58 protein-coding genes and 1 pseudogene (1 of these 59 running past the window's edge) are annotated in these 57,671 nt (G+C 35.8%); 26 read left to right on the top strand and 33 right to left on the bottom strand.

From position 1 onward, the window contains the following. The 7 genes from tssH to tssB all read right to left on the bottom strand — a co-directional run. On the bottom strand, positions 1-2,602 hold the 5' portion of the coding sequence (gene tssH, locus A9G24_RS03455; protein ID WP_065637777.1) for a type VI secretion system ATPase TssH. The gene continues 191 nt to the left of window position 1, outside the view; 2,602 of the gene's 2,793 nt are visible here — the first part of the coding sequence; it begins with the start codon at positions 2,600-2,602; the stop codon falls past the left edge of the window. 78 nt (positions 2,603-2,680) lie between these two features. Continuing rightward, on the bottom strand, positions 2,681-3,169 hold the full coding sequence (locus tag A9G24_RS03450; protein ID WP_065590676.1) for an Hcp family type VI secretion system effector: 489 nt from the start codon (positions 3,167-3,169) through the stop codon (positions 2,681-2,683). A 37-nt stretch (positions 3,170-3,206) separates the two neighbouring features. Further along, positions 3,207-4,967, bottom strand: coding sequence for an OmpA family protein (locus A9G24_RS03445; RefSeq protein WP_065637776.1), 1,761 nt, complete (start codon positions 4,965-4,967; stop codon positions 3,207-3,209). A gap of 10 nt (positions 4,968-4,977) precedes the next feature. Next, complete coding sequence (gene tssL / locus A9G24_RS03440) at positions 4,978-5,643, bottom strand: type VI secretion system protein TssL, short form (protein WP_065637775.1); 666 nt, start codon at positions 5,641-5,643, stop codon at positions 4,978-4,980. Positions 5,644-5,653: 10 nt separating this feature from the next. Then, a complete protein-coding gene (gene tssK / locus A9G24_RS03435) occupies positions 5,654-7,006 on the bottom strand; it encodes a type VI secretion system baseplate subunit TssK (protein WP_065637774.1) in 1,353 nt (450 codons plus the stop codon). 27 nt (positions 7,007-7,033) lie between these two features. After that, entirely contained in the window at positions 7,034-8,566 is a 1,533-nt protein-coding gene (gene tssC / locus A9G24_RS03430; RefSeq protein ID WP_065637773.1) for a type VI secretion system contractile sheath large subunit, read from the bottom strand. Positions 8,567-8,642: 76 nt separating this feature from the next. After that, entirely contained in the window at positions 8,643-9,143 is a 501-nt protein-coding gene (tssB, locus tag A9G24_RS03425) for a type VI secretion system contractile sheath small subunit (protein WP_065637772.1), read from the bottom strand. A gap of 609 nt (positions 9,144-9,752) precedes the next feature. Here tssB and ubiU point away from each other — a divergent pair. From ubiU to csdE, 4 genes are all read left to right on the top strand, one after another. Further along, the gene (ubiU, locus tag A9G24_RS03415; RefSeq protein ID WP_065637770.1) at positions 9,753-10,748 is read left to right on the top strand and encodes a ubiquinone anaerobic biosynthesis protein UbiU; all 996 of its coding nucleotides are present in this window, start codon (positions 9,753-9,755) and stop codon (positions 10,746-10,748) included. 158 nt (positions 10,749-10,906) lie between these two features. After that, positions 10,907-11,785, top strand: coding sequence for a U32 family peptidase (locus A9G24_RS03410; RefSeq protein ID WP_065637769.1), 879 nt, complete (start codon positions 10,907-10,909; stop codon positions 11,783-11,785). Continuing rightward, on the top strand, positions 11,742-12,968 hold the full coding sequence (csdA, locus tag A9G24_RS03405; RefSeq protein WP_255307223.1) for a cysteine desulfurase CsdA: 1,227 nt from the start codon (positions 11,742-11,744) through the stop codon (positions 12,966-12,968). The genes A9G24_RS03410 and csdA overlap by 44 nt, the downstream gene beginning before the upstream one ends. 68 nt (positions 12,969-13,036) lie before the next feature. Beyond that, positions 13,037-13,432: a cysteine desulfurase sulfur acceptor subunit CsdE gene (gene csdE / locus A9G24_RS03400; protein ID WP_065637767.1), complete on the top strand. Its 396-nt coding sequence runs from the start codon at positions 13,037-13,039 to the stop codon at positions 13,430-13,432. A gap of 41 nt (positions 13,433-13,473) precedes the next feature. Here csdE and dolP read toward each other — a convergent pair whose 3' ends face one another. Continuing rightward, positions 13,474-14,052, bottom strand: a complete 579-nt coding sequence (gene dolP, locus A9G24_RS03395; RefSeq protein ID WP_065637766.1) for a division/outer membrane stress-associated lipid-binding lipoprotein — start codon at positions 14,050-14,052, stop codon at positions 13,474-13,476. A gap of 239 nt (positions 14,053-14,291) precedes the next feature. Between dolP and A9G24_RS03390 the strand changes: the two genes are divergently transcribed. Together A9G24_RS03390 and A9G24_RS03385 are read left to right on the top strand one after the other, a co-directional pair. After that, positions 14,292-14,990: a DUF1266 domain-containing protein gene (locus tag A9G24_RS03390; protein WP_065637765.1), complete on the top strand. Its 699-nt coding sequence runs from the start codon at positions 14,292-14,294 to the stop codon at positions 14,988-14,990. Further along, positions 14,987-17,689, top strand: a complete 2,703-nt coding sequence (locus A9G24_RS03385) for a J domain-containing protein (RefSeq protein ID WP_065637764.1) — start codon at positions 14,987-14,989, stop codon at positions 17,687-17,689. The genes A9G24_RS03390 and A9G24_RS03385 overlap by 4 nt, the downstream gene beginning before the upstream one ends. 66 nt (positions 17,690-17,755) lie before the next feature. Here A9G24_RS03385 and A9G24_RS03380 read toward each other — a convergent pair whose 3' ends face one another. The 3 genes from A9G24_RS03380 to xthA form a co-directional block, all read right to left on the bottom strand. Beyond that, positions 17,756-19,426, bottom strand: a complete 1,671-nt coding sequence (locus A9G24_RS03380) for a molecular chaperone HscC (RefSeq protein WP_065637763.1) — start codon at positions 19,424-19,426, stop codon at positions 17,756-17,758. 125 nt (positions 19,427-19,551) lie between these two features. Next, positions 19,552-20,886: an exodeoxyribonuclease VII large subunit gene (gene xseA, locus A9G24_RS03375; RefSeq protein WP_065637762.1), complete on the bottom strand. Its 1,335-nt coding sequence runs from the start codon at positions 20,884-20,886 to the stop codon at positions 19,552-19,554. A 39-nt stretch (positions 20,887-20,925) separates the two neighbouring features. Then, positions 20,926-21,732 carry an exodeoxyribonuclease III gene (xthA, locus tag A9G24_RS03370; RefSeq protein WP_065637761.1) on the bottom strand — a complete coding sequence of 269 codons (807 nt, stop codon included), beginning with the start codon at positions 21,730-21,732 and terminating at the stop codon, positions 20,926-20,928. Positions 21,733-21,848: 116 nt separating this feature from the next. On the opposite strand from xthA, the gene tyrA reads away from it, so the two are divergent. The 10 genes from tyrA to A9G24_RS03320 all read left to right on the top strand — a co-directional run bounded on the left by tyrA (position 21,849) and on the right by A9G24_RS03320 (position 31,069). Then, positions 21,849-22,970, top strand: a complete 1,122-nt coding sequence (tyrA, locus tag A9G24_RS03365) for a bifunctional chorismate mutase/prephenate dehydrogenase (RefSeq protein ID WP_065637760.1) — start codon at positions 21,849-21,851, stop codon at positions 22,968-22,970. A gap of 86 nt (positions 22,971-23,056) precedes the next feature. After that, a complete protein-coding gene (gene glmM / locus A9G24_RS03360) occupies positions 23,057-24,388 on the top strand; it encodes a phosphoglucosamine mutase (protein WP_065637759.1) in 1,332 nt (443 codons plus the stop codon). A 257-nt stretch (positions 24,389-24,645) separates the two neighbouring features. Then, on the top strand, positions 24,646-25,428 hold the full coding sequence (gene atpB / locus A9G24_RS03355) for a F0F1 ATP synthase subunit A (RefSeq protein WP_065637758.1): 783 nt from the start codon (positions 24,646-24,648) through the stop codon (positions 25,426-25,428). A gap of 36 nt (positions 25,429-25,464) precedes the next feature. After that, entirely contained in the window at positions 25,465-25,695 is a 231-nt protein-coding gene (atpE, locus tag A9G24_RS03350) for a F0F1 ATP synthase subunit C (RefSeq protein ID WP_034901511.1), read from the top strand. Positions 25,696-25,719: 24 nt separating this feature from the next. Beyond that, positions 25,720-26,190, top strand: a complete 471-nt coding sequence (gene atpF / locus A9G24_RS03345) for a F0F1 ATP synthase subunit B (protein ID WP_065587114.1) — start codon at positions 25,720-25,722, stop codon at positions 26,188-26,190. Positions 26,191-26,203: 13 nt separating this feature from the next. After that, entirely contained in the window at positions 26,204-26,737 is a 534-nt protein-coding gene (gene atpH / locus A9G24_RS03340; protein WP_065637757.1) for a F0F1 ATP synthase subunit delta, read from the top strand. Positions 26,738-26,748: 11 nt separating this feature from the next. Continuing rightward, positions 26,749-28,290 carry a F0F1 ATP synthase subunit alpha gene (gene atpA / locus A9G24_RS03335; protein WP_065637756.1) on the top strand — a complete coding sequence of 514 codons (1,542 nt, stop codon included), beginning with the start codon at positions 26,749-26,751 and terminating at the stop codon, positions 28,288-28,290. 14 nt (positions 28,291-28,304) lie between these two features. Further along, complete coding sequence (gene atpG / locus A9G24_RS03330) at positions 28,305-29,174, top strand: F0F1 ATP synthase subunit gamma (RefSeq protein ID WP_065587117.1); 870 nt, start codon at positions 28,305-28,307, stop codon at positions 29,172-29,174. Between the two features lie 47 nt (positions 29,175-29,221). Continuing rightward, complete coding sequence (atpD, locus tag A9G24_RS03325; protein ID WP_065587118.1) at positions 29,222-30,604, top strand: F0F1 ATP synthase subunit beta; 1,383 nt, start codon at positions 29,222-29,224, stop codon at positions 30,602-30,604. Positions 30,605-30,643: 39 nt separating this feature from the next. Then, positions 30,644-31,069, top strand: a complete 426-nt coding sequence (locus tag A9G24_RS03320; protein ID WP_065637755.1) for a F0F1 ATP synthase subunit epsilon — start codon at positions 30,644-30,646, stop codon at positions 31,067-31,069. Positions 31,070-31,184: 115 nt separating this feature from the next. On the opposite strand, the pseudogene A9G24_RS13140 reads toward A9G24_RS03320, so the two are convergent. From A9G24_RS13140 to fliF, 14 genes and pseudogenes are all read right to left on the bottom strand, one after another. Beyond that, positions 31,185-32,002, bottom strand: a pseudogene (locus tag A9G24_RS13140) (integrase core domain-containing protein); the annotation flags it as partial. Between the two features lie 283 nt (positions 32,003-32,285). Continuing rightward, on the bottom strand, positions 32,286-33,080 hold the full coding sequence (gene fliR, locus A9G24_RS03305; protein WP_065637752.1) for a flagellar biosynthetic protein FliR: 795 nt from the start codon (positions 33,078-33,080) through the stop codon (positions 32,286-32,288). Positions 33,081-33,085: 5 nt separating this feature from the next. Next, a complete protein-coding gene (gene fliQ, locus A9G24_RS03300; protein ID WP_065586384.1) occupies positions 33,086-33,355 on the bottom strand; it encodes a flagellar biosynthesis protein FliQ in 270 nt (89 codons plus the stop codon). Between the two features lie 8 nt (positions 33,356-33,363). Then, positions 33,364-34,101, bottom strand: coding sequence for a flagellar type III secretion system pore protein FliP (fliP, locus tag A9G24_RS03295; RefSeq protein WP_065637751.1), 738 nt, complete (start codon positions 34,099-34,101; stop codon positions 33,364-33,366). 6 nt (positions 34,102-34,107) lie between these two features. Continuing rightward, positions 34,108-34,545 (bottom strand): flagellar biosynthetic protein FliO, encoded by a 438-nt coding sequence (gene fliO, locus A9G24_RS03290; protein ID WP_065637750.1) that lies wholly within the window; start codon positions 34,543-34,545, stop codon positions 34,108-34,110. Continuing rightward, positions 34,545-34,925: a flagellar motor switch protein FliN gene (fliN, locus tag A9G24_RS03285; protein ID WP_065586387.1), complete on the bottom strand. Its 381-nt coding sequence runs from the start codon at positions 34,923-34,925 to the stop codon at positions 34,545-34,547. The genes fliO and fliN overlap by 1 nt, the downstream gene beginning before the upstream one ends. Further along, the gene (gene fliM / locus A9G24_RS03280) at positions 34,918-35,967 is read right to left on the bottom strand and encodes a flagellar motor switch protein FliM (protein WP_065637749.1); all 1,050 of its coding nucleotides are present in this window, start codon (positions 35,965-35,967) and stop codon (positions 34,918-34,920) included. Before fliM ends, fliN begins: the two co-directional genes overlap by 8 nt. A gap of 5 nt (positions 35,968-35,972) precedes the next feature. After that, complete coding sequence (locus A9G24_RS03275; RefSeq protein WP_065637748.1) at positions 35,973-36,440, bottom strand: flagellar basal body-associated FliL family protein; 468 nt, start codon at positions 36,438-36,440, stop codon at positions 35,973-35,975. A gap of 172 nt (positions 36,441-36,612) precedes the next feature. Next, positions 36,613-37,782 carry a flagellar hook-length control protein FliK gene (locus A9G24_RS03270; RefSeq protein WP_065637747.1) on the bottom strand — a complete coding sequence of 390 codons (1,170 nt, stop codon included), beginning with the start codon at positions 37,780-37,782 and terminating at the stop codon, positions 36,613-36,615. Continuing rightward, positions 37,772-38,236: a flagellar export protein FliJ gene (gene fliJ / locus A9G24_RS03265; RefSeq protein ID WP_065637746.1), complete on the bottom strand. Its 465-nt coding sequence runs from the start codon at positions 38,234-38,236 to the stop codon at positions 37,772-37,774. The genes A9G24_RS03270 and fliJ overlap by 11 nt, the downstream gene beginning before the upstream one ends. Before the next feature lie 9 nt (positions 38,237-38,245). Next, on the bottom strand, positions 38,246-39,619 hold the full coding sequence (gene fliI, locus A9G24_RS03260; protein ID WP_304364005.1) for a flagellar protein export ATPase FliI: 1,374 nt from the start codon (positions 39,617-39,619) through the stop codon (positions 38,246-38,248). Between the two features lies 1 nt (position 39,620). Next, positions 39,621-40,379 (bottom strand): flagellar assembly protein FliH, encoded by a 759-nt coding sequence (locus tag A9G24_RS03255; protein ID WP_176701158.1) that lies wholly within the window; start codon positions 40,377-40,379, stop codon positions 39,621-39,623. Continuing rightward, the gene (gene fliG / locus A9G24_RS03250) at positions 40,372-41,370 is read right to left on the bottom strand and encodes a flagellar motor switch protein FliG (protein ID WP_065637743.1); all 999 of its coding nucleotides are present in this window, start codon (positions 41,368-41,370) and stop codon (positions 40,372-40,374) included. The genes A9G24_RS03255 and fliG overlap by 8 nt, the downstream gene beginning before the upstream one ends. After that, positions 41,367-43,076, bottom strand: coding sequence for a flagellar basal-body MS-ring/collar protein FliF (gene fliF / locus A9G24_RS03245; protein WP_065637742.1), 1,710 nt, complete (start codon positions 43,074-43,076; stop codon positions 41,367-41,369). The genes fliG and fliF overlap by 4 nt, the downstream gene beginning before the upstream one ends. Positions 43,077-43,250: 174 nt before the next feature. On the opposite strand from fliF, the gene fliE reads away from it, so the two are divergent. Next, a complete protein-coding gene (gene fliE, locus A9G24_RS03240) occupies positions 43,251-43,559 on the top strand; it encodes a flagellar hook-basal body complex protein FliE (protein WP_065637741.1) in 309 nt (102 codons plus the stop codon). On the opposite strand, the gene A9G24_RS03235 is transcribed toward fliE, so the two are convergent. Continuing rightward, a complete protein-coding gene (locus A9G24_RS03235) occupies positions 43,560-43,760 on the bottom strand; it encodes a hypothetical protein (RefSeq protein WP_065637740.1) in 201 nt (66 codons plus the stop codon). An 80-nt stretch (positions 43,761-43,840) separates the two neighbouring features. Between A9G24_RS03235 and A9G24_RS03230 the strand changes: the two genes are divergently transcribed. Continuing rightward, on the top strand, positions 43,841-44,962 hold the full coding sequence (locus A9G24_RS03230; protein WP_065637739.1) for a hypothetical protein: 1,122 nt from the start codon (positions 43,841-43,843) through the stop codon (positions 44,960-44,962). Positions 44,963-45,029: 67 nt separating this feature from the next. Here A9G24_RS03230 and A9G24_RS03225 read toward each other — a convergent pair whose 3' ends face one another. From A9G24_RS03225 to fliD, 3 genes are read right to left on the bottom strand one after another with little or no spacing between them, the layout of a single operon-like run. Further along, positions 45,030-45,377 (bottom strand): hypothetical protein, encoded by a 348-nt coding sequence (locus tag A9G24_RS03225; protein WP_065637738.1) that lies wholly within the window; start codon positions 45,375-45,377, stop codon positions 45,030-45,032. Between the two features lie 12 nt (positions 45,378-45,389). Beyond that, positions 45,390-45,770 (bottom strand): flagellar export chaperone FliS, encoded by a 381-nt coding sequence (gene fliS, locus A9G24_RS03220; RefSeq protein WP_065637737.1) that lies wholly within the window; start codon positions 45,768-45,770, stop codon positions 45,390-45,392. 9 nt (positions 45,771-45,779) lie between these two features. Next, the gene (gene fliD / locus A9G24_RS03215) at positions 45,780-47,213 is read right to left on the bottom strand and encodes a flagellar filament capping protein FliD (RefSeq protein WP_081303061.1); all 1,434 of its coding nucleotides are present in this window, start codon (positions 47,211-47,213) and stop codon (positions 45,780-45,782) included. Between the two features lie 338 nt (positions 47,214-47,551). Between fliD and A9G24_RS03210 the strand changes: the two genes are divergently transcribed. The 8 genes from A9G24_RS03210 (at position 47,552) to flgL (ending at position 54,952) form a co-directional block, all read left to right on the top strand. Further along, positions 47,552-48,364 (top strand): flagellin N-terminal helical domain-containing protein, encoded by an 813-nt coding sequence (locus A9G24_RS03210; protein WP_034947215.1) that lies wholly within the window; start codon positions 47,552-47,554, stop codon positions 48,362-48,364. 178 nt (positions 48,365-48,542) lie between these two features. Continuing rightward, positions 48,543-49,259, top strand: coding sequence for an RNA polymerase sigma factor FliA (locus tag A9G24_RS03205; protein ID WP_065637735.1), 717 nt, complete (start codon positions 48,543-48,545; stop codon positions 49,257-49,259). Between the two features lie 175 nt (positions 49,260-49,434). After that, a complete protein-coding gene (gene flhD / locus A9G24_RS03200; RefSeq protein ID WP_065637734.1) occupies positions 49,435-49,764 on the top strand; it encodes a flagellar transcriptional regulator FlhD in 330 nt (109 codons plus the stop codon). A gap of 14 nt (positions 49,765-49,778) precedes the next feature. Beyond that, complete coding sequence (flhC, locus tag A9G24_RS03195) at positions 49,779-50,384, top strand: flagellar transcriptional regulator FlhC (RefSeq protein ID WP_065637733.1); 606 nt, start codon at positions 49,779-49,781, stop codon at positions 50,382-50,384. A gap of 61 nt (positions 50,385-50,445) precedes the next feature. Further along, positions 50,446-51,327 carry a flagellar motor stator protein MotA gene (gene motA / locus A9G24_RS03190; protein WP_065637732.1) on the top strand — a complete coding sequence of 294 codons (882 nt, stop codon included), beginning with the start codon at positions 50,446-50,448 and terminating at the stop codon, positions 51,325-51,327. Continuing rightward, positions 51,327-52,220 carry a flagellar motor protein MotB gene (motB, locus tag A9G24_RS03185; RefSeq protein WP_065637731.1) on the top strand — a complete coding sequence of 298 codons (894 nt, stop codon included), beginning with the start codon at positions 51,327-51,329 and terminating at the stop codon, positions 52,218-52,220. The genes motA and motB overlap by 1 nt, the downstream gene beginning before the upstream one ends. 117 nt (positions 52,221-52,337) lie before the next feature. Continuing rightward, on the top strand, positions 52,338-53,981 hold the full coding sequence (gene flgK / locus A9G24_RS03180; RefSeq protein ID WP_065637730.1) for a flagellar hook-associated protein FlgK: 1,644 nt from the start codon (positions 52,338-52,340) through the stop codon (positions 53,979-53,981). 14 nt (positions 53,982-53,995) lie between these two features. Then, positions 53,996-54,952 (top strand): flagellar hook-associated protein FlgL, encoded by a 957-nt coding sequence (gene flgL / locus A9G24_RS03175; protein ID WP_065637729.1) that lies wholly within the window; start codon positions 53,996-53,998, stop codon positions 54,950-54,952. 250 nt (positions 54,953-55,202) lie between these two features. On the opposite strand, the gene A9G24_RS03170 is transcribed toward flgL, so the two are convergent. From A9G24_RS03170 to A9G24_RS12800, 4 genes are all read right to left on the bottom strand, one after another. Continuing rightward, positions 55,203-55,610 carry a hypothetical protein gene (locus A9G24_RS03170; RefSeq protein WP_065637728.1) on the bottom strand — a complete coding sequence of 136 codons (408 nt, stop codon included), beginning with the start codon at positions 55,608-55,610 and terminating at the stop codon, positions 55,203-55,205. A 118-nt stretch (positions 55,611-55,728) separates the two neighbouring features. After that, positions 55,729-56,145: a hypothetical protein gene (locus A9G24_RS03165; RefSeq protein WP_065637727.1), complete on the bottom strand. Its 417-nt coding sequence runs from the start codon at positions 56,143-56,145 to the stop codon at positions 55,729-55,731. Between the two features lie 149 nt (positions 56,146-56,294). Next, complete coding sequence (locus tag A9G24_RS03160; RefSeq protein WP_065637726.1) at positions 56,295-57,314, bottom strand: hypothetical protein; 1,020 nt, start codon at positions 57,312-57,314, stop codon at positions 56,295-56,297. A 14-nt stretch (positions 57,315-57,328) separates the two neighbouring features. Next, positions 57,329-57,671: hypothetical protein (locus tag A9G24_RS12800; protein ID WP_176701157.1), on the bottom strand; the 343-nt coding region annotated here is incomplete at its 5' end.

Here is a 57,671-nt window from a genome sequence, read left to right as displayed (position 1 = left end):
GCTGTAGTAACAAGTTAGAAACTACTGGTAAGATTTGTTGATTTAAAATACTATCGATATTACGAGCACCTGTATCTGGCAATAAGCAAGCTGAAACTAAGGTATCGTAAAGTTTTTGACCAACATTAAACTCTATTTTGTAATGTTTTTGTAATCGAGAGGCAACTTTATTTAATTTCATTTCAACAATTTTGCGCAGTGCAACATCATCTAATGGCTTATAAATGACAGTTTGAAAACGCGCTAATAATGCTGGTTGAAAGTGTTCGCGTATAATAGGGCGCAATAATTCTTGCTGTGTTGCAATATCGGCATTTGGCATTTCATCAAATAATGCCATTAATTCATCGCTGCCTAGGTTAGAAGTCATTAATATTAAGGTATTACGAAAATCAATTTCACGCCCTTCACCATCTCGCATAAAACCACGATCGAATACTTGATAAAATAGATTCAATACATCACGATGTGCTTTTTCGACCTCATCCAATAATACAACGCTATATGGGCGTTTACGGACGGCCTCAGTCAATATTCCACCCTGACCATAACCCACATATCCAGGTGGTGATCCTTTGAGTTGTGATACGGTATGGGCTTCTTGATACTCTGACATATTAATGGTGATCAAAGATTGTTCGCCACCGAAGAGCGTATCTGCTAAAGCTAAAGCTGTTTCGGTTTTACCTACACCAGATGGACCTACTAATAAGAATACTCCCATCGGCGCATCTTCTGAGGTTAGCCCAGTTTTTGCAGCACGAATCCGTTTGGCAATGTCAAAAAGCGCGTTATCTTGACCAACAACACGTAAACGCAAATCATCTTCTAACATAAGCAAATGGCTTTGTTCATCTTTTAATAGACTTTCTAATGGCACTCCGGTCCAATCGGCAATAATTGAAGAGACAATTCGGCTATCAACATCAAGTGACAATAAAGGGAAACTTTTTTGTAGTTCACTTAATTTTTGCTGTGTTGCAATCAGTTGCTTTTGAATTTTTTTATCTTGTTTTAGTGTTAATTTTTGTCGTAACTCAATTAGTGTTTCAACAAGTTTTTTCTCTTTTTCAAATTGTATTTGTTGATTGGTTAATGTTTCTTGTAGTTCGCCTAGTTGTAAATCGATTTCCCTCATACGATCTGTTGATAGCTGTTCGCCTAATACTAAATCGGCTTCTATTGCTTCTTGTTCTATTGTCAATGAGGCAATTTTGGCTTCAAGCAACGTGATTGATTCAGGAATTGTATCAAGCCCCATGCGAACCCGAGCTGAAGCAGTATCAAGCAGATCAACGGCTTTATCTGGCAGCTGACGACCACTGATATAACGTCGAGAAAGCGAAACCGCTGTTTTAACAGCTTCGTCCAGTATATGTACACCATGGTGTTTTGCGTATCGTGATTTTAAACCACGTAGCATAAGACAGGCTTTCTCGTCATCAGGCTCATCAACTTTAACAATTTGAAAACGACGCTCCAACGCGGCATCTTTTTCAAAATATTGTTTGTATTCAGACCATGTTGTAGCAGCAATTGTACGTAACTCACCCCTAGCTAGCGCCGGTTTTAATAAATTTGCTGCATCAGCCCCACCGGCTGAATTACCTGCACCAATAATGGTGTGTGCCTCATCAATAAAAAGTAATATTGGGTTTGGTGATTGTTGAACAGCCTCAATCACATTTTTTAATCTTTGTTCAAATTCACCTTTTACGCCAGCACCAGCTTGTAGTAAGCCAAGATCAAGCATTAATATGCTAACTTTTTCAAGGTTCTTAGGCACGTTGCCTTCTGCAATACGTAGTGCCAGTCCTTCAACTAATGCCGTTTTACCTACGCCTGGTTCCCCCACTAAGATTGGGTTATTTTTGCGACGACGAGATAAAATATCGATCATTTGCCTTATTTCACTATCGCGACCAAATACAGGATCAATTTTACCTGTTTTCGCTTTTTCGGTAATATCTTCAGTAAATCGACTAAGCGCTGCTTGATAATGTTTTTGTTGCACAGCTTGTTGTTGGTTATTTTTAGTATCAGCTGTTTGTGAATCCTGATTAGTATCAATTTTTGATTGGGCGGTACTATCAATATCATTATTTGAATGATAGCTGTATTGATTTACGGGGCTTTCATCTGATGTTTCATTTAATTGAGTGCGCATTTTTTTTAATGACACAACGGATAAGCTAAGCAATTGCCATGCATCTTGTGCTTTTAAGCAATGAGGCATCTCTTGTAGCACTTGTAAAATATGTACTGAACGAATAACATCTTCTTGATCTTCAAGTGAAGCCTTTAACCATGCTGATTGTAATACCGCAATCAACGATGACGATAAACTAGGTTTTGTATTAATTGTGTGTGGTAAAATATCTAAATAATTCAATAATCCTTGCCAGACTTTGTCCATATCTAGTTGGTAATGTCTTGCAATAAATGAAATATCACCTGCGCCTTGTTCTAATAATTTTAATAACCAATGTTCAAGTGTGATTTCTGGATGTGCTCTCGTTTGACATAATTCTGCCGCAGCTTCAAGTGCTCTTGCACAATACGGATTGAGTCGCCTTAATAAAACAGAAGGATCGGCAATCATTACTATTCCTTTCGTTATGTTATTGTTTATAAAAAAAATGTTGATTCTACCATTACGGCAGAATCAACAAAAACCACATTAGGCTCTACTTTCAACCCAGCTATCTGAGTGAATGATGTTGCCATCTTTATAAGTCCAAGTGATTTTTTCGTAACGTAGCTCAATACGCTCTAAATGATTGTATTGTTCTTTTGTTGGATCTTTAATATTGTGCATTTCAGGTTTAATAGAAACAATTTTTACGTTATCCATTAATGTATTGAAATATTCAATTTCCTGACCTGCATCATTAATTTTGTACCATTTGATTTCAACAGACTTTAAGTTTTGGCCTGTAGTTACAGCTTTGTAAAGATAAGGTGATGAAGCATCAACTTCTTTAACAAATTCAAGTGCTTTATGAACGCGAGTTCCGGTTAATTTACCTGTATTACCATCGGTTGGAATATAGACTTTGTGATCAAATTCAACCACTTCAACACTACCTTCACGTCCCACTACAGTTACAGAACCTTTAATTTCTGCACCACCATCGTCTTTTAAAAACATATACGCTGGAACTGCCATTGTTTTTACTCCTTTTTTTGATTTTTACTAAACACTCTTAGTTTTCATTTGCCAAAATACAATTTGACATTTGAGGAACTAAGCTAATTTCTACTCGCCGGTTTTGTGCACGACCTTCCAGAGTGTCGTTACTAACTAGCGGTTTTTTTGCTCCATACCCTTGTATTGCAAAACAGGTTTCAGGGATATCACTGGCTTTTATAATCCAGTTTCGTACTGCTGTTGCACGCTCAAGTGATAATTGAATATTTTTATTTTCATCACCAGTGGAGTCGGTATGCCCTGCAACTAAAATAAGCCACCCTGTTCCGTGGTTAGCATTGATTTGTTTTTTCATTTCAACTAACGCATTAACTAATATTTTGGTTGAATCTGATTTTAAGCTTGATTGGCCACTTTCAAATAATGCTAAACTATCTAGACGAATCACGGGCGGTACTTCTTTCATGATAACTTTTTCTTGTTTAATAATAATTTTTTCTGGCTCTGGTGGTTTAGCAACATAATCACTCATAGAGACATTTAAAGGCTCAAGTAATTGTTGTCCATGATAAAGCCCCATACCTAAACGAATAGGTTCCCCCTGAGCTAAATATTGATTTAACATTGTTCTATCGTCTTTAAGTAACTCAAGTGCTTGTCGCTTTTCTTCATAACTGTCCATAGAAATTAAATGGTAATGTCGAATATCATTTTGTATTTGATCGGAAAGTTTAATATTGTTCCAAAAAGATGCGCCTAAGCATCCCATAATAAATATGGATGTGATCGTAATTAATCCACAGACCATCGTGGCAATAGGCGAAAATGGGTAAGCTATTGGCATAAATTTAATTAAGGAATCGGGCGGACTTACATTATCTTCAATTTTATGGTTATTTGGCAGTAGTAAAGTTGTGATACTTTCCCATTGTTTTTGCATAATATTGTTATTTACAATAGATTGATTTATAGGATAAATCGCTATCCCTGTTGGCTTACATTTTGCAATAGGCTGTTTTGGATCAATTAATGTTGATAATACGACTTGTTCAATCCAAGATTGTGTTTCGTTTAGCAGTGGTCTTAATCGTAATCGTCTTTCCCGTTCGCTTGAAGGCGTTTTAATATCATTAACCCAATTATTTAGAGGCGATAAATAACGATCAAGCAGAAATAATTTGTGATCGACTAATTGGAACCAAGAAACAGGTAATGGATTTTGTTCATCATAAATTAAATTATTTAGACCAATATGTGTCGATAAATAAACAGGCAGTTGATATTTTGCAATGCGACATGTATCTGCCCATGATTGACGAAATGCCTGCAATTTAGCAATGAATAATCCTTGTTTATCCTCAAGTTCAGGCGTTAAAGCAAGAAATATGCCTACTCGCCCTATCATATCTGGCCATTTTGCGATTAATGAATCATAAACGATAGGTAAATGAGAATATTCTTCAACATAAATCCATACCGCTTCGGATGAAATAACAATATTCGATTCTGCTATGGATAGATCTTTAGGAAAAAAGTTTTTTGCTGCGCTACCAGTTACCAATAAGATAGGTAATCGATAGCGTTGCCTTGCCGGTAATAAGTCAAGCTTTTGGGTTAAAAAATCAATATTTGTTGTTGATAAAGCAAGCATTCGCTGATAGCGTTGCATTCGCCATAGCAACCCACCTGCAATAACTAAAACTAAAACCGTACCAATAATTTTCCAACCGACTGTTATTGGTAAAAATACAAATAGTAACAATAAGCTTAATATAGCAGCATAAATGATTTGAATTCGTTTAGGGTAATCGCTCATAAATTCCCCTTTAACCTACAATTTTTTTAATCAACGTATCAAGTCGATAATCTAATAAAAAGTAAAGAACAATAACCAACAAAACGGATAACGCAGTACAAGATAACAGCATCGTTTTGCGTCCTAAATAACGATAAGTTTTGGTTTGTTCAATAATAGGATGAGATTGTTCTGGCTCGTACTCCCGTACAGCTTCACGCAGGGCTAAAACCAAGTGTTCCCTTTCCATTTGAGGTTTATCAAGATAGCACCCTTGAAAGCCAAGCCCAAGCACTCTGTCAAAGCAATTTAATACTAATGGATCTTTTTTATCTGCTTTTAAGCGTCCGCGAATTTTTTCAAATAAATCATAACCAGCATTATGTGTATTAAAAAAGATGACTTGTAATGGTGCGCCTAACCACTCATCATAATCTTGTTTTTCGGGGTTATCACGATGGCGAAGTAATACTGTTTCATCTAATAATGCACATAAAGCATAACTTATATCATCAATCACATCTTGACTATATTGTGCCTTATATAACGTCTCACGAACGGTCGTCACTTGCTGTTTACAAAGTTCATATAATTTATGCCCTGATGGAATATCCGCTTTCGCTTTTAATTGGACAACAACTAATATTGAATCTCGTAATAATTCATCAATGACTATTGTTTGTGGTTCTATACTCATAATCTTGACCCTATGATCGCAAAACTGCGAAAAGTTCTAGTGAAATATCTGGCATTGCCCTTGGTACATAAAACTCACAACATCGAGTTTGCAACATATTTTTTGCTGCACTATGCGAGAGATCCAGTGCAAAATATTGATTTTCTAAACGCATAGGTATCGCCGCCGGAACATGGCTAAGCGCTTTTATTGGTATACCCGATAATGCTGAATGTATAATTTGCCTTACATCATCTGGTGCACCAGCTTTACATAATATTGGAAACTGTGATTGTAATTGGTGTCCAGGCATACTTGAACGTACAGAGAGATAAAAATCAGCATCTTCAACAAGGCGAGAATCGTTTAAGCGGCCTGTCCATAATGTATCTTTATTATGTACTAAATCAATTTTAATCACTCGAGATGGTAAGCTTTCTTCTAACAAATTACGCACTAATCCAAATAATGGTGGAAACACTTCATTAAGATTGGTGTGTTGATAAGCTGGAATTTTATCAACATCATTTGCTAATGAAAACGTTAACAATGCACCTGTTAATGCCGTTAATGTTTGGTAAAGGTTTTCTGGGTGAATAGTTGGATTATCACGTAAAAATTTAAGTTGAGGCTCAAATGTGTTTAGTGCATTTAGAAGCCAAAACAGGGATACATCAGCTATTGCAAATTCAGCCATTTGTTCGTTACGTTCATGTCTCATGCCCATTAAACGTTGACGTTTAGCCTGTATTTGGATACATAATAGTTCTAACTCTTTTATTAATGTTCCACTTTGAGTGAATAAATTAATTAGTGGAGGAAGATATTCAAAATCAAGTACAAAACGACCATTTAGATCACGCTTAAGGCATGCAATTGGACATGTTAAATAATCACTATGATCTTCAAAATCAAATAAAAAAGTTAACGCGTAACGCTCAACAGCGATTGTTTCAGCATTTTGTCCAAATAGATCTACCACTTCCACCCATTCTTGTCGATAGCGAAGTGGTCTTTCAAGTTGTTGATTGTCTTGTAGACAGTTACCCCCATTAGCTTGTAGTAATGGTATCCCAATAAATACAATGACTTCTTCACGCTCAGGTGGAACATCCGTATTTAGTGTTCTAGCTTCGGGTAATTTATCAGCCGTATCAGTATTAATTAGCACGCCATCATGAAAGCGAATACTAATAGATTCTGCCTGCAAGCGATCGATTGTCAGCGCTTGCGTATCTATGACTAATTTTTCAACACCCCATGGGTTAGCTACTGCCATAGCAGCTAACTTTTGAGAGGAAAACTGTTGCCATAACGCCTGTTGCTGAAATTGTTGAGGTGTCAAAAAGACACCTTCATTCCATAAAGGACGAAAAATTTTCATGAATCCTACCACCCAGATTTTTTGATATTAAGCTTTAGCTTTTGGCATTTGTGATACCATCGATAAATTAATATCCATTCCTTCAACCTGGAAATGTGGGATTAAAAATGTTTTAACACGGAAGAATCCAGGGTTATCCTCAATATCTTCAACAATAACTTTTGCTTCTCGTAATGGATGAGATGCTTGAACTTCGTCACTAGGATCAGTCATTTCAGTCACAAGATTGCTAATCCATTTATTTAACTCAAGTTCAAGAACGCGACGATCTTTTGTTGTTCCAATATTTTCTCGCTGAATTACTTTTAAATAATGAGCAATACGTGATAATAAGAAAATATATGGTAAGCGTGCATTAATACGGCTATTTGCTGTTGCTTCTTTTGTATCATATAGCGCTGGTTTTTGTGCCGAATTCGCAGAGAAGAAACAAGCATAATCTCTATTTTTATAGAAAGAGAGCGGTATAAAACCTAAATTAGCAAATTCAAATTCACGTGTTTCTGGGATAAGAACTTCAGTTGGAATCTTAACTTGGTTGCCTGTACCTAAATCGTAAAGATGGATAGGTAAATCTTCGACAAGTCCTCCAGCTTGTGGACCTCGAATTTGTACACACCAACCATTACGAATAAAACTTTGTACCATGTTAGCTGCAAAAGCATACGAAGCGTTAGCCCATAAATAACGACTATGTTCAATGCCTTTAACATCTTCAATATAGTTAAAACTACGGACAGGTACTGTATCAGGACCATAAGGTAAACGAGCTAATACTCTTGGTAAAGTTAAGCCAACATAACGTGAATCATCCGTTTCGCGGAAACTGTTCCATTTTGTATATTCAGCTCGATCAAAATAATTTGCAATATCTTTAATTGCAGCAACTTCTTCCATGGTTTCTTTGCCAAAGAATTTTGGACCGACAGAACCAACAAATGGCATATGAGCCGCAGCTGCAACTTTTGAAATATTACGTAATAAAGCAATATCTTGTGGACCACGATCAAACTCATAATTCGAGATAGTTACACCTATTGGTTCTCCACCCGGTGTATCATATTCTTGAATATAGGTATGACGATAAAAACCCGTTTGGATGATTTCTGGTGCATCTTCAAAATCTTGGCGAAGATCTTCTTTTGAAGCATCTAATAATTCAATTTTTACGTTACGTCGAAAATCAGTACGATCCACTAAAAATTTTAAACCACGCCACGTCGCCTCAATTTCTTGGAAAGTTTCATTATGCATAATCGCATCTAATTGTCGGCTTAGTTTTTGGTCGATTTGGCTAATATGGTAATCCAATAAATGTTTGTCTAATTTTTCAACTTTTTGAGATGAGCTTTGAATCAATTTAAGTAAAATGTCAACAGCCATCGTGACACGCTCATCTTGTGAGGACTCAAATAATACATCATTATCTTCGTATTTATCGATCTCACCAGCTTTTTGGATTGGATTTAAATTTATTTTATTAAATAAAGATTGGTAGACACTACCATTATCTTCTAAAACGGTTTGGCTAACACTTTTTTGTTCTGTTTTTTCGTTCATTGCTTTTTTCCTTATTGTTCATCAATAACGATATAATTTATTTCGAAAGTAACTGAGATAATTTATTAAAAAACACTTATTTTGTGCTTTTAGATACAATTGATTCTAATTCTGCACGAAGCTCATCAGATAATTGTTCATCTTTAACAATTTTCTCTAGTTCGTAACGAAATGTAGCGTTGTCTAGTAAGTTAGATTTCAAATCTCTTAATAAATTACGCATAGCAAGCAAAGAACGAAGCTGAGGAATGTTTCTTGCAACTTGTTCAGGTTTAAAATCATTCATTGATTCAAAAGCGAGTTCTACACTAATATCGCTACCATCATCAGCAAGAGTATTTGGTACACTAATTTTGGCAGAAGGTCTAAATTCTTTTAATACTGCATCAAAATTATTTTTATTAATGGATACTTTCTCTTTTTCTGAAAGTGGGCGTTTGTCTTTACCACGACCATAATCACCAATAGATAAAATTTTTAAAGGTAACTCAATTTTCTTTTGGGCCCCACCAGTATGAAGATCTAGTTGAATATTAACACGAGCAGGAGGTACTTCGTTTTGATAGCTATTTGACATATTTGATTCCTTATGAAACACGAATAAATTGATAATTTCTTAAATAATATAAATAGATAATCTTTATGATATAATAAATCACGCTATTTTTCTACAAATATTAATAAAATTCCAAATATTATTAATATTTTATAAGTAAAAAGCTAAATATCTCAATCATAAAAAAAATTGTAAAAATTTGATAAATAATGAATTATTTTTATACAACACCTATATTTGTAAGGATATTACCGAGTATAAAAACAAAGCAAATGCGAAATATTTTTAAATCTTTAATTTTATATTTTTTATTCACATTATAAATATTACCATATATCTTATTTTTGTTCTTAACCAGATTTCTATTTATACTGATGATAAAACATACAATTAGATATGGTATAAAATATTTCCCAATAATGCCGTTCCAAGCGTAACACATGTAATGGCTTATACTGCTATTTTTACCAGTCATTGTTATTCATATAATTTGTAGGAATTACTGTTTATACAATAAACCAAGCATCTGATGTTTTTTTAGCTAACACTATCGCTTTCTATTCGCATTACACTCGGAATTATTGCATAATACACAGCGTATAAATTACCGAAATTAAGTTAGGAATAATTATGGAACTTCTTTGTCCAGCAGGATCTTTACCGTCACTAAAAGTGGCCATTGATAACGGTGCTGATGCTGTTTATATTGGTTTGAAAGATGACACCAATGCCCGTCATTTTGCTGGTTTAAATTTTAATGAAAAGCGATTGTTAGAAGCTTCAGATTATGTACATAAACGCGGTAAAAAGTTACATATTGCCATTAATACTTTTGCTCATCCTGAAAATTTCCAACGTTGGCAACATGCTGTCGATACAGCTGCAAATATTGGTGCTGATGCGTTAATTATTGCTGATCTTGCCATGCTTGATTATGCGGCTGGAAAGTACCCTGATCTTGAGCGTCATGTTTCTGTGCAAGCGTCTTCAACCAATGAAGAATCGATTAAGTTTTACTATAACAACTTTCAGGTACATCGTATTGTGTTACCGCGTGTACTTTCGATGCATCAAGTTAAGCAACTATCACAAGTTTCTCCTGTTCCGCTAGAAGTATTTGCTTTCGGCAGCCTGTGCATTATGGCGGAAGGACGTTGTTATTTATCATCCTATTTAACTGGTGAATCACCCAATACAGTTGGGGCTTGTTCGCCAGCTAAATTTGTTCGCTGGGAAGAGACCGAAAAAGGGCTTGAGTCACGACTCAATAATGTGTTAATTGATTGCCATAAAAAAGGTGAAAATGCGGGTTACCCAACGCTATGCAAAGGGCGTTATTTTGTTGGCGATAAGCTTTATCATCCAATCGAGGAGCCAACCAGCTTAAATACCATTGAGCTATTACCTGAACTATTTGCTGCTAATATTGCCTCGGTTAAAATTGAGGGGCGTCAGCGTAGTCCTGCTTATGTTGAACAAGTAACCAAAGTATGGCGACAAGCCATCGATCGCTATAAAGCCAATCCGCAATCATTCCAAACAGAAAAAAGCTGGATGGATACACTTGGCTCTGTTTCAGAGGGAACACAGACAACATTAGGCGCTTATCACCGTAAATGGCAATAACTTAATTTTTCTATTAAAACAAATAATTAAAAAATATACTTTTTAAATGTAATATTTCGCTTTTTATATCTTCTGTTTTTTGTAAATAAATACAGGTGATAAAGTATTATTTTTAATAATTTAATTCATTTAATATAAACAATATTGTGAGCAAAACTATGAAATACGCATTAGGACCAGTGCTTTATTATTGGCCTAAAACCACAACAGAAGCGTTTTATCATGCTGCCAAAGAAAGTGCAGCAGATGTTATTTATATGGGCGAAACGGTATGTATCAAACGCCGTGAAATGAAAGTTGCCAATTGGATTGAACTGGCAAAAGAAATTGCTAAATCGGGTAAACAAGTAGTACTTTCAACCCTAGCGTTACTTGAAGCGCCATCAGAATTAAACGATTTACGACAATTAGTCAATAACGGCGATTTTTTAGTCGAAGCAAATGATTTAGCTGCCATTAATATTGCGCAAGAGCATAAATTACCATTTGTTGCAGGCCCAGCTATTAACTGTTATAACGCATTAACTTTAAAATTATTACAAAAACAAGGGATGGTGCGTTGGTGTATGCCGGTTGAGCTTTCTCGTGATTGGTTAACCAATGTACTTAATCAATTTGAAAATTTAAATATTAAGCGAAATTTTGAAGTTGAAATATTCAGTTATGGTTATTTACCTTTAGCTTATTCAGCGCGTTGTTTTACCGCTAGATCAGAAGACAAGCCTAAAGATAAATGTGAAACATGTTGCATTAATTATCCCGTTGGGCGTGAAGTGTTCTCGCAAGAACAGCAAAAAGTATTTGTGTTAAACGGTATTCAGACTCAAAGTGGTTATTGTTATAACTTAGGCAATAATCTTAAAGAGATGAAAGGATTAGTGGATATTGTTAGAATTTCACCACTTGGTCTTGAAACGCTCGATATTGTCAAACGTTTCAAAGCTAATGAAGATGGATTAAATCCGCTACAAATTGAACATAAACGAGATTGTAATGGTTACTGGAATGGTATTGCCGGACTTGAACTTACCCAATAAGCATTTTGTGCCTGAGCAATTTAGGGCGGATTTTCCTGCGCTTAATAGTGAAAGCGTCTATCTTGATTCGGCAGCAACCGCACTTAAACCACAAGTGATGGTTGATGCAACGCTTGCCTACTATTTAGAAAATACCGCAACAGCTCAGCGTAGTTTGTATAATACCGCCCTGCAAGTCACCGCAACAATTGATAAAGCAAGGCAAAATGTTGCTGATTTAATTCATGCTAATAGCAGCTCTGAAATTATCTGGACACGGGGTGCAACTGAATCAATTAACTTAGTCGCGCAAAGCTATGCGCGTCTATTGCTACAACCTAATGATGAAATTATTGTGAGTGAGTTAGAGCATCATAGTAATTTATTACCTTGGCTAATTGTTGCAAAGCAAATGGGTGCTAAAGTCATAAAATGGTCATCAGATATTGATGAATTATCATCGCTACTGTCAACAAAAACCAAAATTGTTGCAATAACCCAAATGTCAAACGTCACTGGTTTTTGCCCTGATTTAGCTACAATTAGCCACATTGTTCATCAACATAATGCGGTTTTAGTTGTTGATGGTGCGCAAGGCATTGTTCATCATGCGCTTGATGTCCAGCAATTAAATATCGATTTTTATGCTTTTTCAGCCCATAAATTGTATGGACCAACGGGTCTTGGTGTTTTATATGGTAAAAAGTCCTTACTTGAACAAATGTCGGTTTGGCATGGTGGCGGAAAAATGCTAAAAAGCGCTTCATTTGATGATTTTATTCCTGAAGATCTTCCCTATAAATTTGAAGCAGGCACACCCAATATTGCTGGCATTCTTGGCTTTAACGCAACACTTGAATGGTTAAAAAGTTGGGATAATAAGCAGCAAGCAGAAAACTACACAAAGCGACTCGCTGACTACGCAAAATCACAACTAAACCAATTTGCGGATATTCAATTTTATAGTGTGGATAGTAGCCCGATTATTACGTTTAATATCAATGAGATTCATCATAATGATATTGCTATCTTATTAAGTGAACAAAATATTGCGATCCGCACTGGTGAGCTTTGTGCCCAGCCTTTGATGAATAAATTAGGATGCCACGGAGCGGTTCGTGTTTCATTGATGCCATATAATAATCAGCAAGATGTGGATAAATTTATTTCAGAGTTGCAAAATGCAATTGAAATATTAGTGTGATTTTATACTGAAACGTATAGTTTCCTGAAACTTTTTTACAAGCAGTTAACCGTAAATAGGTCAATATTATGCTATCACAGCAAAGCTTAACCGAATTATTTGCAAAGCAACGTACTTGGCAAGATCGCTATCGACAATTGGTAATGCTAGCAAAGCAATTACCTGATTTTCCTGAACAGCTAAAGATAGCGCAAAATCAAATTAATGGTTGCGAAAACCGAGTTTGGCTGATTTATCAAAAACAAGCAGATAATACCTATATTTTTAGTGGCGATAGCGAAGGGAGAATTGTGAAAGGGCTATTAGCCATTTTAATCATCATTGCCAATCACAAAACAGCACAAGAAATTGCAGCTATCGATTTTCAATCCCTATTAAGTCAGTTAAAAATTTCCGATGAGCTAAGCCAATCACGTTTGCAAGGGCTTGCTAAATTAATTGAGCACATAAAATCGGTTGCATAAAAAAGGGGCTAATGCGCCCCCTGTCTTTTATATAGTTACCGTTAATTTTCGGTATAAGTGTAAAGTGTGATGACTTTTTTTACACCACTGACTTTACTTGCAATTTCAGCTGCTGCTTTACCTTCTTCTGGGGTAACAATTCCAATTAAAAACACTTCGCTGTTTTCGGTTACCACTTTAATTTTGCGAGCTTTTGTTTTGGCATCTAAAACTAACCGAGATTTAACTTGAGTAGTTATCCAAGTATCATTAGTAATAGTCACTGCCCCAACAGGTTCCCCAATACGAATTTGGTTATAGACTTTTTTTACCCCTTCAACTTGATAAGCAAGCCTTTCTGCTTGTTCAACTTGTTCACTATTGGCTTGTCCAACTAAAAGGATATTACCACCATAAGTACTCGAAACAATACGCGAGCCAATAAACAAAGGTCCATGGTCTTTAATTTTTATACCCATGCGTGAACTAAGTGTTGTATCATCAACTTGGGTGCCAGTGGTACGAGGATCTGTAGCAACTTTTGCTGTTGCACCTGCGCCAACACCAATAACTGCAGCAACGCAACCTTGTAATGTTAATGTACAAAATATTAACATTATCATTAAGGTCATTTTTTTCATTATCACTCCTTATGACTTATTACTTAGTAATAATCAAATTCCAATAAATTTACCATTATTATGCCTTGTAGATATTGATTTGCAAAATAATTTTATGATTTATGCAGGCTTATAACGGTATTTATATTTCATTATAACTTAGCCACACCATAAACTCCCGCCTTTAACTTCAATTTTTATTTTGGTGTAAAATCTGCTATCTTTTGATAAAAAATAAATCAGATGATTGGAATAAAAATATGAATCAAGATGTTATTGATTGGTTATATGGCTTGTCTGCGCCAATGGTTGCCTTAAGCAAGAATAATGGTGCAAGTTATACTTCACCGTTCTTTTATCCCGATCGGGATTTTATGGATATGAGTGAAAGTTGGAGAATTGATTCTCGCCAGACATTACTAAACTGTGTCTTTGATATGGTTGATGATGGGCATGCACCTTTATTATCTCAATATTATTCAATCTATTCTCGATTTTCTGAATCAGACTGGCGTGATTATTGCCAAGCACAAGATGATTATCAAAAAATATTACTAGAGTTTGTTGAACAAACTTTTTGCGTATGCGGCTATGGCGGCATTCGTAGTTGGGATTATGCACGTATGGGATATGTACTACGCAATGGCACGACCAATAAATATATTACCGAAGAAGAAGCACTATGGATTTTTTCAAGAATTGCTGCTCGTTCTCAATATTTTTATGAATCTTGGCATAACTACTTTGCGGGTTGGTCGATTGGTTTTCAATTTTGGGAATCACTCAACAATAAAGAAGATCTTGAAGTATTACGCTGTGAATTAACCCGAGCATCACAAACAAATACCATGAAAATATTAATTACCGACAAGGATTCTCCTTGCAATCGCCTGCCTTGGTATATTGAGATTGACGAACTAGAAAAGCCTGAATCACTAACGGAGTATGATTGGTCATGAGTACAAATTTTTGGCAATTGCTGGGTATAGATCAAACACAAGATACAACTGTTATTCGTCAAGCCTATCGTGCAAAATTACCCTCATATCATCCTGAAACGGATCCTGACGGGTTTAAAGCATTGCGCGAAGCTTACGAATCGGCAATGAATTATGCAAATTCGCCCAAAACAGCCGTTGACGAAACTGCACAGAAATCAGAAGAAAAAGAAGCGCCACCATTAACAGAGGAGCAAATTAAAGCGAACGAAATTTGCGATGCTTATCAAGCCCTATTAGAAGATCCACAGCGTTGCTATAACATTGATGAATGGCAAAAATTTATCGGCTCATTCTATGATTATCCCATGACAGTTATTGATTCGGTAAAATGGCGGCTATTAGAGTTAAGTTACGAAACAACAAATATATCCGAATCATGTGTCAAAATTTTAGCCGATAATTTGCGCTGGCGTCAGCAATTGATGACACAATTCACTGATGAATTTGAAAAATATGATAATTATTTAAATCACATTGAGCGTGGTGATTTATTTGATTACACATGCTTGCCAACAACCAATAAAACACTACAAAATGCAACTATCGATTATATATATAATGCCAAATGGTTATTTTGGGAACGTAGATCTGAAGATGTTTATGCATTTTTATGCCAAGATACAGTTATTTACCTTCCTAATGATAAAAAATTTATGCTCGAATTTGCTCATTGGCACAGTGCTGCGAGCCTAAAAAATCAATCTATTTTGGATTACGCTTTAAAATGCATTGCCGAAGGCGATCAAGACGAAAATATTATTATCGAGTGGAAATATATTGCTGCCATCCAATATACTTTGCTTGAAGATAAACAAAATGCCTTACAGGCTTGGTTAGAATTGTATTATTCAGGTCATTATCAACAAAAAATAGAAAGCTGGATAGCAGGTTGGTGTGTTTATTTTGAAAAAAATTACTTTCCATTATTAGTTATGGCGCTGAATAATAGTTATTGTGTCGCTGTCGATAAAACAGAAAATTATTTGCATACTATTCCGCAAATTACTGCAACCACAACGGCACGATTAGCAGGGTTAGAAGATATCGATGAATATCCAAAAGAAATTGTCGACTTTGTTAATTGGGCTTTGAGTACAAACTGGAATTATAAACAAGTCTTATCAATATTGTTACTTGATGATGGTGATAATCGATTATATCGTTTATATCGACATGCTATTATGTTGCGCCATGGTAACGAAAGATTATTACAAGAAATTTTAGATGAGCAAAGCGATGATCCATTTGAACAATTTATTTTGCAACATTTACAACGCCAAGCACGACAACATCTTGCATGGCTGGCAGAACTTTCACCCGTGCAAGAATTTAAAACATGGTTATTTGATAATAATGAAAATGCTCAACTTCCACCTCAATTCGATCCCGACGAGAATGGCAAGCAAGTTTTATATGGTCGTTTATGGTTAGATAGATTTGAAGATATCCCTGATATTGCTCAATCACATTTATATCAAAGCTTTCGTTATTCAAATATGGAGATGTTTGATGGGGTTACATTTTTAAAATTTAATAATTATTATCAACTACCAAAATCTCCAGATCTTTCGGTTATTGCTAATAATAAAGAAGCTTATTGGCAATGGTATCGTTGGTATTTATTAGTAATTGCAATTTTTTGGGAACCAATAGAAACTGCAAAATATCTTCGACAAGAAAATAATACTTTTATTATTGATGAAAATAACCCATTTAAACCATTAATAGAGATATTTAAGCATGGTAACTGGCAAAATGAAACAGAGCTGTATAATCTGATTAATAATGATAGCAGACTAATTAATTGTGTTTTAAACAATTATCAAAATTCGATTGAATGGTTTATTGATGCGCCTCACTTTATTGATTTTGACGATATTGAGCAAAAAATGGAGCACACATGGACACAAAAACTGGTGAATAGAAATCCAATTTATTTAATGCTGTTATACATAATTGTATTAAATAAACCTGAGCAAAAAAACAAATTAGATACAATTTTACAAGATATTACTGGTGATAATAAAGAGTTAATAAAAATAGCCAAAAATTTGCAAAATAATTGGATTACACCACCTTTTGATAGCAAAGAAAAATACAGTTATACTCAACAAGTTGATGAAATAATAACACTTGCTGAACGTTTGTCTAACTATTACGGTATATGCGATGAAAGTGAACTTGAAATGTTAGACAAGTTTAAAAACAGCTGTGACAATGATTTAGTCTTACGGCTTTGTGCGGCATTACTTATAGCAAAACATCGTGAAAATCAAGAAAAACTGGAATCACAGCCATTACCTAAAAATAAATGGTGGCAGTTTTGGCATTGGAAAGGACGAACTAATATAAAAGGTTTTATTATACAATTATGTTGTAGCTTCATAGTGTTAGGATTGATGACCGTACTTAACAACAATTTTGAATTGAATAGTCCTACTTTTTCTATAATTTGTTATTCCATTGCTGTAACCAATATGGTTTTTGCTTTAAAACGACGTTTTAATGATATCTATAGAGGGCAACCACTCATCGGTTTTGTGGGCGAAATATTGGTTTTTTCCTTATTTTTTGCGCCATTTTGGGTTTCTGGCATCAAACATACTAACCGTTTTGGACCACCAGTAGAAAAAACAACCAAAGAAAAGGAAAAGTGAACAAAATAAAGTCCTCTTTTTTATCTCTAAAAAAGAGGACTTTTTATATTTTTAAAATTCTACTAGTTATCGATTTAGATCTTGTAGATTAGATTCAATTTCACAACGAATTTCGTTAATTTCTTCAGGGTTTTGTCTATTTAATACTTCCATAAAAACTTCGATATATGATCCAATTAATAGTCGTTCATCACCCAATGATTGTGCCCATGCTCGTTCTAATCTAGCTAATAATGTACGATTTGGCATTTCATCACGGGGATGAATTTTAAGCGTTTTCAAGCGTTCATGACTTTCTTGTTTTTGTTTGTCAGTTAATCCAATTGGACTATGATCAATCACTTTGCCATGTTGCTTACCTGTTTCAAGCAAAACCACATCAACTTCTAATAAGCCATTTAGATCATAACTAAAGCGAACATCAATCCCTTGTGTTTTTTCCATTGGCGTTAGAGGCACTTCAAATTCATCAATTAAAACATTATTTTCAACACGTGGATTTTCACCTTGGTAAACCGAAATACATATCACCTTTTGTTGAGGATGAGTTGTATAAAATGTTTTTACTTTCGAAGTTGGTACAATAGTATTACGTTCAAGAATGGGTGAAAATAACCCACTGACATTATTTGAACAACTTTCAATCCCAAGAGTATAAGGACACACATCGGTGAGAATGACTTCTTCTACATCTTTATTACGCAATCGGCAAGCAGCTTGAACAACGGCACCTTGAGCGACAATTGTAGTTGGGTTTATATGACGATAAGGTAATTTTCCAAATAATTTAGTAACCAATTCGCGCACCACACCAAGTCGTGATGAACCGCCAACTAATACAATATGCTCTAGCTGATTAGGCTTTAAACGTGCATCATTTAACGCTTGTTCGACCGGTGCTCGTAAACGATTAAGTAACGGTAACCAGATCATTTTAGCTCGGCTTTCATTGAGTGCAAATTGCCACTGCTTATCTTGCCAAAACCACGTCAAATTGTGCATCTGTTCACCATTTAATTTGCATTTTAATTGCTCTGCCAAATCTAACAATCGAGCATAATCATCTGCTGGAATATCTTGTTGTTTAAGATTCCATTCACTTAAGCAAGCTTTAACAAGCGTTTGAGTAAAATCTTCACCACCTAAATAGTTATCACCTGCCGAAGCATGCACTTCAATAATTGGCATCGAATATTCAAGCACAGTCACATCAAACGTGCCACCACCTAAGTCAAATACTAAAGTATTACCTGATTGTTCTTCGTGTAACCCGTATGCCATAGCAGCTGCTGTTGGTTCATTAATTAAACGCACAGCATTTAATCCCGCTAACTCAGCAGCAAAACGAGTTTGCTTACGCTGTTCATCATTAAAATAAGCAGGCACCGAAATGACAACATCATGAATTTCTTGTTTTAAAAATGCTTCAGCATCTGCTTTAAGTGATTTTAAAACCATGGCTGAAAGTTCGGTTGGTGTAAACTTTTTGTCGCCTAATTCGAAGACTTTGTTTGAGCCTAAAAAGCGTTTAAAAGCGGCTGCGCTACGATTGGGATGCGTGGTTAAACGGGACAATGCTGCATGTCCGACTAAAATAGAATCGTCTTCATCAACACTAACTGCAGATGGTGTAACAACTTCACCAATTGAATTAGGAATGAGGAGTGGTTTACCTTCTTGCCAAACACAAATTAAACTATTTGTCGTACCTAAATCAATACCTATCGGGTAACTCATAACCCCTCTGAATAATATAATAATTTCCTATTGTTTAGATTATATACTAGTGATCACTTGAATTGCAAAAATGATGTTAAAAACTGGTAAAAACAGTTTATGAATATTCTTTAAAGATAAAGAGTTTATTCGTTAATTTCGATAATTTGACTAACCAGTTTCCCTTTCTTTAATTTTGTTATGATAAATTCCCCCACCTTAACTTGCTCACAGCGACGAACCACTGTGTTGTTTTGGTTTGTGGTAACAGAGTAACCTCGATCAAGTGTAGCCAGCGGGCTGACACTATGTAGTTGCGAAGTTTTTAACACAAATTGATGCTGTGACTTTGTTAACTTCTGATCAATTAAATTAATGAGTTGCTGCTGTTTTTGTCGAACCAATTGCCCTAAATAGGTGATGTTATTTTGTGGCGATACTCGTAATAATCGCCTATCTAAAAAATTATGGCGATTTGACTGCTTGAGAAAATATTGCTGAATATTTTCATATAATGAATGACGATAGGTTAAAAGTTGATTCAATTGTTTTTCTAATTTTGTTTGTGGATGTTGAGTCTGCAATTGATGATGCCATTTATTGAGTTTTTCTCGACACTGTATTAAATAATAATCCATTGCCATGGATAAATGTTGTTCTTTTGCTTGAATACGCTTTGTTTGATCCAAATTATCATGACTCACTAATTCGGCTGCAGCTGATGGCGTGGCCGCTCTAACATCAGCCACAAAATCGGCAATGGTAAAATCTATTTCATGTCCAACCGCACTGACAATGGGTAATTGACTAGCAAAAATAGCCCTTGCCACCACTTCTTCATTAAATGACCATAAGTCTTCCAGCGAGCCACCACCTCGTCCAACAATTAATACATCACATTCTTGGCGAATGTTGGCAATTTGAATCATTTTAGCTATTTGCCCAGCCGCTTCGCTGCCCTGCACTTGCGTTGGGTAGATAATCAAATGCAAGCTCGGATCACGGCGTTTTAATATTTGGCAAATATCATGTAGCGCAGCACCCGTTGACGAAGTGATAATCCCAACAGTGCGAATATTTTCAGGTAATGGCTGTTTATAAATAGGATCAAATAAGCCTTCATCAGACAGTTTTTGTTTTAATTGCTCAAACTTTTGCTGCAATAATCCCGCACCTGCGGGTTGAATTTTATCAATAACTAGTTGATATTCCCCGCGCGCTTCATACAATGTAACAGTTGCTCTAACCAAAACCTGCTGTCCATTTTGTGGTGTAAAACCGGCACGAAAATTACTATTACGAAACATGGCACAACGAACTTGTGCACTATCGTCCTTTAACGAGAAATACCAATGTCCTGATGATGGGCGTGAAAAGTTTGAGACTTCCCCCATTAACCAAATCTGACCAATAGCATTACAAAGCAGATCCTTAACCATTTGATTAAGATCTTTAACCGATAGAATCGAACTGTTTTGCATGCGATTATCCTTTTACAACTATATTATAACTAGACAAGTTTAAACTAAATCAAATTGAGCCCAAATTGGTGCATGATCAGATGGCTTTTCCATTGCACGAATATCATAATCAATCCCGGTTTGCTTGCAATGCGCCATCATTTTTTGGCTTGCTAATATTAAATCGATTCTTAATCCAGTATGGCTATCAAAACCTTTTGAACGATAATCAAACCAAGAATATTCAAGCTCAGTTGGATGAGCATTTCGGTAAGTATCAATAAAACCAAGCGACATTAAACTATTCATCCATTCACGTTCTTCGGGCAAAAATGAACATTTACCCGTGCGTAGCCAACGTTTACGGCTATCTTGTGAAATGCCAATATCTAAATCAGTTGGGCAAATATTCATATCTCCCATAATTAAAGATAACTGACTACTTAATTGCTGCTGGTTAATATAGGCTATTAAATCGTGATAAAAATTACGTTTAGCTGGATATTTAATTTCATGATGTAAACTTTCACCTTGAGGAAAATAACCATTAATTACCGTTAAATTGCCTTGACTAGTTGGTAATTCAACCATGATCAAACGACATTGCGCATCATCACTATCAGTAGGAAAACCACACTGTACAGACAGAGGCTTTTGCTTAGTTAATAACGCCACCCCATAGTGGCTTTTTTGTCCGTGATAATGTAAGTGATAACCAAACTGTGCTAACTCGTCAACGGGAAACTGATCGTTATGAACTTTAGTTTCTTGTAAACCAATTATATCTGGTTGGTGAGTATCAATAATTGCTGCTAACTGATGAATTCGCGCGCGAAGGCTATTAATATTAAACGAGATAACTTTCATGATTATTTTATTATGTTAGATTTAATGTTGCAGTTGCCCCATCCTACCAAAAATACGTTATACTGTTAAGCTATTACAGAAAGAGTTGTCATTTGTGATAAAAGGAATCACCAAATATGTCTACCGAATTACTTGCCTTGCGCGATAAAATCGATGAAGTTGATAAATCCATTTTATCTTTAATTACCAAGCGATTAGCATTAGTTGCCGAAGTCGGCGAAGTAAAGAGCAAACACGGTATTCCGATTTATGATCCTAAGCGAGAAGCAGACATGCTAGCAAAAAGACGACAAGAGGCTGAAAAAGCAGGCATATCCCCCGCTTTGATTGAAGATATTTTACGTCGTTTAATGCGTGAATCTTATATTAGCGAAAATGACAAAGGCTTTAAAAAAGTCTACAGTGGCCAAGGCTCGATAGTAATTATTGGGGGTAATGGGCAAATGGGGCGGTTGTTTGCTCGATTATTTACTTTATCTGGCTATCAGGTTAAAACATTAGGTTCCAAAACGATGCATCAAGCTGCCGAAGTAATTACCGATGCTGCGGCAGTGATTGTCACCGTACCGATAAACAAAACTTGCGAAATAATCAAACAATTACCGCCATTACCCCAAAATTGTATTTTAGCAGATTTTACATCCATAAAAGCCAAACCACTCCAAACCATGCTTGATAAGCATCAAGGCCCTGTAGTTGGGTTGCACCCTATGTTTGGTCCTGATGTACCCAATTTAGCTAAACAAATTATCGTTTATTGTGAAGGTCGAAATCCCGCAAAATATCAATGGTTAATTGAGCAAATGCGTATATGGGGAGCTAATTTGTGTGCCATGGATGCCAAAGAACATGACAAATGCATGTCGTTCATCCAAGCTCTGCGTCATTTTACTTCTTTTTCGTATGGTGTTAATTTACAACGTGAACATGTTGACTTAGAACAATTAATCGCACTTTCCTCGCCTATTTATCGCCTTGAATTGATGATGGTTGGGCGTTTGTTTGCTCAAGATCCCGAGCTATATGCCGATATCATTATGGCATCGGATGATAATATCGAATTAATCAAACGCTATTACGAACGATTTGGGCAAATGGTTAAATTAATTGAACAACGCGACAAAACAAAATTTATCCAGAATTTTAACGAAGTGACTACTTGGTTTGGTTCTTACGCAGAGCGTTTTATCAAAGAAAGCCAAGTATTATTAAAATTTGCCAATGATAATCGAGAGTAACTTAATACTAAGCGGTATACTTTCCTGAAAGTTTTTACAACTTAAAATATGCGTCTATCAAAAATAATTTAGTATGAGGGAATAAAATGTCTAATCGAAAATATTTTGGTACCGATGGGATTCGTGGTAAAGTTGGAATGTATCCTATCACACCAGATTTTGCGCTCAAATTAGGCTGGGCAGCGGGTCGTGTGCTTGCCAAAGATGGGGTGAAAAAAGTATTAATCGGTAAAGATACCCGCATTTCAGGCTATATGCTTGAATCTGCACTAGAAGCAGGATTTGCTTCTGCTGGCGTTGCCGCTGCTTTTACAGGCCCCATGCCAACACCAGCCATTGCTTACTTAACCCGTACTTTTCGAGCTGATGCTGGCGTAGTTATTTCGGCTTCACACAACCCTTTTTATGATAATGGCATTAAATTCTTTTCAAGCGAAGGAAAAAAACTTGATGATGCAATCGAATTAGAAATTGAAACTGAACTTGAAAAAGAGATCGATTGTGTAGAATCCAAACAACTTGGTCGAGCAAGCCGTATCACCGATGCAGCAGGCCGTTATATCGAATTTTGCAAAAGTACATTCGATCATGATTTAAGTTTGGCAGAATTAAAAATTGTTGTCGATTGTGCTAATGGCGCTACCTATCACATCGCGCCTAAAGTATTACGAGAACTTGGTGCACAAGTGATTAAAATTGGCTGTGAGCCTGATGGGGTTAATATCAACGAAAACTGTGGTGCAACTGACGTAAAGGCATTAGCCAAATGTGTTATTGATGAAAAAGCCGATCTAGGTTTTGCATTAGACGGTGATGGTGATCGCATCATCATGGTTGATCATAAAGGTCGCAAAATTGATGGTGATTTAATTATCTATATCATTGCACGCGAAGCATTAAGACAAGGTCAACTAAAAGGCGGTGTTGTCGGCACTTTAATGAGCAATATGGGGCTTGAGATAGCACTTAAAAAGCTTGGTATTCCTTTTGTTCGTGCCAAAGTTGGCGATCGTTATGTACTTGAAAAACTAGTCGAGAAAAATTGGCGCTTAGGTGCTGAAAATTCGGGACACGTGTTATTATTAGATAAAACCACCACAGGTGATGGTATTATTGCTGGCTTACAAGTACTCGCGGCAATGGTACGCAATGATATGTCGTTAGCTGATTTGTGCAGTGGCATGACAATGTTGCCACAGGTATTAATTAATGTTCGATTTACAAGTGAACATGATCCACTCAATAGCGATACGGTAAAATCGGCAATTGAGCAAGCAGAAAAACAACTTGGTCATCATGGTCGAGTTCTGATTCGCAAATCAGGAACCGAACCGTTAATTCGTGTCATGGTGGAAGGAAGCAATCAATACGAAGTGCAAAAATTAGCCGAAACTATCGCAAACGCAGTTAAAGCTTAGAAACACCCCTATTTATGCCCATTAATTCAGCCATTAATTGAGCTAAATTCGATTTAAAATAATGCGCGAAGTTGCGTTAATTTACGCAAAATTAGTAAAAAGTGTCTAAAATCTTAATTTTGTTAATCAAAGGTTGACTTAATATAGGCAATTAGGTTTAAAATAGCAACTTCAGATTATTACAGCGATTGCTTATATCTTTCAAATGAAAACATGAGCAATATTTTTATTTTTTAGAAATAGGTTAAGAGGGTTATATGTCAGTTTCCTCTCCAGCTTCACCGCAAGCTTACATCAAGCACCATCTTGAGAACTTGCAAGTAGGTTCAGGTTTTTGGACCTTTAACCTTGACTCATTGTGCTTTTCAATTCTACTTGGTGTAATCTTCTTATGGGTATTCCATCGCGTAGCAAAAAAAGCAACCAGTGGCGTGCCAAGTAAACTGCAATGTGCAGTAGAAATGATCTTTGAATTTGTCAATAATACTGTAAAGGACATGTTTACCGGCCAAAATAAACTCATCGCACCGTTAGCATTAACGGTATTTATTTGGGTTTTCTTGATGAATTTAATGGATCTTATCCCGGTTGATTTTCTACCTTATGCAGGTCAATATTTAGGTCTATCACATTTAAGAGTAGTGCCAACAGCCGATGTCAGCATTACCATGTCAATGTCTTTAGGTGTATTTGCGCTTATCATCATTTATTCAATCAAGTACAAAGGAATTTCAGGGTTTATCAAAGAATATACCTTGCACCCATTTAATCACTGGGCATTTGCGCCTATCAATTTAGTACTTGAATTAGTTAGCCTATTAGCGAAGCCTGTTTCTTTAGGACTTCGACTTTTCGGAAATATGTATGCTGGTGAGCTTATCTTCATCCTAATTGCTGCATTATTACCTTGGTGGTCGCAGTGGGTATTATCGTTACCATGGGCCATTTTTCATATCTTAATAATTACGTTACAAGCATTTATTTTTATGGTGTTGACGATCGTCTATTTAGCCATGGCGTCGGCAACGGAAGATCATTAATTTTAATATTTTTTTGATAATAAACTGGAGTATATAATGGATAGTATGTTATTTGTAGCCGCAGGCATCATGATGGGATTAGCTGCAATTGGTGGTGCAGTTGGTATTGGTTTATTAGGTGGCAAATTTTTAGAGGGTGCTGCTCGTCAACCAGAATTAATGCCTATGTTACGTACTCAATTCTTTATCGTTATGGGCCTAGTTGATGCGATCCCAATGATCTGTGTGGGTATTGCACTTTATGTTATTTTTGCTGTCGCAGGTTAATAAAAATTTAAGAGGAATCGTGTCATGAATATGAACGCAACTCTCCTCGGCCAAGCAATTACATTTGTATTGTTTGTTTGGTTCTGTATGAAGTTTGTTTGGCCTCCTGTTATTAGCGCAATTGAAAAACGCCAAAAAGAGATAGCCGAAGGACTTGCTTCAGCAGAAACAGCAAAAAAAGATTTGGAATTAGCCAAAGCAAATACATCTGACATAATGCAACAGGCTAAGGTTGAGGCTAATGCAATTATTGAGCAAGCCAACAAACGTAAAGCAGCCATTCTTGAAGAAGCAAAACAAGAAGCTTCTCGTGAAAAAGAACGAATTGTTGCTCAAGGACTTGCTGAAGTAGAAGCTGAACGTAAGCGAGCTAAAGAAGAGCTCAAACAACAAGTCGCTACACTTGCTATTGCTGGTGCAGAAAAAATTATTCAACGTTCTGTTAATGAAGCCGCAAATAGCGACATCATTGATAAACTCGTAGCTGAACTATAAGGAGAATAGAGCAATGGCTGACTTAATTACGATTGCTCGCCCTTATGCTAAAGCCGCTTTCGATTTTGCGGTAGAAAAAAACAACATCGAATCATGGCATAAAATGCTAGTGTTGACATCTGAAGTGAGTAAAGATACTCAAATAAGAAGTATTTTAACATCTGACATGAAAACCGATTCGGTGGCTAATTTACTCATCAACATCTGTCAAGATGTGTTAGATGAGTTTAGCACTAACTTTATTAAGATTATGGCTGAAAACAAGCGATTATCACTTCTTCCTGAAGTCTTAACCTTGTTTGAGCAATATTGTTTAGATAAAGAAGCCCAAGCAGATGTAGATGTTATTTCTGCCAGTGAGCTAACTAATGAACAACTTAATAAGATTTCTGTCGCTGTCGAAAAACGTTTATCACGAAAAGTAAAACTAAAATGTCATATAGATAAATCGCTCATTTCTGGTTTTATTATTCGTACGGGCGATATGGTTATTGATAGTAGTATCAGAGGGCGTTTAAATCGTTTAAATGACGCTCTACAGTCTTAAGGGGACTGATAATGCAGCTAAATTCAACTGAAATAAGTGAACTAATTAAAGAGCGAATAGCTCAGTTCAATATTGTGAGTGATGCTCACAATGAAGGAACTATCATATCGGTAAGTGATGGTATTCTTCGAATCCACGGATTAACAGATGTAATGCAAGGTGAAATGATTGCATTACCAGGCAACCGATATGCAATGGCATTAAACCTTGAAAGAGACTCTGTCGGTGCGGTAGTCATGGGACCATACGAAGACTTGTCTGAAGGTATGAAAGTACAATGTACGGGGCGTATTTTACAAGTACCCGTTGGTGAAGGTTTATTAGGTCGCGTAATTAATACACTAGGTGAACCAATTGACGGTAAAGGCTCACTTCAACATGATGGTTTTTCACCAGTCGAAGTTGTTGCCCCAGGTGTTATCGATCGTAAATCCGTTGACCAAGCATTACAAACTGGTTATAAAGCCGTCGACTCAATGATTCCAATTGGTCGAGGTCAACGCGAGCTTATCATCGGCGACCGTCAAACCGGTAAAACAGCACTTGCCGTCGATGCAATCATCAACCAACGCGACTCTGGTGTAAAATGTATTTATGTTGCCATTGGTCAAAAACAATCAACTATTGCCAATGTTGTGCGTAAACTTGAAGATTATGGTGCACTTAAAAACACGATTGTGGTTGTGGCATCAGCGTCTGAATCAGCTGCGTTACAATACTTAGCGCCCTATGCGGGTTGTGCAATGGGTGAATACTTCCGCGACCGTGGTCAAGATGCGTTAATTGTTTACGATGATTTATCTAAACAAGCGGTTGCTTATCGTCAAATTTCGTTATTACTTCGTCGTCCACCAGGACGTGAGGCTTACCCGGGTGATGTATTTTATCTTCACTCTCGTTTACTTGAACGTGCAGCACGTGTGAACGAAGCTTATGTTGAAGAGTACACAAAAGGCGAAGTTAAGGGCAAAACCGGTTCATTAACAGCATTACCAATTATTGAAACTCAAGCAGGTGACGTTTCAGCATTCGTACCAACTAACGTAATTTCGATTACTGATGGTCAGATTTTCCTTGAAACTAGCCTATTTAACTCAGGTATCCGTCCTGCGGTTAACCCAGGTATTTCGGTTTCACGTGTGGGGGGTGCTGCACAAACGAAGATAATGAAAAAACTATCAGGTGGTATTCGTACTGCGCTTGCACAGTATCGTGAATTAGCTGCATTCTCTCAATTTGCATCTGACTTAGATGAAGCAACAAGAAACCAATTAAGCCACGGTGAAAAAGTGACCGAATTGTTAAAACAAAAGCAATACTCACCAATGACTGTTGCTGAACAAGCAATTGTACTTTACGCCGCTGAACGTGGTTATCTTGAAGATGTAGAATTGGCTAAAGTATTACCATTTGAAACAGCATTACTTGCTTATGCCCATAGTCAATATGCCGATCTTGTCAAATTAATCGACGAGACCGGTAATTACAATGATGAGATTGAAAGTAAGCTAAAAGCATTACTTGAAAGCTTTAAATCGACTCAAACTTGGTAAGGGTGAGGTAACAAATGGCTAATGCAAAAGAGATTAGAACAAAGATTGCAAGTATCCAAAGTACGCAAAAGATCACTAAAGCAATGGAAATGGTTGCCAATTCTAAAATGCGCAAAACACAAGATAGAATGGCCGCTAGTCGACCCTATGCCGAAATGATCCGCGAAGTAATTGGACATTTAGCGTTAGCTCAGATAGGCGCCAAACATCCTTATTTAGAAGAAAGAGATGTAAAGCGAGTTGGCTACCTTATTATTTCAACCGATCGTGGTTTATGTGGTGGTTTAAATATTAATCTTTTTAAAACTGTCATTGCTGACATGTCAGCATGGCAGGAAAAAGGTGTTGAAGCTGATGTTGCTTTAGTTGGTTCGCGTGGTGTTTCGTTTTTCTCATCAGTAAAAGCAAACATCTTAACCCAAGTCACTAACTTGGGGGATGAACCCAATTTATCCGATTTAATTGGTCCGGTAAAAACAATGCTTGAGGCATATGACAACGGTAAAATTGATAAATTATATATCGTTACTAACAAATTTATTAATACTATGTCACAAAAGCCAACGATCCAGCAATTATTACCATTACCACCATCAGAAGATAAAGAACTTAAAGCTTCATCATGGGATTATATTTATGAGCCTGATGCTAAATCACTATTAGATGTGATTTTACGTCGCTATATTGAATCACAAGTCTACCAAGCAGTGGTTGATAATTTAGCGAGTGAACAAGCAGCAAGAATGGTAGCTATGAAAGCGGCAACAGATAACGGTGCAAACCTAATTAATGAATTACAAATTGTGTACAACAAAGCACGTCAAGGTGCTATCACGAATGAATTGATTGATATTGTATCCGGTGCAGCTGCTGTTTCAGGTTAGTGCTAAATATTGGCTTATAGTTAAGAAAAAGACGTAGAGGATTAAAAATGGCTACTGGAAAGATTGTCCAGATCATCGGTGCGGTGGTTGATGTCGAATTCCCAGAAGATGCAGTACCAAAGGTATATGATGCATTAGAAGTGGAAACAGGCACTGAAAAATTAGTTCTGGAAGTTCAGCAACAATTAGGTGGTGGCGTTGTTTGTTGTATCGCAATGGGATCATCTGATGGCTTAAGACGTGGACTTAAAGTTAGAAACACAGGCCACGGCATTGAAGTACCAGTGGGGACGAAAACACTGGGTCGTATTATGAATGTGCTTGGCGATCCTGTTGATAAAGCAGGTCCAATTGGCGAAGAAGAACGTTGGGCGATTCATCGCGCAGCACCAACCTATGAAGAACTTGCAAACTCAACAGAGTTACTTGAAACTGGTATTAAAGTTATCGACTTAATTTGTCCATTTGCTAAAGGTGGTAAAGTAGGTCTATTCGGTGGTGCGGGTGTAGGTAAAACCGTTAATATGATGGAATTAATCCGTAATATCGCTATCGAACACTCTGGTTACTCAGTATTTACTGGTGTGGGTGAACGTACTCGTGAAGGTAATGACTTTTACCACGAAATGAAAGAATCAAACGTACTTGATAAAGTATCGTTAGTTTATGGTCAGATGAATGAGCCACCAGGAAACCGTTTGCGTGTTGCATTAACGGGTTTAACTATGGCTGAAAAATTCCGTGACGAAGGTAAAGACGTTTTATTATTCATCGATAATATTTACCGTTATACCTTAGCCGGTACTGAAGTGTCTGCATTATTAGGTCGTATGCCATCGGCGGTAGGTTATCAACCAACATTAGCCGAAGAAATGGGCTTACTACAAGAACGTATTACGTCAACTAAAACAGGCTCGATCACTTCAATCCAAGCTGTTTATGTACCAGCAGATGACTTGACTGACCCATCACCAGCAACAACCTTTGCTCACTTAGATGCAACAATTGTATTGAGCCGACAAATTGCTTCTTTAGGTATCTATCCGGCAGTGGATCCCTTAGATTCAACTAGCCGTCAATTAGATCCTTTAGTGGTTGGTCAAGAGCACTATGATTGTGCCCGTGGTGTTCAGTCAATTCTACAACGTTATCAAGAATTAAAAGATATTATTGCGATTCTTGGTATGGATGAGTTATCAGAAGATGATAAATTGATCGTTGCTCGTGCTCGTAAAATTCAGCGTTTCTTATCTCAACCATTCTTTGTTGCAGAAGTATTCACTGGTTCACCAGGAAAATATGTACCTTTGAAAGACACGATTAGTGCATTTAAAGGAATCATGAACGGTGATTATGACCACATCCCTGAACAAGCATTCTATATGGTTGGTTCAATTGATGAAGCGATTGAGAAGGCAAAATCTCTCTAAGAGATTCATAGAACAGATCGTATTAATGGAGATCGTATTATGGCACTAACTTCCTATCAATTAGAAGTTGTTAGTGCTGAATCTCACCTGTTTTCGGGTGATGTTCAGCGAATCAGAGTCACAGGTAAAGAAGGTGAACTTGGAATTTATCCTGGCCATACTCCCCTACTCACAACCATAAAACCTGGTATGGTTGGCATTGTGAAAACGGATGGTGAAGAAGAGTTTATCTATCTATCTGGTGGTATCTTAGAAGTTCAACCTAACATCGTAACCATCTTAGCGGATACCGCTATTCGTGGCGAAGATCTAGATGAAGCAAGAGCACAAGAAGCAGTAAGACAAGCGCAAGAACATATAAATCACCCAAGCGATGATATGTCATTTGCTCAAGCTTCTGCAGAACTATCAAAAGCATTGGCAAAAATTCGTGTTATCGAATTAACACGCCGTATCGGTCAATAATTTGCTTTTGATGTTTTATCATACACAACAAGGTTACTTGGCATTGACAAGCAACCTTTTTTTAATTTTAACATTCTAAATTGTACTAGCTCAAACTTAATCTGACAAACACTCCCTACTCATCGGCATTCGTTCTAACACAATGACTGTCTGATGAGTAAAATAAATTCTCTAGCTGCTTTTCTTTAGCCAGTCCTTTTGTCCCTACCCAAGTTTGCCAAGGCGTCTTACCATAACAGTATTTCCCTGAATGTGCTTTTTCCCGATTGTAAAACCCTAGCCAAAGCTCAATATCTTGTTGTATCTCTTTCAGTTCTGTATATATTTTATGTCTAAACATAATATCATAACATTCGGTCTTCATCGTCTTATGGAACCGCTCACATATACCATTCGTTTGCGGACTGTAGGCTTTTGTTTTCGTATGCTCTATATCCTCCAAATTCAGATACAATTCGTATGCATGACGCTCTTTATGACCGTTATACTCACTTCCTCTATCCGTCAGAATTCGTAAAAGCGCTACCTGCTCATTATCAAAAAATGGTATCGCTTTATCATTGAGCATATCCGCAGCAACTAAACTGTTTTTCTCCGTATATACTTTAGCAAACGCCAGTCTTGAATAGGTATCAATAAACGTTTATTGGTATATTTTCCCAATCCCTTTAATATGACCAACATAATAGGTATCTTGTGCGCATAAGTAACCAGGATGCTGGGGCTCAATTTCACCTTGTGCCTCTCGCGCTGCTTTCGCTTTCTCTAAAGTTTGTAGCTGGCTTTCTGTTAACACCAGCCCTTCCTAAGCTACTTTTGTTTCCAGAGCGATCAGCCTTTTTTGAAGCTTTCTAAATCGTGGCGTAACCAGATTGAACGTACGCCGCTGCCAGAGACCATTATTCCTTGCAGACGTAGCTGATTAGCTACCCGAGTTTCATCTTTGAGTAAAGCCTTAAATTGCTCAAAAGGTTCTACACAATCAGGAAGTAAAGCGAGTCTTTCTGCCTGCTTTATTAATTCTTGTTCTTTGCTTATAGTCAATTTCTTATCTATCATAATTCAGAAAGCCAATAATTAGGATAATAAACAAGACTTGCTTTCGGTTGCTTAGTTGATCATTGATCATTTTCCAAATAAATTCTCGTTCAACGAAGAATAGTTAGTATTACACATCTAATAATAATAATTTAATGATGTTTTTTGATCGCAAGTATCACTGAGTTAAATACCACAATATGTTAGCAATGCGATCAAATATTTGTTCAAAAATAAATTCTGAAAATGCCGGTAGCGTTGTAATTAAGTAAGTTAGCATAAGCAAGCCTAATAATAGTGTCACCGGATAGCCAACGACAAATATCGATAGCTGTGGTGTCATTCTATTAAGTAGCCCCAATGATATGTTGATGGTTAATAGTAAAGTCATTAAGGGGAGTGCTAACATAATACCATTGATAAATAATAGCTTACTGGCATCAATGAGTGCTAAATATCCATTTGCGGGTAATGGCATCACGGCAATTGGAATGATTTCAAAACTATTTGAGATGCCATATAAAAGCCATAAATGGCCGTCCACACTCAAAAATATTAATAGAGCAATGATGTTAATTAAGCGTGATAATACTGATGTGGATGGGCCGCCAATAGGGTCAAAAAAAGTCGCCATGCCCAGCCCCATTTGCATGCCAATTAATTCACCCGAAAATCGCACTGTCATAAATGCAAACTGCATGGTAAAACCAATTAGTGCGCCAATCATTATTTGCTGCGCAATAATCCATATCCCTATAAGAGAGTATATTTTGATATTGTCATCAAGATGAGGAAGTGGCAGTACAATCGCAATCAGTAGTGCCAAGCCAATTTTAACGCGACTGGGGATTTCTTTTTCGCCAAAAATAGGCGCTACCATGATCAACGCTAAAATACGAACAAAAGGAAAAAAGCAGTCCCTAACCCAAGAAAAGAAATCAATATTAAAGAAACTGTTGATATCAAATTCCATTACTTTTAACTAGTTAAGTTAGGAATGTCAGTGATAACGGTTTGGATATAGTCGATCATGGTTGATAGCATGGATGGACCCCATATTATCAAAACCACAATAACCACTATGATCTTGGGAATAAATGATAATGTCATTTCGTTAATTTGCGTTGCTGCTTGTAATAAGCTAATGATTAACCCTGTTACTAATGCCGCTAACAGTAGTGGTCCTGCTAGTGATACAGTGACTTTTATTGCTTGTATTGCTAAGGTGCTAATATATTCAGGTGACATAGTACGACTCAACTAAAAAAGCTTTGCGCTAGCGAGCCAAGTAATAAGTGCCAACCATCTGCCAATACAAATAACATTAATTTAAATGGCAGTGATACTGTTGCCGGTGGTACCATCATCATACCTAATGCCATAAGCGTACTGGCTACCACGAGGTCAATGACTAAGAAAGGAATAAAAATGGTAAAACCGATTTGAAACGCTGTTTTTAATTCACTCACCACAAAAGCGGGAACGAGCACTCTTAAAGGAATATCTTCACGTGTTTGAATATCATTTTGATGAGACATATTAACAAATAACGCTAGGTCGTTTTCGCGCGTTTGGGTAAGCATAAATTCTTTCAATGGCTTTGTTGCTTTGGTTAAACCTTCTTGCATAGTGATTTGATTTTGCGAATAAGGCACATAAGCGTCTTGATAAATGTTATCAATCACCGACGACATAATAAAAAAGGTCATAAACAGTGCAATACCCAAAATAACCTGATTGGGTGGTGCTGATTGTGTACCAAGGGCATTACGTAACAGACCTAACACAATGATGATACGTGTAAAGCTGGTCATCAAAAGTAATATAGCTGGTATAAAGGTCAGTAAGGTCAAAAAAACTAATGTCTCAACTGGTAATGACCAATTTTGCCCACCGCTCAGGGGCTGATCCATGACGGATAATACGGGAATTTCAGCATGAACCGATAGGCTACACAACAATAAGCTTAGCAAAATAGTTAAATTTAACCGCATTTGTTGTTACTCCTTTTTCGGTTTTAAAACGGATTGTAATATCTGCTGAAATGCATGACTTTTCGTTAGATTTTTATCTGTCGCATTTTGCGCAAGTAACATTTTGCTACGTTGTTCATTGATGGTATGTAACAGTGTCATTTGTTGAGGAGTAATACCCACCACTAATAGTTGGTTATCGACATGAACCAGTATAATACGTTCTTTAGGCGTAATACTGTATGTGGCTTTGACATCAATCCATTGATCGGATGTTTTTTTCCAACCCATTCGTTTGGCAAACCACCCTAACAATAGAATAAAACCGAGGACCACAACAAGCATCAATCCCATTGATGATCCAACTTTGGTGTAAATATTTAAATCAGTAGGCGACGCCGATAAGGTATTAGTGTTGATTGCACCAACCGTAGGTTGAGCCAAATTAGTTTGCTTTATTGTCATTAACGACTCAATCTTCTTACACGCTCCGATGGGGTAATAATATCGGTGATGCGCACACCATAGTTATCACCAACCACCACAATTTCGCCTTGGGCGATTAAATAACCGTTAATTAATATATCCAATGGCTCACCCGCAAGTCCATCTAATGCAATTACCGACCCTTGGGTTAGATTTAACAGATCTTTAATGGCTATTTTGGTTCGACCAAGCTCGACACTTAATTCAACTGGAATGTCTAATATAAGATTAATATCTTGCTTTTTATCTTCATTTTGTTGTGGAGATAATGTCTCAAAAATAGCTTCTTTAGTGATAAGCTCATCACTCGCTACTTTTGTTTCTTGGTTTTCATCGTTATTTGGTTTGATGTCAGTCATTGAACACTCCCTCATTCAATTGTTCTATCACAGGATTAATGACCTGTTCTACTTGAATTGCATATTGTTTATTTACTTTACCGTAATGACCTTTTAATACCGGTACGCCACCGACTGTTACATCTAAATTTGTTGGTTTATCGATCACTAAAATATCATCAACTTTTAAGGCTAACAGTTTGTTAACGGTTGTGTGAATATGGGCAAAGTTAGTGACTAATTCGACGGTTGATTGTTTTATTCCAGTCGTTAATGAACTCATCCAAACATTATCATCTTGATAAGTTTGTTGCTCGACAGGTGGTTTTATTAGCAACTCTTTGATTGGTTCGACCATAGAATAAGGAATACAAACACAAAAGGTTGCTTTACTATGACCCACTTCAACTTTAAAGTTTGTTGTTAACACAATATCATCAGGTGAACTGGTAATATTGGTAAATTTACTTTGCATTTCAGATCGAATATATTCGGCTTCAATCGGGTAAACATCAGCCCATGCATTTTGATAAATAACTAATGCTAACTCTAGTACTTTTTTAATGATTTGTTGTTCGGTATGGGTAAATTCACGCCCTTCTATTTCTATTTTAGTTGTATGTCCATCCCCCCCAAATAACGAATCGACAATAATAAAAACTAATTCAGGTGAAAATGAAAATAAACTTGAACCTCTTAATGGGTTAAGATGCACTAAATTTAAATGGTTTGCCGATGAAATATCAGAAAACTCTTTGAACGTATGAGGCTCAACGGGTGAAGCCATCACATCAGTATTGCGACGTAATCGGTTGAATAAACCAATTCGAAACTGACGGGCAAAACGTTCATTAATAATTTCTAACGCAGTTAAACGCTCAGGAATAAAGCGATGTTTGACCGATAGATCATAGGGTTTTACGTCAGCTTTTTTCCCGGAAGGTAACGAGACAACGGAAGCATCGATATTGTCATCATCTTCAGCTATCACAAAACTTTCAGATTTTTGTGCTACGTCATCCTTTTCATTTATATCTGTTGTGGCTTCGATCTTATCGGGCATAATAATCACCGTATAATAAAATCAGTAAATAGAACTTCATCAACTTTTACCCAATTCTTTGCATTATATTGTCGTGATAACGTATTTTTAATTTGTTCTTGTAAATTGATTTTCCCTGATTCTTGCTTTAGTTGATTAATATTCTGTTTTGACGTTAAAAGCAGCACGTCACTTCTTACTTCAGGTAAATAATCTAATAGCACCGTTTTTTGATCTTCATTAGCCACACGTAAAACGATGCCAACATAAAGAATTTTGTTGATATCGATATTGTCTTCTGAAGCAGGTAATGAAATCGTAAATGGTTTTAATGTTAAAAATACAGGCGACAAGACTTCGGGTTCTTCTGGCACTGTATGGGTGTTTGGTGAATGGTTTTGAAACCATAAATAAGCCGCAAAGCTTATCGCTGATAGCGTAATCAGAGTAAGGATTAAATTTAAAACACTGACTTTTTTTGAGGCTGTAGGCATATTTATTCTTGTCTCTATAAAATTTAAAAAGATCTCTAATCCATTAACAGGACATGGTTACAAGAATAATAAAGCATATTTTTAAAATCGATTTGAAGAATAGGCAATAAAATATTACCTATTTATGCGCTTCAATTTATTTACCTCGAAAATTAAAAAATAATGTTAATCGTTAAGCAAATATGCTAAGACCGGGATTGTGCGAACTATTTTCAACGATGATTTGCTCAACACCAACATCGGACGCATCAAGCGTTTGCACGGTCGGTAACGGGTTGTTTTTTGTTTGTTGATGCATAGCGGATTGCTGTGAATCGTTCATCATCGAAAAGTCACCAATATTGGCTTGCTCTAGCATAATGCCTTGATCTTCCAATGATGTTCTTAAAAAGGGTAATGCCGATTCTAACATACCTTTAACAACACTATGCGCAGCCATCATATGAAGATTCATCTTATCGTCATTTATGGCAAGTTTAATATGCAATGAGCCTAACTCCTGTGGATGTAATTTTATTTCGGCAGTTTGAATTCCTTGACGATTAAACATAATAATTTGCTCAGTTAGTGAAGTTTGCCATTGCGCTATATTCACTGGCGTTGATAAATTGATTGTAGCTGATGTGGCGGTGGTATTAGATGGCGATAATAATGAACTTAATCCATTTGCATTAGTCGTCAACGAGAATTCTTGATTAGTATGCACGGTCGCATCTTTATCACATTGATTTGCTATAAATTGAGTTTGAGCCGTCGCTAATTTTTGCATAATATCATTAGCATTTTGCGTATTATTTGTTTGGTTAACATACAAATTATTAAGACCGCCTTTAATGCTAATCGCTTTTTTATGAGAAACGTTAAGCTGTATCCCCTTGTTATCGTTCGTTAACGACGCTACATCTGTTTGCGGTGTTACTTTATTCATTAAATCTGCACTGTCATAGATAGAGGCAAGTAACTGCGTTGCCTGCCCATTTTCCCATGTTTCTGACGATGAATGATCAAATAAATTAGTATTTAGATTATTTGTTCTCAATGCATTGAGATGGGTTGTTATATCACTATTTTGTGCTGTACTTACAAGAGCACGTTTTTCTTGCTCAAAATCCTGTATATTAATGGGATAAATAGACATCATTAATACTTCATCTTTAAGGTCATTATCTTCGGCCACATTTGACTTGGCATTAACTGATTTCCCCCCCTGCTCTACGTGATTTTCGCTTAGTCGCAATAGTTGTTGAAAGCAATCATTATCATCAGCCATTACGTCCGTTTCAATACTCTTCGATTGATGAGAAGTGGTCATGTTCAAATCATTAATAAGATTAATATTCATTTAATGCTCTCCTTGCTAGTTGTAACTGTGCAAATTCATCTGTCAGTTTTTGTTGTAAACGATTTTGTTGTTGTTGCTGTTTTTTATATTGCTTGTCTAATAGTGTTGTATAGGTATTTAAGCTTTTTTGCGATTGATTAAGTTGATTCGTAATTTGCTTTTGCTTAATATCCAACGTTAACAATACTTTTTGTTGTTGCGCAATGCCTTGCTCAATAGTTGAAATAAAAGCATTAAAATTATTCAATTCACCGCCTTTAATACCACGAGATAAAGCGTTATTTAATTTTTGTTGATACTCGGCATAATAGCCATTTAATACATGCAGTTGCGATTGTGCATGACGGTGATTTTCATGCGCTTTTTTTAACTTAAGTAACGTATCATCGACTGATTTTTTTGCTAGTTTTTTTAATGTTAAAAACGCAAATTGCCCAGAATTTTTATTTGCCATTACGCTTTCCTAACTCGTTAATGTTGGTTCGACAATGCTCACTAATTGTTGATAAGCATCTTGATAGCTACAATGTTCATTAATACTTTGCTGTAAAAATTTTTGCATGGCAGGAAACAATACTATCGCCCTATCCAATAAAGGATCAGTACCCGTTACATAAGCCCCCACATTGATCAAATCGCGGTTTCGTTGAAAGCTTGAAAACAATTGTTTAAATAATCGGGATTTTTTTTCGTCTTCAGGCGCAGTAAGATCGGTCATCACTCGACTGATTGAAGCTTCAATATCAATGGCAGGGTAATGTCCAGACTCAGCAAGCGAGCGAGATAAAACAATATGCCCATCTAAAATCGCTCTGGCCGAATCGGCAATCGGATCTTGTTGATCATCCCCTTCTGTCAATACCGTATAAAATGCCGTAATAGAGCCTTTTCCGTTTTCATCATTACCTGCTCTTTCAACTAATGCTGGTAATTTGGCAAAGACCGACGGAGGATAGCCTTTCGTTGCTGGGGGTTCCCCTATCGCTAAAGCAATTTCGCGTTGTGCCATTGCATAACGCGTTAAAGAGTCCATAATAAGTAAAACGTTAAAACCTTTATCGCGAAAGTTTTCGGCAATTTTTGTTGCATACGCAGCACCTTGTAAGCGCAATAATGGTGACACATCAGCGGGAGCCGCTATAACAACCGCTCGAGCTAATCCTTCTTCGCCTAAAATATTTTCAATAAAATCTTTAACTTCTCGCCCACGTTCACCAATCAGACCGACAACAATAATATCCGCTTGTGTGTAGCGTGCCATCATGCCAAGCAAGACACTTTTACCAACCCCTGATCCTGCAAATAAGCCCATTCTTTGCCCTTTACCAACCGTTAGCAAAGCATTTATGGCTCTGACGCCAACATCAAGTACCTGATGAACAGGGGTACGTTTTAAGGGATTAATCGCTTTATGAGATAATCCTTCAAACTCAACCTGCTCAGATAGCGGTTTACCATCTAACGGTTTCCCCATCGCATCAACCACTCGACCTAATAGGCTCATTCCCATGGGTAAGACTTTATGACTAAAGTGCGTTAGATCATATTGCTTAGTATAGACGCGTGCGCCTAATAAAATACCGTCCGTTGATTCAAACGGCATTAAGTAAAGTGTTTTATCATTAAAGCCAACCACTTCGCACTCAACTGGCTCCGTTTGACCATTGGTTTGTCGTTCAACCAAGCAGTTAGATCCCAAAGGTAATTTTAATCCAACAGCTTCAAGCACCAATCCGGATGCTTTAACTAAGCGTCCGTATTGGCGAATTAATGATAGTGATTCAAGTTGTTGTGTAGCTTGGTCAATTTTACTTAGCCATTGTGAAGAATATTTCACGTTAATAATCATCCTTTTTTAGGCTATCAGATATTATTTGCCAGTGGTCATTGATATTGGCATCAATTTCATTAGTATCGGTTATAATTTTGCAACCGCCTATTTCAATGTTAGGATCGGCAATGAATTGCCACTGTTCTTGCTGATTTTCTTCATTAAATAGGGGTTCTAACCATTGCAAATCAGTAGGATTAAGATGTAACGATATCGGTTCTGATAAAATTGGGCACTGCTCAACTAATGTTTGTATGGTATGGCTTAACTGTTTTTGTTTTACTTTAGCCATGCTGCCTACTGTTTTTTGTGCCGCAATTAACGCCAAATCAAACAATTTAGGTACAATTAACTCATCAATATCATTAATTGATTGCTGAAAATTACTGACTAAATCCGTTATAGCATGAACTGCTTTATGTTTTTCATCATTAAGCTGCCGTTCAATCTGTTCACGCCCCTCTTGTTGTCCCTGGCAATATCCTTGTTCATAGCCAGCTTGTTTACCTTCTTCAAAGCCTTCAGATCGACCTAAATTAAACCCTTCTTGGTAGGCTTTAGCTTCAATCTCCTGCTTTAACTGCTCCAGTGTTTGTTCGATCTCGTTAGGCTCAATGGGTTCATGCTCAAAATCAGGAGCAGACGTTGATTCACTAACCTCTAGTTGCTCAATCTCATTGCTTTGGCTTAATTCTGATAGCTTAGATGATGCTAAATCGCGAAAGCTTAGTGGTTCCCAATTTAATCTATCGGGCTGATTATACATATTCATCATCACCGCTAGTTAGAATCATTTCACCGCTTTCAGCTAATCGACGAGCAATAGCCAGAATTTTCTTCTGTTCAGTTTCTACTTGAGATAAACGTACAGGTGGCCTATTTTCTAAATCTTCACGTAAAATAGATGCAGCTCGCTGTGACATATTTTTCAATAGTTTGTCACGTAATTCAACTGATGCCCCTTTCAATGCAATAATCAATATTTCATTATCGACTTCTTTAAGTAAGCGTTGGATACTTCTATCATCCACTTCAACAAGATTTTCAAACAAGAACATTTCATCAATAATTTTTTGTGTTAACTCTCCATCATAATCACGCAATGCATTGATAACCTGCTCTTCTTGCTGTGTTTTCATTAAGTTAATAATTTCTGCCGCAGTACGTATTCCACCAAGATTATTCAGTTTGATATTTTGACCATGTAATAATGTCGATAATGAGGATGAGAGTAATTGCAGCGCAGAAGGCTCAACCCCACCAAAAGTCGCAATACGTAGCATGACATCGTTACGCAATTCATCATCAAACAGATTTAAAATTTCTGCTGCTAAATCACGATTTAGATGAACTAAAATAGTCGCAATGATTTGCGGATGCTCTTTTTTGACCAGATCAACGGCTCTTGTCGCATCAACATAGTTGAGCATTTCAAGACCATCGGTCGCTTCTTCTTGATCAGTAGATAATAGTTCATCAAGTAAACGTTCAGCTTTCTCAGCACCTAATGAGCGCCCTAATATTGAACGTAAATAGCCATTTGGATCGGTATTTAAAACCGCACATTCTTCAAGGGCAACTTGGCATTCGTTAAGTATGCCTTTCAATTGTTCTTGAGAAAACTGAGGTAATGACATCATAGCGCTACTAATTTGTTGCACTTCTTTTTGACTAAGATGTTGCATGACTTGTGCTGCAAGCCCTTCACCTAACACCATTAAAATCGCAGCGACTTTTTGAGATTCACTTAAAATCATTGTTTAGCGTCCTCTTTATTGATCCAACTACGAATAATTAATGCCATGACACGAGGTTCTTTCTCAACTATTTTACGTATGTGCTGTTGTTGTTGCATATTATCTTCAAATATTTTGTGCTGTTGTTTACTGTGTGCTTTATAATCTAACTTTTCTTCTACCGTTGATTTAGGATTCAATGATTCCTCTTTTCCGATCAAGAATTGACGTTGTAATTTCAACCATAATGAACGTAATACCTTACGCCACATAATCCAGAAAATAAGAATATAAATTAAATATTTAATCCCTGTTTTGACAGAATCATAAAATTCATTGGTTTTCCAAAATGCGATATCGTCATTGCCATCAAGTGCTTGATCGGTAAATTTCAAATTCGCAACAGTTAATGTATCGCCACGTAAATCAGAAAATCCCATTGCTTGACGCGCGAGTGCTTCAATATTTTGAAGTTCATCATTATCTAGCTTGACCCATTGTTCTGTTATAGAAGATGACTGGCTGTCATCTTCTTCAGATTTAGCATTGTCTGACTCAGTTGTGACAAATTTATAATTAACCAAAACAGCAACCGATAAACGTTTAATCCGACCTTCAGGTATTTGACTGCGTATCACTTGTCTATTAACTTCAAAATTAACGGTATTATTTGATTGTAAGTTATAAGATGCTTGTTTATCGTTTTTTTCAGGCGATTCATCTTTTTCATCAATCGGTGCGCTAGATGTCGGTACAGGTTGATTCGATAATGCCCCAGGCACCCCACCTATAGCATAACTTTTAGCGGATTGGCGATTTTCGACTTGTTGCTTACTGCGAATAGTTTGATTGGCAATATCGCTATTTGGATCATAAGTTTCTGAAGTCGATTCTTGTCGGCTAAAATCAACATCGGCATTAACTTGTACCTTAACATTCTGTTTACCCAAAATTGGGATAATGATTTTTTCTACTCGCTCACGAACACTATTTTCAATTCGCTCACTAAATTCGAGTTGAGCCACATTGGTATTTCTATCTCGGTAGCCTTCTCCGGTTAATAGGTGACCATGCTGATCAATAATGGTCACTTTATCTGCATGTAACTCTGGCACACTACTTGAAATTAAATGGATAATTGCATCAATTTGGCCTTGTGATAATGAGCGACCAGGTAATAACGTTAATGCTACCGATGCTGAAGGGGATTTTCTTTCCCTGACAAATAAAGATGGCTTAGGCATTGCTAAATGCACTCTGGCATCATTAATACTACTGATGATGGATATGGTTCGAGATAATTCCCCTTCTAAAGCCCGCTGATAATTGATTTGTTCATTGAATTGGCTCATACCAAAACTTTCTTTATCGAGCAATTCAAAACCAACGGATCCACCTTTAGGTAAACCTTGTTGTGCAATACGTAATCGGGTATCGTAAACTTTATCTTGTGGAATTAAAATAGTGGAGCCAGAAGATGAAAATTGATAAGGAATATTCATCTTATCAAGCTGGCTAATAATTTCGCCACCATCTTTATCATTTAAATTACTAAACAAAACACTATAAGACTCATCTTTAGCCCATAAATAGATGAAACTAATAATCGCTATCGTAATGACACCAGCAATTAACAATGCCATTTTGGTGTTTTGTTTTAGTTGATTGACAAAAGACAACTTATTTAAGATTGATTCACCTTTATTATTGACTGCTTCGCTAGCCATAGCATCCTGACTCTAAACTATTTAGATTAACTCTGTAGTTTATTATCCATATATTTGAAAAATTCAATGGCGAGAAAAGCGTGCAGTTTTTCCCTTACTTAAACCCTTTGGTTTTTTATTTATATGTTAAATTTAGCCATACAGTAACAAAAGAGCTAAAAAGCAGTTATCAAAATGAATACAATCAACACATTCAACCCAATGGAATTCACTAATTTAAATGAATCAACGTCAATAACCCCAAAAACGCAGTTTGCAGATAAAAACTTTGTTTCAGAATTAAAAACCGCTTTAGATAACATCAGTCAACGACAAATACAGGCAAATAATGAAGCCAAAGCTTTTGAAATGGGAGAGGCGAATACTTCTTTGAATGAGGTCATGGTTAATATGCAAAAATCATCGATTTCATTGCAATTTGGTATTCAAGTGCGCAATAAACTGGTTGCAGCTTATCAAGAAATTATGAATATGAATGTCTAATTAATGACATCGAATATAATTGCCATATCCTAAATTTTGCATTTTGCTTTTACTAATAACCATTAATTCTGGGCTAAATGCGATAATCAACTCACCACACAATTCAAGTTTAAAATAAGCATCGCTCATATTTTTGATGCTTGTTGTACTGCTAAATATATTATTTTCGTTATCAACTGATAGCTCAAAAAACTTTACCATTTTTACTATACTATTTAAAAAAATAACGACATAATGCCATCATTTAATAAAAAACCAATAAAATACATAAAGGATTCAAAATGATAACGTTAAAAAAAGCCAATATAGCCTTAAATGAACAGCATCTCGACTACCCAACATTAGGGCAACTGATTGTTCTGACATCGCTTGATGGGTTTTCTACTACAAGGGCAATTTGTTATCAAGAAAAGCTTGTTATTGCTGCTAATTTTTATCCACAAAACGGGGATGATTATAAGGTTATATATGTTGTTATTGAACTCGATAAGAAAAATACTCATTATTATTATGAGCCTGATGGAATCCTACCCCATTTTTTTGTCAGCCCTACTGGTAAGGATTATGTGTCTATTACTGTGTACCATCCAGATAAAGATTTAGAAATTATGCTCCCATTATTTGATAGAGAAAATATCACCTATCCAAAGCCCAAACGCCCTATTGTCGGCGATTTTAAGGGAATATGTCATGATTTTTCTATTTTCCATTATGTTGATATTTTTTCAGAAAAAAAACCAGATAAATTGATTGCAGTTGCATTTAAAAATGATGATATAAAAAAAATCTATACCAATAAAATTCCGCTTCCAAAACATAACAAATTATTTATTGATTCTTTGAATAACCAAATCCATCTACTTGCTTGTGTTGACAATGGTTGGTTACATCGCCAAGTTGATGAGATGGGGAACGTTTTACAGTCAAGAAATATCAACACAGGAAAGCGTTTTTATCTAACTTGCGTATTGAATTTAAGCTTTTCTAATACATCGAGTATTTTAAATATTGATGAAAAAGGTAAGTTTTATTTAATCAATGTTTTACCCAACGGAGAAATCGAACTAAATCTATTGCTCGATATGGAAAGACAAATTTATTCTATTTGGGAACCGATAAAAATCGCCACAGAAACGTTTGTTATGCGGTTCACTGATGAAATCGGCAATGGGTGGATTACAATTCAAAATAATCAGGTGATCGAAGCCTTTTCTCAGGAAACCGTTGGTTGCTATATAAACCTGCACACAAAAGAAGTGTTTAAATTATCCACAAAAGAATTAATCATTAGTGAGATCGTCAAAACCAAAGATGCCAATTATACTGTTGTTTTTTACGGAAAAGAAGAAGACAATAACTCAAAAAACAAAGAGTTAATTATTTTGAATCGCAATATTGATTGAGGTTGTTTAACGGGATGCTTGCTTGGTTCCTATCGATGAATAAGATTCAAGCAAAGCATCCACAAACTTACATTAAACAGGCAATGTTTTGATAGCTACCGATTTTAGTTTGATAATCGGCATGCTTGCCAATCAACTCTCTAAGCTGAGAATGACGAGTAATCATTAATTGGGTTAACTGCTGCTGATAGCTAAGTATATTTTTGATATACATTCGAATCAGGTCTTGATGTTGCAATGGCATGTTTTCAATTTTCGAAAAATCATCAACCAACATAATACCTTTCGATAATTGAAGGTATTTCGCCTGCCAACTCAACAATAAATCCCAGTTTTCATTCTGGGCATTTATCAACATTTGTTCAACAACATAATTAAATTGTTCGTATTGTTCTAATAAGTTATTTCCTTGCATAATCATCCTTTTTTATTTTGCAATTTCACGCCAAGATTCGGCAATATTGTTTAATAAATCAAAACAGGTTTGTAATTTTTCTTTATCATTATGTAAATTGGCTAGAACTAACTGTTGGCTAATATACTGATATAAACGATCTAAATTTTCAGCAATTTCACCCCCTTTTTCTAAATCTAAGCAACTTTTAAGCCCATTATCAACAATATTAATCGCTTTAGAAATCGCGTTACCTTTACCTACAATATTGCCCTTTTCGATATACAAGTTAGCCAATTTAATTGCATTAAGTGCACCATCAAATAATAAAACGATTAATTGATGAGGGGATGCCTGATTAACACGGGTTTCTAAATTCACTTGCTCATAAGCTTTAGAACCTAATTTGTACATTACTTCCCTCTATTTTTTTAAGTTTGCCATCATATCAAATTGGGTAGTTAAATAATTACTCATGCTATTTAACGAGTTAATTAAAATATCCAATTGGGTAAATTGAACTCGGTAACGTTCAATGGTTTGTTCAATAGAATTACTCACTTGTTCATGGCGTTTATCTAATGATTTTAATGTGGTATTTAACCCATTAGTTGCCGAATCAATCATACCATCACTATCAATAAATCCACTGACTTTAGCAAAAACCTCATTGGCGATCCCTGTGTTTTTGCCATCACCTGTAAACAGTGTTGCCACTGCATCACTATTTTCATTCAGTGCTTTTTTTAGCTCATTTTCATTAATCGTTAACGTGCCATTCTTATCCATATTAATACCAATTTGAGCCAATACCGAGTATTCACCCGATTGTCCTTTGGCAAAGATAGAACGGATACTTTGGTCAATATTGCGTAATGTCGCATCACCAACAAGTGGACCATTACTACTATTTAATTCCTTTGAATTTTTATCTTCTGTGGTGAATTTAGTTAACGTTGATATTGTTGACTGTAATTGATTAAATGCTTCGACCCATTCTTTAATGGCTTCTTCTGTTTTTTCGTTATCTGCACTTATAGTAAGATTTTGGCTGGTTGTCGTAATCTCTTTTAACGTAATATCAACGCCATCTATTACATCTTTAACGGTATTTGAAGTGCTGGTTATCGCAATACCATTAAACGAAAACTTGGCATCTTGCGCTTTTGCAACTTCAGACATAGGACTATTGCTCGCCTGATTAATGTCAAACCCAATAATATTGTTTAACTTATCATCATCGGATGAAATAGAGGTAATGGCTTGTTGTTCTCCCGTTTCTTTTGACGTAATCACTAATTGATAGCCATCGGTCCCCGAACGAACAATCGCCGCATTCATTGTCGAAGGACTTGTTGTGCCATCCTCATTAACCACTTGAGCATTGTTAATAGCATTTGCTATTGATTCCAAAGATGTTTCATCTTTAGATAAAGTCACATTTAGTTTATTACCATTGGCTTGCTCAATGGTAATCGTACGAGTTTCATTGTCATTACCCAATTGAGCACTTTTATCATTGATTGCCGATGTGGCAATACGATGAGAAGTTGCTAATTGATCAACTGTAACCGCATAATCACCTAAAACCGCTTTGCTATTTGTCTTTACTGAAAAATAATCGTTATTACCTGTCGCTATACGGCTTTGAAATAACTCTTTTTTTTGGAGTTTTGCCGTTGCTGTATTAAATGTTGTTAATGCACTTTTTAACTTACCAAAACCACTAATTTTGGCATTAATCGCTTTTTGTTGAGTAGTGATTGGTGTTAAGCGTGTCTTTTCTGCCGCTTCTAATTGATTTAAAATTTCACCAAGATCGATCCCCGAACCGATTCCCAATGCGCTCATTGCCATGATTTCATCTACCTATCACAATTATTCAATATTTTTTATATCGGCTAATTTTTTCAAAAATTTAGTCATTAACGGAATTTTTATTTAATAGATAAAGGTGCCTGTGGTTTTGCGAACAAAAAATCATCATTAAAAATTTATTTTAAAAACAAGTTAATCATATGATTTATTTATTAATATCAATTATATTCTGGATTAAATTTGCTGTTTAAAAAAAGAGAATCATTAAAAAAATTAAAGATCTCAATTTTATTACCGATAAGTTATTCATCAGCAAAGATATTGAATTAAATTTCGATATCTCGTTGATTTCAATATTCATATTAACGGAGATAAAAATGGCACAAGTAATTAATACTAATACAATGTCTTTAATGGCAAGAAACAACCTTAACAATTCTCAAAGCGTTCTTAGCACATCTATCGAGCGCCTTTCATCAGGCATGCGTATTAATAGCGCAAAAGACGATGCAGCAGGTCAAGCAATCGCTAACCGCTTTTCATCAAATATCAAAGGATTGACTCAAGCTGCTCGTAATGCAAATGATGGTATTTCACTTGCGCAAACCACTGAAGGTGCACTAAATGAAATCAACAATAACGTACAACGTATTCGTGAATTAACGGTTCAAGCAGCAAATGGCACTAACTCTGAAAGCGATCTAGTATCAATTCAAAACGAAATCGATCAACGTTTAGATGAGATTGATCGTGTTTCTAAACAAACTGATTTCAATGGTTCTAAAGTATTATCTGAAGATAAAACACTTAAAATTCAAGTGGGTGCAAACGACGGAGAAACCATTGAAATCAATTTGAAAAAAATTGATAGCACGGAACTTGGTTTAAATGCATTTAACGTATCTGATACACCAACAGCAGATCCATTAAAAACCATTGATGCCGCGTTATCAAAAATTGATGCATTACGAGGACAACTTGGTGCAGTACAAAACCGTTTCGAATCAACTGTTACTAATATCAACAATACTGTAAATAACTTAAGTTCTGCGCGTAGCCGAATTGAAGATGCGGATTATGCAACAGAAGTATCAAACATGACTCGTGGTCAAATCTTACAACAAGCAGGTACTTCAGTATTAGCACAAGCTAACCAAGTACCACAATCTGTACTTTCTTTATTGCAGTAATTTTGATTATCTATTTTTGAGCATCTTAGTTTAGTCATATAGTCATAACAGTATTTTTATCATACTGTTATGACTAATCATTATAATTAGCTATTTTTTATCCCTTTATTTTACCCATTAAATTCATCAACTATCGTCATAATATTGTTAAGCATTTTATTTAACATTGGTTCGAAAAATGGGTGATAGCTTATATAACTCACAGGGTGTAATAAACCAAATTGACTGGAAACAATATATTCATCTGGTTCGTAATGAAGCTTTAAAATTAGCCGTTCGTTTACCCACAACAGTTGAGTTCGATGATTTGTTACAAGTTGGCTACATCGGTTTATTAGACACAATCAAACGTTATGACATCTCTCAGGGCAATACTTTTGCCACTTTTGCTATACCGAGAATAAAAGGCGCAATGCTTGATGAACTACGCAGCCGTGATTGGTTACCAAGGAAAATGCGTAAAAAAATCAAAGATGTCACAACCGCAATGCATGAGTTAGAACAAAAACTAGGTACAGCACCTAATGATTATCAAATTGCCCAATATTTAAAATTATCTATTCATGAATACCGCAAGATTTTATTAGATTCAAATAGTAGCCAAATATGTTCCTATGATGAAATTTATAAAAAATTGGGAGATAACATTGATGCCATTATTGAATATGAAGAAGATAATAATCCTTTTTCAGCAATAATCGATGAGGAAATTCGCAATACCATTATTCAACAAATTGAAAACTTACCAGAAAAAGAAAAACTTGTTTTATCACTTTATTACCAAGAAGATCTCAATTTAAAAGAGATTGGTAAAGTCATGGATATTAGCGAATCAAGAGTGAGTCAATTACATAGCCAAGCAATCAAGCGAATACGAAGTAAAGTTATTTTTTAGAAATGATAAAAAAGTTAAACAAACCGTAATCAATCGAAAATAAATTGAAATATTTTTTTATTGACCTTTCGCGTTTAAAAATGTAACTTTACGCACATAAAAAAATGTTTAACTTTAAATTTACTAATTATTCGTTTTTTTAAACGAATAAAATAAATATAGATTGGTGGCTAAATTGGGAAATGTACTAGATGACGATATTCTTAAATGTATACATCATTTAAATCTGTCAACACTGCTGTTAAGTCAGCGCATGCTTGAAAAAGATAAAGTTATGGCAATGTATCGATTGGGTATTGATGAAGAAACGGCCGATATTCTGAGTTGTTTAAGTACCTCGCAAATGTTGGTTTTATCAGAAACCAATCAATTAATATTTCAGCTACGATTTGAAAACGCAGAAATGATGAAAAAACTTACAGAAGAATCCCGCATTAGCGATATAAAGCAAATGCATACAGGCATTCTTTTATCAAGTTTGCTATTAGATTCAATGAATAAGTAGCTAAGGAACCGAATATGTCAGATAAAAGTATTATCCAAAAATATAAGGAAACCGAACTGGCTATCAAATTAATTTCCCTTGGCGGAAGAATTCAAATGCTAGAAAGTGAAACTAATTTAAGCAGGAATAAACTTATAAAACTTTATAAAGAGATTCAAGGTTGCCCGCCACCTAAAGGTTTATTGCCTTTTTCAACCTCGTGGTTTATGACATGGGAACCGAATATCCATGCCAGTATTTTTTATAACGCTTACTCTTTTTTAGTTAAAAATGGCTTGAAGTCTTGCATTCAAACTATTTTAAAAGCCTATCAACTTTATTTAGAACAATGCCAAGTTTCACATAAAGATGAACCTGTTTTAGGGTTAACCAGAGCTTGGATCTTAGTCAAATTTGTCGAAAAAAATATCATGCAACAATCATATTGTACAGCATGTGGTGGGCTTTTTATTACGCACGCTTATCACCCACAAAACACGTTTACTTGCAGTTTATGCCAACCACCGTCAAGAGCGGATAAAAATAATAAAACACTAAAAGAAAATAACGAAAAATGCCTAAAAGTGTTATCAACGTTAAGCAATTTTAATTCATCCGTTGTCACACGGATAACTGCGTAAATAAAAAATTAGAAATATTTCAGCAAGTTTACTGTTATTTCATGGAGAAAGAAGAAAGTCAATGCTAATCATTATAGGGTATATTGTCGTTATCGCCTCGGCACTACTTGGTTATGTACTAAGCGGGGGCTATTTAGCCGTACTATTTCAACCACTTGAATTGTTGATTATTGGTGGCGCTGCGATTGGCGCTTTTATTGTCAGTAATGAACAAAAAACAATAAAAGCAACGCTTAAATCTTTAGGACAATTATTTAAAACATCTAAATATAATAAAAACCTATATCTAACACAAATTAATTTAATGTATACCATTTTAACGAAGATTCGGCAAAATGGGGGACTATCCATTGAAGCCGATATTGATAATCCACATGAAAGTGATTTGTTTAAGCAGTACCCGCTTATTTTAAATAACCCTAGAATCTGCGATTTCATTACTGATTACTTACGACTGATGATTAGTGGCAATATGGATGTATTTGAAATCGAAACACTAATGAGTGAAGAAATTGAAACATTTGTCCATGAACTTGAAAAGCCTGTAGATGCCATTTCAGGTATTGGTGATGGCTTACCAGCATTTGGGATTGTTGCAGCTGTAATGGGCGTAATTAATACACTTGCACAAGCAGATAGACCAGCAAGTGAACTTGGTGAACTCATTGCCCATGCTATGGTCGGAACTTTTTTAGGTATCTTACTTGCCTATGGCTTTGTTTCACCATTAGCGTCTTTATTGAAGCAAAGAAACGCCGATATGGTCAAAATATTAGAGTGCACAAAAGTGATTCTTATCGCCAGTATGCATGATTATGCTCCGCAAATTTGTATTGAATTTGGCCGAAAAACGCTCTTCTCGCATGAAAGACCGTCATTCTTTGAATTAGAACAGTACATACAAGAAGTTAAAGATAAAAATACGAATTCAAATAGCGAATAATGAAAGATAAATCTATAAGAGTAATTGTCAAAAAAAAATCGGGGCATGGTGGTGGGCATCATGGTGGCTCGTGGAAAATCGCTTACGCCGACTTTATGACTGCGATGATGGCACTATTTTTAGTCATGTGGTTAATTTCGACATCGACACCTCAAGAGTTGAAAGGCATTGCTGAGTACTTTAGAACCCCCTTAATTCTTGGCTACAATGGTGGTAAAAACATTAGTGATAGTGAAAGCCCTATTCCTGGCGGTGGTGATGATGTTAGCAAACAACTTGGCGAAGAAAAAAGTCATGTTTTAAATTCATCAAAAGATGAATTCGAAAAACAACAACTTGAAAGATTACAAATGATTGAGGCGGCACGTAAGATTTATGAAACTTTCGAAATTGATGATCGCCTTAAAAAACTAGCGCCTAATCTTATTATTGAATTAACGGAAATGGGGTTACGCATTCAAATTTTAGCCTCCGATGATAAACCCATGTTCGATGTTGGTAGTACAACTATTGATCCCAATATGCAAGAAATTTTGCATACATTAGCGCCAATTATCAATTCATTACCCAATAAAATCACATTGTCAGGCCATACGGATGAACGCCAATATACAACGGGCGATCGAGGATACAGTAATTGGGAATTATCTGCCGATAGAGCCAATGCATCAAGGAGAGAGCTCATTGCTGGTGGATTAGATTCCAGTAAGATTATTCGCATTATTGCATTAGCTGACACCGTTAGTCTAAATAATGCCAACTATAGTAAAGATGCGAATCGCCGGATTAGTATCTTAATTTTGAATAAAACAGCACAACAGTATATTGAAGAAGAAAATAACATGACCGGCATCAATTTTTTAAGGCAATCACAACAAATTAAATCTGAATAAATACAATTAAAAAAAAACGATTGTAAAAATTATTAAAGTTTTGAGAAGTTAAGCCGATATAAAAAATAACTTATTTTTAATTGATGTTATTAACTAAAACTATATTGAGGGGTTTTTATGGCAAATTCATTAATGAATACCGGTATTAGTGGATTAAATGCAGCACAAAATATGCTTAATGTAATTAGCAATAATATCAGCAATGCGCATACAACAGGTTATAATCGTCAACAACAAATTTTACGTCAAGCAAATGGTACTCAACATCGTTTCGGATTTGTAGGTAATGGCGTTGCAATATCATCGGTTAATCGTGCCTTTAACAACTTTGTGGTCGGACAACTACGTCAATCACAATCACAAAATGGTTCTATTAAATCCTATTATGGAGAGTTATCCAAAGTTGATAATTTATTAGCAGAAAATGATAATAGTATTTCATCACAACTTAACAACCTTTTTGCGAGTTTAAATAAACTTGCTTCAAATGCTGGCGATGCATCAACAAAACAAACCGTGATTAGTGATCTTACATCGTTAACTAGCCAATTTAATAAAACAGAAAAAAACTTAAAAAATCAAATTGCTAATATTAATAACGAATTAAGCAGTAATGTAGATAAAATCAATACCTATACTCAGCAGATTGCTGATCTCAATCAAAAAATTTCACAACTACAATCAGTGGGTAACGGGCTTGAACCCAATGCATTACTTGATCAGCGTGATCAACTTGTTAACGAACTGAGTGAAATCATTGGCATTACCGTTACTGAGCAAAATGGACAATATAATCTTTCGCTGGCAAATGGTTTAAATTTAGTTCAAGGTTCTTCGATTAACTTATTATCGGTACAACCTTCAGCAGACGATCCTTCATTAAATACCATTATTTATACGCATCATTCAGGTGCAACACAAGAACTTACCAGCCAAAATATTACATCAGGTTCATTGAATGGATTATTAACCTTTCGTGAAGGACCATTAACCGAAGCTCGTAATCAATTAGGTTTAATTGCACTCAATTTAGCTGAACGCTTTAATGAAGTACATATGTCCGGTGTTGATATTAATGGTAATCAGGGTGAAAAGTTATTCGATTACAATCATCCTAGTTGTATCACAAATACGAAAAACCAAGGGAACGCCTCGGCTAAAATCGAGTTTAACGCTGTGACTGAAGTAAAAGCTTCTGATTATAAAATTGAATTTAATGGCAACAATTGGGTTGTCACACGATTATCAGATCGTCAGCAAATCACTCCACAAATTGAAGACGGTAAACTGGTTTTTGATGGGCTAGCTATCGAGATAAACGGAAATGCCGTTAGTGGGGACTCTTTTATCATAAAACCTGTTGCCGATATTGCCTCATCATTACAACTGCTAGTGAAAGATGTGAATAAATTAGCAACGGGAATTAATGATGAAGAAAATGGTGCAGGTGATAATCGTAATGTCACTAAATTATTAGAAATCCAACATGAAAAACTCGTTAATGGTACCACAACATTAAAAAGCGCTTACACGACCTTAGTCAGCTATATTGGTAGTGAGACCCAAACAGCGAAAATTTCTGCGCAATCAAGCCAAAATATTACCCAACAAATTTATGAACAAAATCAATCAATATCTGGGGTTAATCTTGAAGAAGAATATATCTCTATGCAGGTCTATATGCAGTATTATCAAGCTAATGCAAAAGTGATTGATGCCGCAACCACACTATTTGATACCATTTTAGGTTTAACTAAATGATAAAAGGATAAAAAATGCGCCTTAGCACAAACTCACTCTATCAAAAAAACTTGCAAAGTATTTTAAATACCAATAGCAAATGGCAAAAATCGGGGTTACATTTAGCGACTGGCAAAAAGATTTTATCGCCTTCTGATGACCCAATGGGTGCATCACAATCATTAATAATAAAACAAGCGCAAGCACAAAATGAACAATTTCAAGCAACACGCGAAAGTGCCGATAAATTACTAAGTCGCCAAGATACTATCTTAGCGGAAGCCAATACTGTTATCCAATCCATTCAAGAAACATTGGTCTATGCCTCAAACGAAACCTTAAATGAAGAAAATCGACTCGATCTTGCTAATAAATTGCAAGGTTTAAAAGATCAACTTTTATCATTAGCCAACGCAAAAGACACTAATGGCAACTATCTTTTTGCGGGTAAGAAAAACGATACTCCTCCTTTTGTTATGAACGAAGCTGGCGAAGTGAGTTACGTTGGCGGCACAACATCGGTAAATGTTTTGATTGATGACTCGCGCGAAGTATCACTGAGTTTTACCGGCATTCAAGTATTTATGACAGGCTCAAATGTTAAAGAATCTGATGGTTCACCGGCAGAAAGTAACATATTTGCCAGTATTGATTATGCGATTGAAGCGTTAAAAATAGATCTAGATTACGATAACGAAGATACCGTTGAACAATTTAGAGCTGGATTATCAAAAGCTCGCCACGGCATAGACAATTCTTTTAATAATATTTCAACACTCAGAGCTGAGGGTGGCTCTGTATTGTCTGAAATTGATAGGTTATTAGCGCTTGGTAAAACATTAGATATTGAATTTCAAACACAAATCAGCCAGCTTGAAGATGTTGATTGGTACGAAGCCATTTCTGAATATGTGATGCTACAAGCTAATTTGCAAGCTGCACAATATACCTTTATGACGATGCAAAATATGTCACTGTTTCAAATGAAATAAACATTGCATGCTGATTTGTACAACGTGATTTTACCCGCAAAATAATTCATCCCTTAAGGAGGCTTAACGCCTCATTTTTTGCTGAAATGCTCAATAAGTAATGCCATATCATGCAAGATAAGCGATCAATGTAATTGTATAATTAACATAAAAAATTAAATTACAAACTTTAATAAAATCAATGATTTTTCTGAATGATTTTTATCGTTATTAGCCTTGATGATTTCTAACGTAAACTTTATACTGACATTTACCTTGATAAATTCCAATTTAGTTCAGCTTTATTTTTCATTAAGTTATTAGTAATAACAGATAATAAAATCATACCTATAATGAAAATAATTAATGTAAAAATTCTAGCTTCTTTAAACGCTTCTTTATTGTTAGCTTTAGTTCCCTTCATTGCCCATGGGTATAACCATAGGCGATGATCGATAGCACGGCGCAGGGCATAGGCATAATAACTTCCATCTTCTAACGTTTCGACCACCACTTCGACCTTGTCGCCATTACGGAAAAATGCCCGACAAAAAATGCCTTGTATGGTTAATTTACCCAGTTTACAGCAAAAGTATTGCACGCTGTTAAAGTAATCGACCGCTTCTTCTTGACCGCTTGCCATGCCAACTTGGCTAGCGGCTTCGACACTGTTGCCCAAGTAGCGGCAAACTAGCTAAGGCATTGTCGCCAAATAGAGATAAATTGGTATCAATCACTTGCAGTTCGGTGATTTTGCCAGTAATAATGAAAATATTTATTCATTATAAACCTCGTTATTAATTCATTTTGCCACTAAAGATGTCACCAATCGAATAACCATTAACATTGATATATTCGTACTGATTTTTAAATTGCTCTGCTAAGGCTTTTTGGGCGACAGCATCAGCTAATAGAGTGATTAGAGACTGTTTTTGCCGATTATAATCATCTATAATCAGTAATAAAGCATCATATTCGGAAAATGAATTATCAATGATTTGTTCTGCTTGTTGTGTATTATTTTGATTGTTCGCCTGTGATAGTATGGATTCATCAAGACCAAACATGTTTTTTAATGTTTTTTTAAATTCGGCTTTTTGCTCAGTCACATTTTTAAAGGCATTTTGACTCTTATTTTTAGTACCTAATGCACTATATTTTAACCATTTTTCAAGATCATTATCAGTAATATACCAGATTAACCCTTCAATCATTAAAGCAAGTAAGTTGGGTTATTCTGATGGTAATAAGCCTGTTCACTAAAAAATGCATCATTTAAAAAGTAAAAAAGTCAATAAGTAGTCATTACTGCGCTTTTCTAGCTGATTGAGTTCTATTCTGACTATCATGATTTTTTAATCTATTAAGTAAGCTGTTGTTTTAAATCATCCGGTAAAAATGCCTGAAAATAATCGATTCTCCCGTCATTAAAGGTTATTTTGATATTACTATTTTGTTGTAGGGCAAATAATGCGAGTGCTTGCGCTCGATATTGCTGTTTTTGTTTTTCGGCACGAACAAGATCCGTTTGATATATGGAGGCTTCTTTACATTTTAATGTTTGTAAAGAAGGTAACTCAGCTAATCTTGCAATGGTTGAAAGTTCAATTTTAGTTTTATATAACTCTAATTGCTTAACCTGATTTAACAGTCCACGATCTAACCATTGGTTAAATAATGAATCCTCAATTGACCAGATAGAGAGGTTATCGGCAAAAATATCCTGTTTTGCCAATAAATCATCAAAGGTTTTAAAATCGATACCTAAATCATCTCGAGGTACTAATAGTGACACATAAGCATAATCATCTTTTATAATCACTTGTTCAATCTGTTTTTGCTCATTGAAATATAATTCTAAATTACCTGAATGATCTGTTTCTGCATAATCTAAATAGCGCGATTCAATCCTTTTGCATACATTATTTTCCCACTCCAATAACCACTCTCTATCGCCAGTTGTTTCGGTAATATCAATGTCATTTTCTTCATATTTTCTTATTCGACCTGTACCATCAGGAAAAAAAACAATATTCTTAACAACCCAACCATCAATACATAGCCCTTCACTTAATAAAAATCCAGAACTATAATTATAATATAATCCAGTAAATGGCTGTCCTTGATAATAACAACGTATCTGATTCATTTCATAATCAAAATATTCTGCGCTAGTTAACAAATCATAATCAATTTTAATCATACCATCGGCTTGTAAAGCGCCATAATCTCGACTACCTGTAATAATACCGTCGGTAATTTCGTATACCTGATAAAGTTGATTATCTCGATGATCATAAGCTTCGCCATTAAACGGCGTATCGTTATAAAAGTAGTCATTACTGCGCTTTTCTAGTTGATTGAGTTTTATTCTGACTATCATGATTTTTTAATCTGTTAAGTAAGTTGATGTTTTAAATCATCGGGTAAGAATTCTTGAAAATAATCGATTCTGCCGTCATTAAAGGTTATTTTTATATTGCTATTTTGTTGTAGGGCAAATAATGCGAGTGCTTGCGCTCGATATTGCTGTTTTTGTTTTTCGGCACGAACAAGATCCGTTTGATATATGGAGGCTTCTTTACATTTTAATGTTTGTAAAGAAGGTAACTCAGCTAATCTTGCAATGGTTGAAAGTTCAATTTTAGTTTTATATAACTCTAATTGCTTAACCTGATTTAACAGTCCACGATCTAACCATTGGTTAAATAATGAATCATCAATTGACCAGATAGAGAGG

The sequence above is a fragment of the Gilliamella sp. App6-5 genome, from assembly GCF_001690525.1.
Classification (GTDB): Bacteria; Pseudomonadota; Gammaproteobacteria; order Enterobacterales; family Orbaceae; genus Gilliamella; species Gilliamella apicola_H.
Note: the sequence above shows the minus strand (reverse complement) of the source record. Positions and strands in the feature narration are given on the sequence as shown.

Coding starts and splice junctions, on each gene's coding strand:
- tyrA (WP_065637760.1), top strand. CDS start 21,849: ATGTCTACCGAATTACTTGCCTTGCGCGATAAAATCGATGAAGTTGAT.
- A9G24_RS03380 (WP_065637763.1), bottom strand. CDS start 19,426: ATGAGTTACCCGATAGGTATTGATTTAGGTACGACAAATAGTTTAATT.
- atpA (WP_065637756.1), top strand. CDS start 26,749: ATGCAGCTAAATTCAACTGAAATAAGTGAACTAATTAAAGAGCGAATA.
- fliF (WP_065637742.1), bottom strand. CDS start 43,076: ATGGCTAGCGAAGCAGTCAATAATAAAGGTGAATCAATCTTAAATAAG.
- tssC (WP_065637773.1), bottom strand. CDS start 8,566: ATGAACGAAAAAACAGAACAAAAAAGTGTTAGCCAAACCGTTTTAGAA.
- motA (WP_065637732.1), top strand. CDS start 50,446: ATGCTAATCATTATAGGGTATATTGTCGTTATCGCCTCGGCACTACTT.
- fliJ (WP_065637746.1), bottom strand. CDS start 38,236: ATGGCAAATAAAAATTCTGGGCAATTTGCGTTTTTAACATTAAAAAAA.
- xseA (WP_065637762.1), bottom strand. CDS start 20,886: ATGCAAAACAGTTCGATTCTATCGGTTAAAGATCTTAATCAAATGGTT.
- tssB (WP_065637772.1), bottom strand. CDS start 9,143: ATGTCAAATAGCTATCAAAACGAAGTACCTCCTGCTCGTGTTAATATT.
- A9G24_RS03270 (WP_065637747.1), bottom strand. CDS start 37,782: ATGAATATTAATCTTATTAATGATTTGAACATGACCACTTCTCATCAA.
- A9G24_RS03165 (WP_065637727.1), bottom strand. CDS start 56,145: ATGATTGAAGGGTTAATCTGGTATATTACTGATAATGATCTTGAAAAA.
- A9G24_RS03390 (WP_065637765.1), top strand. CDS start 14,292: ATGAATCAAGATGTTATTGATTGGTTATATGGCTTGTCTGCGCCAATG.
- fliO (WP_065637750.1), bottom strand. CDS start 34,545: ATGACAATAAAGCAAACTAATTTGGCTCAACCTACGGTTGGTGCAATC.
- glmM (WP_065637759.1), top strand. CDS start 23,057: ATGTCTAATCGAAAATATTTTGGTACCGATGGGATTCGTGGTAAAGTT.
- flgK (WP_065637730.1), top strand. CDS start 52,338: ATGGCAAATTCATTAATGAATACCGGTATTAGTGGATTAAATGCAGCA.
- csdE (WP_065637767.1), top strand. CDS start 13,037: ATGCTATCACAGCAAAGCTTAACCGAATTATTTGCAAAGCAACGTACT.
- atpD (WP_065587118.1), top strand. CDS start 29,222: ATGGCTACTGGAAAGATTGTCCAGATCATCGGTGCGGTGGTTGATGTC.
- A9G24_RS03210 (WP_034947215.1), top strand. CDS start 47,552: ATGGCACAAGTAATTAATACTAATACAATGTCTTTAATGGCAAGAAAC.
- A9G24_RS03225 (WP_065637738.1), bottom strand. CDS start 45,377: ATGCAAGGAAATAACTTATTAGAACAATACGAACAATTTAATTATGTT.
- fliM (WP_065637749.1), bottom strand. CDS start 35,967: ATGCCCGATAAGATCGAAGCCACAACAGATATAAATGAAAAGGATGAC.
- A9G24_RS03275 (WP_065637748.1), bottom strand. CDS start 36,440: ATGCCTACAGCCTCAAAAAAAGTCAGTGTTTTAAATTTAATCCTTACT.
- A9G24_RS03385 (WP_065637764.1), top strand. CDS start 14,987: ATGAGTACAAATTTTTGGCAATTGCTGGGTATAGATCAAACACAAGAT.
- A9G24_RS03450 (WP_065590676.1), bottom strand. CDS start 3,169: ATGGCAGTTCCAGCGTATATGTTTTTAAAAGACGATGGTGGTGCAGAA.
- tssK (WP_065637774.1), bottom strand. CDS start 7,006: ATGAAAATTTTTCGTCCTTTATGGAATGAAGGTGTCTTTTTGACACCT.
- atpB (WP_065637758.1), top strand. CDS start 24,646: ATGTCAGTTTCCTCTCCAGCTTCACCGCAAGCTTACATCAAGCACCAT.
- csdA (WP_255307223.1), top strand. CDS start 11,742: ATGGTTACTGGAATGGTATTGCCGGACTTGAACTTACCCAATAAGCAT.
- atpF (WP_065587114.1), top strand. CDS start 25,720: ATGAATATGAACGCAACTCTCCTCGGCCAAGCAATTACATTTGTATTG.
- dolP (WP_065637766.1), bottom strand. CDS start 14,052: ATGAAAAAAATGACCTTAATGATAATGTTAATATTTTGTACATTAACA.
- A9G24_RS03160 (WP_065637726.1), bottom strand. CDS start 57,314: ATGATAGTCAGAATAAAACTCAATCAACTAGAAAAGCGCAGTAATGAC.
- fliS (WP_065637737.1), bottom strand. CDS start 45,770: ATGTACAAATTAGGTTCTAAAGCTTATGAGCAAGTGAATTTAGAAACC.
- fliE (WP_065637741.1), top strand. CDS start 43,251: ATGAATACAATCAACACATTCAACCCAATGGAATTCACTAATTTAAAT.
- A9G24_RS03255 (WP_176701158.1), bottom strand. CDS start 40,379: ATGTATAATCAGCCCGATAGATTAAATTGGGAACCACTAAGCTTTCGC.
- fliP (WP_065637751.1), bottom strand. CDS start 34,101: ATGCGGTTAAATTTAACTATTTTGCTAAGCTTATTGTTGTGTAGCCTA.
- ubiU (WP_065637770.1), top strand. CDS start 9,753: ATGGAACTTCTTTGTCCAGCAGGATCTTTACCGTCACTAAAAGTGGCC.
- atpH (WP_065637757.1), top strand. CDS start 26,204: ATGGCTGACTTAATTACGATTGCTCGCCCTTATGCTAAAGCCGCTTTC.
- A9G24_RS03410 (WP_065637769.1), top strand. CDS start 10,907: ATGAAATACGCATTAGGACCAGTGCTTTATTATTGGCCTAAAACCACA.
- fliD (WP_081303061.1), bottom strand. CDS start 47,213: ATGGCAATGAGCGCATTGGGAATCGGTTCGGGGATCGATCTTGGTGAA.
- A9G24_RS03230 (WP_065637739.1), top strand. CDS start 43,841: ATGATAACGTTAAAAAAAGCCAATATAGCCTTAAATGAACAGCATCTC.
- A9G24_RS03235 (WP_065637740.1), bottom strand. CDS start 43,760: ATGGTAAAGTTTTTTGAGCTATCAGTTGATAACGAAAATAATATATTT.
- A9G24_RS03205 (WP_065637735.1), top strand. CDS start 48,543: ATGGGTGATAGCTTATATAACTCACAGGGTGTAATAAACCAAATTGAC.
- fliQ (WP_065586384.1), bottom strand. CDS start 33,355: ATGTCACCTGAATATATTAGCACCTTAGCAATACAAGCAATAAAAGTC.
- A9G24_RS03320 (WP_065637755.1), top strand. CDS start 30,644: ATGGCACTAACTTCCTATCAATTAGAAGTTGTTAGTGCTGAATCTCAC.
- fliN (WP_065586387.1), bottom strand. CDS start 34,925: ATGACTGACATCAAACCAAATAACGATGAAAACCAAGAAACAAAAGTA.
- xthA (WP_065637761.1), bottom strand. CDS start 21,732: ATGAAAGTTATCTCGTTTAATATTAATAGCCTTCGCGCGCGAATTCAT.
- atpG (WP_065587117.1), top strand. CDS start 28,305: ATGGCTAATGCAAAAGAGATTAGAACAAAGATTGCAAGTATCCAAAGT.
- motB (WP_065637731.1), top strand. CDS start 51,327: ATGAAAGATAAATCTATAAGAGTAATTGTCAAAAAAAAATCGGGGCAT.
- flhC (WP_065637733.1), top strand. CDS start 49,779: ATGTCAGATAAAAGTATTATCCAAAAATATAAGGAAACCGAACTGGCT.
- fliG (WP_065637743.1), bottom strand. CDS start 41,370: ATGATTTTAAGTGAATCTCAAAAAGTCGCTGCGATTTTAATGGTGTTA.
- tssL (WP_065637775.1), bottom strand. CDS start 5,643: ATGAGTATAGAACCACAAACAATAGTCATTGATGAATTATTACGAGAT.
- A9G24_RS03445 (WP_065637776.1), bottom strand. CDS start 4,967: ATGAGCGATTACCCTAAACGAATTCAAATCATTTATGCTGCTATATTA.
- atpE (WP_034901511.1), top strand. CDS start 25,465: ATGGATAGTATGTTATTTGTAGCCGCAGGCATCATGATGGGATTAGCT.
- fliR (WP_065637752.1), bottom strand. CDS start 33,080: ATGGAATTTGATATCAACAGTTTCTTTAATATTGATTTCTTTTCTTGG.
- flgL (WP_065637729.1), top strand. CDS start 53,996: ATGCGCCTTAGCACAAACTCACTCTATCAAAAAAACTTGCAAAGTATT.